Below are 54,847 nucleotides of genomic sequence, written 5' to 3' on the forward strand. Positions count from 1 at the left end.
GGCGCCGTGCCGCCCCCTGCGCCGCCGCATTGCCCGGGGCGCGCTGCGGCGTCCCCGGCCTCCCCGACCTCGCCACCGGCCGGCCGGGCCGTCCCTGCCGCTTGCGCGGCGGCATGTCCCCGCTCACCCGTTGCTCCTCGTGGTCGTCTGAACGGAGGCCGCTGCGGAGATCTGCGCCGAAGCGCTGGGCGTCACGGCCACGGTGGCCGTCACGCTCGGGGTGGCAGTCGGTGTCGGCGTCACGGTGAGCGTCGGCGTCACCGTCGCCGACGGTGTCGGCGTCGGCGTCACGGAGGGCTCGGGGAGCGGCTCGGTGGTCGCGGCGTCCGCCTGGCCCCGCACCGTCCCGTCCGGCGCGAGGAAGGCGGGGTTCCCTCCGGGGACCATCCCGAGCTCACGCGCCCGCTTGTCCAGCGCGTCCGGCGCGGAGTACCCGTCGACCTCCTGTTGCAGGCCCTGCTCCTCGTCCGTGAGCTGCGTGGTCTGCTTCTGCAGATCGTTCAGCTGGAACGAGTCCTGAACCACCGCCGAGTTCAGCAACAACAGCGTGAACAGCCCGCCCGCCAGCAGCAACACGATCAGCAACACGAACGGCGACCGCGCCGCCGTCGTCGCCCCCGGCCGCCGCGGCGTCATCCGCAGTCCCCCGCCGCTCACCGGGCCTCCTCCTCGCGGATGCGCTCCGCCCCCCGGAGACGGGCGGGGGCGGCGCGGCGGTTCTCGGCGATCTCGTGTTCGGTGGGGAGTTCGGCGCCGCGGGTGAGGAGCTTGAGGCGGGGCTGGTAGCGCTCGGGGACGACGGGGAGGCCAGCGGGAGCGGTGTTGGCGGCGCCGGCGGCGAGGACCTGCTTGACGATGCGGTCCTCGAGGGACTGGTAGGACAGGACGGCGATGCGGCCGCCGACCGCGAGGGCCGCGACGGCGGCGGGGATGGCCCGTTCGACGGAGGCGAGCTCGCCGTTGACCTCGATGCGGAGGGCCTGGAAGGTGCGCTTGGCGGGGTTGCCGCCGGTGCGCTTGGCGGCCTGGGGCAGGGCAGCGCGGATCAGGTCGACCAGACGGGCGCTGTTGGTGAAGGGCTCCTTGTCCCGCTCCCGTACGACCGCGTCGACGATCTTGCGGGCGAACTTCTCCTCGCCGTACGTCCGAAGGATCCGCACCAGCTCACCCGGCGGATACGTGTTGAGCACCTCGGCGGCGCTGATGCCCGTGCTCTGGTTCATCCGCATGTCGAGCGGCGCGTCCTGCGCGTACGCGAAGCCGCGCTCGGCCTCGTCGAGCTGCATGGAGGAGACGCCGAGGTCGAAGAGGACGCCCTGGACCGTGGGGATCCCGAGCCGGTCGAGGACCTCGGGCAGCTCGTCGTAGACGGCGTGGACGAGGGTGGCCCGGTCGCCGTACGGGGCGAGTCGCTCGCCGGCGAGCTTGAGCGCCGCCGGGTCGCGGTCGATGGCGACCAGCCGGGCCTGCGGGAACTCCGCGAGCAGTGCCTCGCTGTGGCCGCCGAGCCCGAGGGTGGCGTCCACCACGACCGCGTCCGGCCTGGCCAGCGCGGGCGCCAGCAGGTCCAGGCAGCGCCGCAGCATCACGGGGACGTGGGATGGGGTGGTGCTCATCGGGCCCTTCTCATGTGTTCGGGACGTACCACTTGGTCCCCGCCCGCTCTGGAGGGCAGCTGGCACCGGGGAAGTAGTGCCAGCGGACCGGGGAGCGGGAGGAGGCCGAGCGTCACGTACGCGTACGTGAGACAGCAGGCTACGGCTGGGTCACAGTAAGCCCGGCGGCACCTCCTGGGACAACGCCGAGAAAGCGTCCTCCTGGGCCGCCAGATAGCCCTCCCAGGCGGTCGTGTCCCACACCTCGACCCGGGTGTTGGCACCGATGACGGCGCAGTCGCGGCGCAACCCGGCGTATTCACGCAGGGCCTGCGGGAGGGTGACGCGGCCCTGCTTGTCCGGCACCTCGTCGTGCGCGCCGGCGAAGAGCACGCGCATGTAGTCCCGGGCGGACTTCGAGGTGACGGGGACATCGCGCAGCCGCTCTGTCATCGCCTGGAACTCGGCGAGCGGCCAAACGTACAGGCAGCGCTCCTGCCCTTTGGTGATCACCAGGCCCTCGGCGAGCGGCTCGCGGAACTTGGCGGGCAGCACGAGCCGGCTCTTGTCGTCCAGCCGCGGCGCGTACGTCCCGAGGAACATCCGCACCTCCCGCAGCTGATCAGGCAATTCGGGTCGGGCTCAGGCGACCCACTTCGTGCCACTTTACTCCACTAAGCCCCACGGTCAACGAGAACCCCGCCCCGGCGCACACCCCCGCGCGGGCACCCGCTTCACGATTCATCCCTCTGGGGGAACCGGGGCGCCCGCTTGTGGGTTACCTCACAATGCAGCCGATTGACCGAGATTTGTGGGACCTCACAGCAGGTCGGAAGGCCTTCCGCCGTCTACGGTCGTGTCATGTCGATATCTGAGCAGCAGCCGCCTCAAGGCACTGACTCCGTCACCGACCGGCTCGTCGAGGCGAACCGGCGCTATGCGGACCAGTTCCGCGACCCCGGCATGGACGCCCGGCCGGTCCTGAAGGTGGCGATTGTCGCGTGCATGGACGCCCGCCTCGACCTGCACGCCGCCCTGGGCCTGGAGCTGGGTGACTGCCACACGATCCGCAACGCCGGCGGGGTGGTCACCGACGACACGATCCGGTCCCTCACTATCAGCCAGCGCGCCCTCGGCACCCGGTCGATCGTGCTGATCCACCACACCGGCTGCGGCCTGGAGACCCTCACCGAGGATTTCCGTACGCAGTTGGAGGACGAGGTCGGGCAGCGGCCGACTTGGTCCGTCGAGTCCTTCCGGGATGTGGATCAGGACGTACGCCAGTCGATGAACCGGGTGCGGACGTCGCCGTTCCTAGCACATTCGGACGATGTTCGAGGGTTTGTCTTCGATGTGCACACCGGACTGCTGCGGGAAATCACGACTGAGTAACGGAAGACGAGTGACGCGGAGCATAGTTGGAGTAAGAATGCTCCGAACGCGCCACCTCGCCCGAGGTCAGGGACGCGAACGGGGAATTGGGCCGAGGAGGGCCGGGGTGACGACCTATGACGCACGAGCGAGCCTTACGGATCTAACCACCACCGCGGAGCGGGTGCGCCGCTCGGTGGAGAATGTGATCGAGGGCAAGCCCGAGGTCGTACGGCTTTCGCTGACCGTGCTGCTCGCCGAGGGGCATCTGCTGATCGAGGATGTACCGGGCGTGGGCAAGACCATGCTGGCCAAGGCGCTGGCGCGGTCCATCGACTGCTCCGTGCGGCGCATCCAGTTCACGCCGGATCTGCTGCCCTCCGACATCACCGGGGTCAGCGTCTTCGACCAGCAGCGGCGGGACTTCGAGTTCAAGCCCGGTGCGATCTTCGCGCAGATCGTGGTCGGGGACGAGATCAACCGCGCCTCGCCCAAGACCCAGTCGGCGCTGCTGGAGTCGATGGAGGAGCGGCAGGTCACCATCGACGGTGCCACCTATGAGCTGCCCAGCCCTTTTATGGTCATCGCCACCCAGAACCCGGTGGAGATGGAGGGCACCTATCCACTGCCCGAGGCGCAGCGCGACCGCTTCATGGCCCGGGTGTCGATCGGTTACCCGAGCGCCGAGGCCGAGCTGCAGATGCTGGATGTGCACGGCGGCGCCCCGGCGCTGGACGACGTACAGCCGGTGGCCCATGCGCACGAGATCGTGAAGCTGGTCGAAGCGGTGCGTACGGTGCATGTCTCGGCGCCGGTGCAGCGGTATGCGGTGGCGCTGGTGAGCGCGACCCGCCAGCATCCGGACCTGCGGCTGGGCGCGTCACCGCGCGCGACGCTGCACCTGGTGCGGGCGGCGAGAGCGGCGGCGGCGCTGGACGGGCGGGAGTTCGTGTTGCCGGACGATGTGCAGACGTTGGCGTCGGCGGTGCTGGCGCACCGTCTGCTGCCCACTGCGCAGGCCCAGTTGAACCGGCGTACGCCTGAACAGGTGGTGGCCGAGATCGTGCAGCGCACGCCGGTGCCCGACCCGTACGGCAGCCCGTCGCCCGGCGGGGCGCGGGGGCTGTGATGTCCGGCTCCGGAGCGGGTCCGGCCCCCGACGCCCCGGGCCCGGACCCCTCGGGTGATCCGGGCAGCGGTCTGCGGGCCGCCCTCGCGGGGCTGACGACGCGCGGGCGGTCCTTCCTCGCGGCGGGCGTGGCGGCCGCGGTGTGCGCGTATGTGCTCGGGCAGCCGGACCTGCTGCGGGTCGGGCTGCTGCTGGCTGCGCTGCCGCTGGTGTGCGTGGTCGTGCTGCACCGGACGCGCTACCGGGTGGCGGGCAGCCGGCGGCTGGCGCCGTCCCGGGTGCCCGCGATGTCCGAGGCCCGGGTGCATCTGCGGGTCGACAATGTGTCGCGGATGCCGACGGGGCTGCTGATGCTCCAGGACCGGGTGCCTTACGTGCTCGGGCCCAGGCCGCGTTTCGTACTGGACCGGGTGGAGCCGGGCGGCCACCGCGAGGTGTCGTACCGGGTCCGTTCCGATCTGCGCGGGCGCTATCCGCTGGGGCCGCTGCAGCTGCGGCTGACGGATCCTTTCGGCATGTGCGAGCTGACCCGGTCCTTCAGCGCCTACGACACCCTCACCGTGGTCCCCAAGGTCCAGCCGCTGCCGCCGGTGCGGCTGGCCGGCGAGGCCTCCGGCTACGGCGAGAGCCGCACCCGGGCCCTGTCACTGGCCGGCGAGGACGACGTCATCCCGCGCGGCTACCGCCACGGCGACGACCTGCGGCGGGTGCACTGGCGGTCCACCGCCAAGTACGGCGAGCTGATGGTCCGCCGCGAGGAGCAGCCGCACAAGGCACGCTGCACGGTGCTGCTCGACACCCGGCGGGAGGCCTTCTACGGCGCCGGGCCCGACTCCGCCTTCGAGTGGGCGGTCGCCGGGGCGGCCTCGGTGGCCGTGCACATGCTGGAGCGCGGCTACTCGGTACGGCTGCTCACCGACACCGGCAGCTCGGTGCCCGGCCCCGACGGGGCGGGCGGCTTCGGCGTCACCGACTCCTCCGACGCCGCCGGGGTACTGCTCGACACCCTCGCAGTGATCGACCACTCCGAGGAGTCCGCGGCCGGGCTCTCCCGGGCCCACGAGGTGCTGCGGGCCGGCAGCGAGGGGCTCCTGGTGGCGTTCCTGGGCGACCTGGACGAGGAGCAGGCGGCCATAGTCGGCCGGATGCGCCAGCGTACGGGCGGGGCCGTGGCCTTCGTGACGGACAGCTCCGCCTGGACGGCCGCCCTGCGCGAGTCCGACGACGGCTATCCGGAGGTGCCGCCGACGGGCACCGACCCGGCGCCGGAGGCCGGGGGCGAGGGCGCGGGCGGGGGCGGCGAGAAGCGCACGGTGCGGATGCTGCGCGAGGCGGGCTGGACGGTGCTGCCGGTGTCGGCCGGCGAGGGGCTGGACGAGCTGTGGCAGCGGGCCGACCGCTACCGGTCGCGTGAGGAGGCTGGGGCCCGATGATGAGCGGACGTGCCAGGCTGGCGGTGTGCGCGGCGGCCGCCTCGATCATGGCGGCCTGCTCGCTGCTCCCGCTGACGGACAGCAGCGCCTGGATCGTGCAGGCCCTCTTCCTGGTGGTCATCCAGAGCTCGGTCGGCGCGCTGGCCAGGCGGGTGCCGCTGGCCCGGCCGCTGACGATCCTGGTGCAGGCGGCGGCCTCCCTGCTGCTGCTGACGCTGATCTTCGCGCAGCAGCAGGCCTTCCTGGGTTTCCTGCCGGGCGTGGGCGTCTTCCGGCACTTCGGCGAACTGCTGACCGCCGGTGTGCAGGACGTCAGCCAGTTCGCGATTCCGGCCCCGGTCACCACCGGCATCCGGCTGCTGCTGGTCGGCGGGGTGCTGCTGATCGCCCTGGCGGTGGACGCGCTGGCGGTCACCTACAGCAGCGCGGCCCCGGCGGGGCTGCCGCTGCTGGCGCTGTACTCGATCGCGGCGGGGCTGGCGGGCGGGGGCAGCCGCTGGCTGTGGTTCGTGATCGCGGCGGCCGGCTATCTGCTGCTGTTGCTGGCCGAGGGCCGCGACCGGCTGTCGCGCTGGGGGCGGGTCTTCGGCGGCCCCAGCGGCGGTTCTCCGGCGGCCGGTTACGCGGGCGGGGCGTCGGCCTTCTCCAGGGGCTCGGGTTCCGATGGGTCGGCGACCGCCCCTGTGCGTACCGGCCGCAGGATCGGTGCGATGGCTCTGGGCATCGCGCTGATCGCGCCCGCCGCGCTGCCCTCGCTCAGCGGCGGCCTGCTGGCGGCCACCGGCGCGGGCCAGGGCACCGGACGCGGCGGTTCGATCCTCGCGGTCAACCCGCTGGTCGCGCTCACCGACAATCTCAACCAGCCCGACAACCGCGACGTCCTCACCTACCGGACCAACGCCAAGACCACCTCGGACCTGTACCTGCGGATCGTCTCCCTCGACGAGTTCAACGGCGAGCAGTGGCAGTCCGCCAAACGGTCCCTCACCGGCATACCCGCCCAACTACCCACCCCGGCGGGGCTCAGCCCGCAGATCAAGACCACCGAAGTGCGGACCAACATCGCTGCGGCCAAGGACTACGGGCAGCTGTGGCTGCCGCTCCCCTACCCGGCCAAGCAGGTCCAGGTGAACGGCCGCTGGCGGTACGAGCCGGTGGGCCGCACGATCATCGGCGACCGGGGCCAGACCACCTCGGGCGTCAGCTACTCGGTGACCAGCCTCCAGGTGGAGCCGACCGCCGCCCAGCTCGCCGCCGCGCCGAACCCCTCGGCGAACCTGGTCCGCGAGTACACGGCGGTCCCGGACACGCTGCCGGCCGTGGTCAAGCAGACCGCCCTGTCGATCACCAAGGACGCCACCAACGAGTACGAGCAGGCCGTCGCCCTGCAGAACTGGTTCACCAACGGCCAGTTCACGTACAGCACTTCGGTGTCCTCGGGCACCGGGGTGGACGCGATCGCCAAGTTCCTGAAGAACAAGGAAGGCTTCTGCGTCCACTTCGCCTTCACCATGGCGGCCATGGCCAGGACCCTGGGCATCCCGGCCCGCGTCGCCGTGGGCTTCACCCCCGGTACCCCGCAGTCCGACGGCTCGTACACGGTCGGACTCAAGGACGCCCACGCCTGGCCCGAGCTGTACTTCGAGGGCATCGGCTGGACGCGCTTCGAGCCCACCCCGACCCGGGGCTCGCAGCCCGACTACACCCAGGACCCGACCTCGGCGAACTCCGGCTCCACCACCCCCGACGTGCCGCCGCGCAACAACAGCGCGGCGCCCAGCGCGAGCGCCTCCGCGTCGCCCACGTGCAGCGCCAAGCAGGCGCAGCAGGGTGACTGCGACCCGTTGGCCGTGGCCTCCGGCAGCGGCCCGAAGAGCGGCGGCCTGTGGGGCTGGCTGCTGGGCGTCACGGGCGGCGGGGTGCTGCCGGCCCTGCTGTTCGGCGCGGTGCTGCTGTTCGTCGGTGCGGCGGTGGTCATCGTGCCGCTGCTGCCGCTGCTGTGGCGGCGGCGGGTGCGGGCCCGGCGGCTGGGACAGCACCGGGTGCTCGACGCGTGGCGTGAGCTGGTCGACACCGCGTGGGACTACGGAGTCCTGCCCGACGACTCCGAGACGCCACGCCGTACCGTGGCCCGGCTCATCCGCGAAGGCGGCCTCGGCGAGGCCCCCGCGCAGGCCGCGCGCCGCGTCGCCACGGCGGTCGAGCAGGCCCTCTACGCCGCCCGCCCGCACCCCGTCGCCGGCCTCGCCGCCGACATCCACCACGTCCGCGACGGCCTCCACCATTCCGCCACCCGGGTCACCCGTCTGCGCGCCGCGCTGGCCCCGCGCTCCGCCGTGCGGCTGGTCTGGGCCCTGTCTCTGCGCTGGTCAGCGACGACGGCGGCCTGGTCAGCGGCCCTGCACCGGGCGTCGACGGCGATCCGGCGTCCGGCGCGGCAGACGCGATAGCAGGCCGGGGCCCGACGCGCATCCGGGGCGCCGGCACGCACACCCCGCACGTACGCGAGGGGCGCGGGTTCCGTCCGGAACCCGCGCCCCTCGATTTGCTTTCGGTGTTGCTTGAGCTTTACCGTCCCTGCTCGTCGCGGCGGCGTTGCCACCGCTCCTCGATGCGGTCCATCATGCGGCCCCGGCGGCGTGGATGTCGCTGCCCGCGTACGTGATGATGCTGACGGCCCGCAGGGGCCTGAGGCTGCTCGCCGGGCTTCACGACGCGACGCCAGCCGGTGACCGCCAGGACGGCACAGCCCAGCATGACAAGGAAGCCGACCACACTGATCCAGGGCTGCTTGGCGATCATGCCCGCCATGAGCAGTCCGATACCCACCAGGAAGCCTGCAACCGCCAGGTAGACGCGCCGCCTGGTGTAGGTGCGCAGCCCGCTTCCCTCAAGCGCCGACGCGAACTTGGGATCTTCGGCGTACAGCGCTCGCTCCATCTGCTCGAGCATGCGCTGCTCGTGCTCCGAGAGCGGCACGGAGACCTCCTACTCGTCGGTCGCAGGGGGAGCGACCGGTACGACCCTTCCAGGATAGGCAGGGAATCGCCCCCGTGAAACCCGCCCCACTGCGCCAATCCGACGGGGGGTTCATTCCCCGCCCCTGGTTACGTCATGCCAGCATACGGCCCTGAACGTCGCGCTGGGTGGCGTGTGACGTACTACCCGCACCTGCCGACTCAGCCGCGCTCGGCGAGCACGTGCAGTTGAGTGGCGATCGAGTGGAACGCCGGCTGTTCGGCAGCGGCCAGCTCCAGCCGGAGCAGAGCGTCGAAGGCGCCGGGCTCGGTGTCCACGAGGACGCCCGGGACGAGGTCGGCGAAGACGCGGACGCCGTGGACGGGGCCGACGCGGAGACCGGCGCCCTCGACGAGGCGCGTGAGGTCCTCGGCGGTGAAGCGGCGGGGCACCGGGTCCCCGGCGCCCCAACGGCCGTCGGGGTCGGTGAGGCTGTGCTGGGCCTCCGCGAAGTGACCGGCGATGGCCCGGGCCAGGACTGCGCCATGACGGCTGGCGGCGAGCAGGCTGAGCGTGCCGGAGGGGCGCAGGGTGCTGACCACGTTCCGTACGCCCTCGGCGGGGTCGTCCACGTACTCCAGCACGCCGTGGCACAGCACGGCGTCGTACCCGCCGGGCTCCACGACGTCCAGCAGGCCGTGGGCGTCGCCCTGAACGCCACGCACCCGGTCGGTGAGGCCGGCCTCGGCGGCGCGGCGCTCCAGCGCGAACAGCGCGTCCGGGCTGGGGTCGACGACGGTCACCCGGTGGCCCAGACGCGCCACCGGCACCGCGAAGTTGCCGGTCCCGCCGCCGGTGTCGAGGACATCCAGCACATCGCGGCCTGCCGCCTTGGCCTGCCGGTCGAGGGCATCCCGCAGGACCTCCCACACCACAGCGGTACGCAGGGACGCGCGGGGCCGCATCGGGTCGGCCCCTCCTTCACGGGACATGCGGACGGCTCCTCGCGGGGGTCGGTCTATCCAGGCAGGTCCACTCTAGTGCGGCAGCCTGGGCAGGCCCGTCAGTATGCGGTCGACCAGGCGCAGGAACATGCCTGCCGCGCGCACCAGGTCGTCGGCGTCCCGCCAGGTGGCGGCGCCTTGTATGCCGGCTTCGCAGAGGGCGCGGCGGCGGGCGCCGGCCTCGAACAGGGCGGCCCATTCGGCGAGTTCGGGAGCGACCTCGGGCAGCACTTCCCAGGCGGTACGGATCCGGGGCCGGCGGCGGGTGGGCTCGGGGCGGCCGCGGACGGCGAGGACTGCGGCGGCGGTGCGGAGGGCGGCCAGGTGGGCGGTCGCGTACCGCTCGTTGGCGGTCTCGAGGGCGGCGGCTTCGGCCAGGCCGCGCCTGGCCTGGCCCAGCAGATCGACAGCGGCGGCCGGGGCGGCGGCGCGGCGCAGGACGGGGTGGACGTCGAGCGCGCCGTTCGGCCTCTGCGCGGGTGCGGTCATGGAGAACCTCCTCCTTCGGGCCATCTCCACTTCATGGTGAAGCAGGGCACTGACAATCGCTCTGACCAGCGTGAATGTCCTCTTTCCAGGGGCCGTTGGGCATTTCGCGGACCCATACGTCATGATGCTGCAGCTGACCTCGGCGGGGGGCACCTATCCGGTGCAGACCAGCCCGGGGTTCTTCAACGCGCTGCACCCTCTCCTGCCCATGACGTACGTGGTCGACGGGCTACGGCACCTGATCACAGGCGGCGAGCTGTGGCCGGTCTGGCGGGCCTGCCTGGTTCTGGGCGTATTCACAGCCGGCGCGCTTACGCTCACCGCCTGGTCGGCGCGTCGGAAGCAGGTCTGGACGCTGGACCGGCTGCATCCTGAGCTGTCCTTGTGAACCCGCTGCGCCCGCGGCGCCCCCGGCAGGGAGAATCGGCGCCATGAACAGCCCACGACGTCAGGTCACCCGGCAGAAGCTCTACGAGGCCGCCGTCACCCTCATCGCAGAGCAGGGCTTCTCCGCCACCACGGTGGACGAGATCGCCGAGCGCGCCGGGGTCGCGAAGGGCACCGTCTACTACAACTTCGCCAGCAAGAACGAGCTCTTCGAGCAGCTGCTCCGGCACGGGGTCGGACTGCTCACCGACTCCCTGCGCGAGGCGGCCGCCGAGGTCGCCGAGCGCGGCGGCACCAAGGTCGAGGGCATCGACGCGATGATCCGGGCGGGGCTGGCCTTCATCGCCCGCTACCCGTCCTTCACGCAGCTGTACGTCGCCGAGCTGTGGCGCACCAACCGGGCCTGGCAGGACACGCTGTTGGTGGTCCGCAAGCAGGCCATAGCGGTCGTCGAGCAGGCGCTGCGCGACGCGGTGGAGGCCGGGGAGCTGAGCGACGAGATCGACATCCAGCTCACCGCGGCCGCGCTCTTCGGCATGGTGCTGGTCGCGGCCCTGGACTGGCTGTCGTTCCAGCCCGAGCGCAGCATCGACGAAGTCCACGCGGCGCTTTCGCGGCTGTTGCAGGGGCGGGTGGCGGGGCGCGCCAACGCGTGAGTGAACGGGGCGCGAATGCGCGCTGCCCCGGTACGGTCCGATCCCCCGTCGGGCTGTACCGGGACAGCGCTTTCCCCCCGTTCACGGCCGGGCTGCCGCGATGCCGTTCCGCCGCCCCGTGTCGGCAGTTCCGGCACCGCGCCCGTCCGTTGCCTCTACCTTCGCGTCTACGCGGGTGGATGCCTATCCGCGCACCTACCTATCCGGGCTTCTAGGTACACGTGCTCAGGGTTGGGCCGGTTCGCTCATCGGGCCATGAGCGCCTTTCGCTAGCATCACGGTCCATGTCCGTACTTCCCCTGGTCTTCACCAGCGGCTGGGCGAGCGGGATCAACGCCTACGCCGTGGTCCTGCTGCTCGGCCTCATGGGTGCCACCGGCATCAGCGACGAGGTGCCGCCGTCCCTGGAACGTACGGACGTGCTGGTCGTCGCCGGTCTCCTCTTCCTCTGCGAGGCCGTCGCCGACAAGATCCCGTACGTCGACACCGGCTGGGACGCCATCCACACCGTCATCCGCCCCATCGCCGGCGGCGTCGTGGCCGCGCTCATCGCCGGGCACGACGGCTCCCTCCCGCAGCTCGCGGCCGCTGCCGTCGGCGGTACGACCGCGCTCGCCAGCCACCTGGTCAAGGCCGGGGTACGGATGGGCGTGAACACCTCGCCCGAGCCCGCCAGCAACATCATCGTCAGCCTTGCCGAGGACCTCGGGGTCTCCGGCATCATCGTCTTCGCGCTCTTCCACCCGCTCCCGGCCGCGATCATCGCGGCGGTCGCGCTGGTGCTGGGCGGGGTGACGGTCTACTTCATCCTGTCCCGGATCCGCCGCTACTGGCGTCGATGGCAGGCCAGACGGGCGGCCAAGCGGGGCAACGCTCTGGCATAGAGTCCTGCTCATGGCACGGATTGCGGTGATCGGCGCGGGCATGGGCGCGCTGGCGGCGGCTGCCCGGCTCGCCACGGGCGGGCACCGGGTGACGGTGTACGAGCGCTCAGCGACGTACGGGGGCGGCGTCAGCCGGTACGAGCGGGACGGCTTCGTCTTCGACACCGGGCCCGGGCTGCTGCATCTGCCGGCGGTCTACCGCGACCTCTTCATCAAGACCGGCAGGGAGACGCTCGAGAGCTGCGTCTCCCTGCGCCAGGTCGACCCCGCCATCCGGCACGTCTTCGACGACGGGACCTCGGTCTCCCTGCCCAACGCCTCACGGGCCGGTGTCATCGCCGCCCTGGACGACGCGCTCGGCCCGGGCGCCGGCACCCGCTGGGCCGACCTGCTGGGCCGCGCCCGCGAGGTCTGGGAGGCCACCCGGCGCCCCCTCCTCGAGGACGCCCTGGCTGCGGACACGGCGCCGCTCGGCCGCGATCCCTATCCCGCCCCTCCTGTACGGCGCGGGCTCTTCCGGCGCGGTGCGCCGACGCTGGCCGAGGTCGCCGCGCGGGAGCTGAGCGACCCGCGGCTCGCCGCCATGCTGGAGCACTACGCGGTGGCGTACGGCTTCGACCCGGCGATCGTACCCGCGAGCGCGACGGTGCTGCCGTACTTCGAGCACACCTTCGGCACGTGGTACGTCGACGGGGGCATGCGGGCGCTCGCGGAAGCCGTGTACGCGCGGTGCGTGGCCCGCAGGGTCGACTTCCGCTTCGGGGCGGACGTCGCGGAGGTGGTGGAGAAGGACGGCCGTGCGGCGGGGCTGCTGCTCGTTGACGGGACCCGGGTCGAGGCCGACACCGTGGTCTCGGGTGCGCCGCCCGCGCCGGTGGCGCCGACTGCCGGGGGTGGCGGCCGTGTGGTGATCTGCCTCGCCCTCGCGGGCCCGCGTCCGGACGACGCGCCGCACCGCACGGTGATCCACGCGGCCGGCGTGACGGTGCTGCGCCCCGACGACCCGTCAACGCGGCCGGACGACGCGCACGAGGCCGTCACGCTGCACGTCCCCCTGCCCCTGGCGGGCGGCACCGAGGCGGCCCTGCGCGCCGCCGAGGCGGCCGTCCCGGGGCTCCGCGACCGCCTCCTCTGGCACCACGTCCACCCGTCCTCCGCCCCCCCCGGCCCCGCGCTCGCCGGCGCCTCCGGCACCTTCCTCCTCCCCCCCAACCCCGCCCCCCTCCCCGGCCTCTACCGCGTCGGCCCCTGGGCCCACCCCGGCGGCACCCTCCCCCACACCGGCATGTCCGCCGCCATCGTCGCCGACCTCATCGCCGGCGGCCCCGGCGGCAGCCGCTAACGCCTGCGGGCCGGCGTGCCCCGGCTTTTCTGCACCTCTCGCGCTGCTGCGCGGGCTTCCAGCCGCTGCGCCGGACTCCGTCCTCGTGCCGGGGGCGGCGCCACGCCCCGGTCCGTTGCCGGGTTGTGCCAGCCTCCCCCCGGCTGGACGCTGGTGCATTCGGCCCGTCCGGCGCTTGAGGACCGGGGGTTCCGGCACGACGGAGGGGTGCACTCTCCCCCAGACTCCGTCCGGGGGGGACCCCCACCAGCCTTCGGCCGGTGGGGGTGCCCCCGGCGTAGCCAGGGGGAGGACCCCCACCCAGACGGAGTCTGGGGGACAGTCCGGCGCGGGGCCGTCAGAAGCGGTAGGGGTCGTAGGGGTCGGCGTATTGGGGTTGGTCGGGGTGGGGTTGTTGCTGGGGAGGGATGTAGGGCTGCTGGGAGGGATCGGGGTCGCCGGTGGGCTGTTGGGGGACCCAGACGCCGCCGGCGGGGGTGTCGTAGCCGTATTGGGGGGTCTGGGCGTAGGGGTCGGCGTAGCCGCCGTTGGCCGGGTCGTAGCCGTAGGTCTGCTGGGAGGTGTCCCAGGCCGCGGCGTACTGCTGCTGCTGTTGGGGGTCCTGGGCGTAGGCCGCCGTCGCGGGCTGCTGCTCGGCGGACCACTCGCTGCCGTAGCCCTGGGCGCCGTAGCCCTCGTAGCCGCCGCTGGTGTACGGGTCGGGGGTGTACGTGGACTGGCCGTCGTAGAGCGGGAGTTCGCCGCTCTCGTCGTGCATCGGCACAGGCTGGTAGATCTGCGTGGAGTCGAAACCGCCGTAGACCGCGGTCTGTTCGGCGGCTGTCTCCATGGGCTCGTCCGCCGCCACCGGCTGCTCGTCGTAGGAGACGGCAGCGGCCTCGTCGGCCCGGGGCCCGCCCTTGCGCCGACGGCGACTGCCACCGCCACCGGCGTTAGCGCCTCCGCTGTCGCTGTCGCTGTCGGCCGCCGCGGGCCGCCCCCTGATCGCCCAGCCCTCGGCGAAGCCCTTGCGATACGAGAGGGTGACGAAGGTCTGCCCGGTGGCGAAGGCCGCCGCGCCGGCGCCGATGACGATGACGGACGGCAGGTAGACGCCGAACACCACACCCAGGAAGCCGGCGAAGGCCAGCAGGCGCCAGCGCAGGCGCGCCTTGTACTGCAGCAGCACCTCGCCGAGCAGCCAGAGGGCGACCACGCCGAACGCGATGTAGAGCACCGTGTAGCCCATGTCGCACTTCCTCACCGTTCACCGTCGGCGGCCCTCGACGGGCGGCGGTTCCGCCCCTCACGACCTCTGGTGGAGTCCCAGATTCTCGTAGATTTCCAGCGACGCCGTGGAGTGGTTCAGGGTAATGAAGTGCAGTCCCGGAATCTCCTCGGCCATGAGCCGTCGGCACATCTCGGTCGCATACTCGACCCCGATCGCCCGCACTGCGGCCGGATCGTCCTTGACCGCGAGGATACGGTCCGCGAGCTCCAGGGGGAAAGGTGCGTTGCCCAGCTGCGCGAAGCGCTCGATCTGCTTCACGTTCGTGACCGGCATGATCTCGGGGATGATCGGAGTGACACATCCCGAGGCGTCGACCCGGTCACGGAGCCGCAGATAGTCGTCGGCCCTGAAGAACATCTGCGTGATGGCATAGTCAGCCCCGGCCCGGCACTTGTCGACAAAGTGACGGGTGTCACTATCCCAGTCGGTAGACCGGGGGTGCATTTCCGTGAACGCGGCCACCCCCACGCAGAAGTCGCCCGACTCCTTGATCAGCCGGACGAGCTCGGCGGCGTAGGAGACGCCGCTGGGGTGCGGGACCCACTCCCCCATCGGGTCGTCCGGCGGATCGCCGCGCACCGCGAGGAGGTTGCGGATCCCGGCGTCGGCGTACTGGCCGATGATGTTGCGCAGCTCGGCGATGGAGTGGTTGACGGCGGTGAGGTGCGCGACCGGGGTGAGCGTGGTGTCCGAGACAATCCGCTCGGTGGCCCGCACCGTCCCCTCGCGGGACTTGCCGCCGGCGCCGTACGTCACGGAGACGAAGGTCGGCGCGACCGCCTCGATCCGGCGGATGGCGTTCCAGAGGGTCCGCTCGCCCTTCTCGGTCCGGGGCGCCATGAACTCGAACGAGTACGAACGCTGACCGGATGCGAGCAGCTCACGGATGGTGACTGCGCGGTCGGTCCTGGTGGATGCTGTACCGAGGGCCATGCGCTTCAGGCTAGCCGCGCTTGTGTGATGCCCCAACCAGCGGCGATGGTTTGTCCACGCCTTGGGACGGCGGTCCCGCCGGGCATTACGCGCGTTCCCGTACGCGCTTGGCCAGCTCGGCCGCCGCGGCACCCGGGTCCGAGGCCTCGGTGATCGCCCGTACGACGACGATCCGCCGGGCCCCGGCGTCGAGCACCTGGTCGAGGTTGGCCAGGTCGATGCCGCCGATCGCGAACCACGGCCGGCTGGTGCCGAGCGCTGCCGCGTACCGGACCAGGTCCAGGCCGGGCGCGTGCCGGCCCGGCTTGGTCGGGGTCGGCCAGACGGGCCCGGTGCAGAAATAGTCCGCACCGGGCTCCGAGGCGGCCGCGGCCACCTCGGACTCGGCATGGCAGGACCTTCCGATGATCACCTCGTCGGAGGAGCCGAGGATCGCGCGGGCCGCCGGCACCGGCAGGTCGCCCTGCCCCAGGTGCAGTACGTCCGCGCCCGCCGCGTGCGCGACATCCGCCCGGTCATTGACCGCGAGCAGCCTGCCGTGCCGACGGCACGCCTCGGCGAGGACCGCGAGGTGCTCCAGTTCCTCGCGGGCCTCGATCCCCTTGTCGCGCAGCTGGATGATGTCCACCCCGGCCGCCAGCACCGCGTCCGCGAAGGCCGCCAGGTCGCCCTGGCGCTTACGGGCATCGGTACACAGGTAGACGCGGGCGTCGGCGAGCTGCGCATGGGCGGTCATACGGAAGGTCCCCCCTCGGTGTCGGGCGTGCTGCTCAGAGGGCGAGCGCCTGGGCCCGGCGCTTCACCTCGGTCCCGCGATTCTCGCGCAGGGCCTGCGCCGGCGTGCCGGGCAGGGTGGAATCCGCGGTGAACAGCCATTCGAGGGCCTCTTCGTCGCTGAACCCGTCGTCCTTGAGCAGGGTCAGCGTGCCTGCGAGGCCCTTCACGATCTTTCCGTCGCCGATGAAGTCGGCCGGAACCATCAGGACCCGGTTCTCACCGCGGCGCACCGCGATCAGCTGACCTTCCTTGATCAGCGGCCGGATCCGGGTCACCTCCAGGCCGAGGCGCTCCGCGACATCGGGGAGGGTCAGCCAGGACGGTACGAGGGCGTCAATCTTTGCGTCGATCTCGGTCACGAAGACAAGCCTGCCATCCCGGACCGAGAGTGCGATACCGCACCGCCTACCGAACCGCCGTCTTCAGCGGTACAGCGGGGTCCGCGGCGAGCGCCACGTCGAGCCGATCGCCGCGCTCGATGAGCTTGCGGGCCTGCGCGAGATCCCGGGGCCGGCCGACAGCCAGCAGCGCCACCAGCACGCCTTCGCGCAGCCAGCAAACGGACCAGGCGGGGCCGTCCGGGTCGCCGCGCTGCAGCATCGTGTCGGCGGCCGGGTGGTGCCCGGCGTACTGCACGAAGCGGCCGAACTGCTCCGACCAGAAATAGGGCACCGGGTCGTAGCGCTCGTCGCCGCCCATCAGGTTCGCGGCGGCGACACGCGGGCCCTGGACGGCATTGTCCCAGTGGTGGACCAGCAGCCGCCTGCCGTAACGCGCCGAGGGGAAGGACGCGCAGTCCCCGACCGCGTACGCATCCGGCACGGACGTACGCAGCCGGTCGTCCGCCAGCACCGCGCGGTCCGGGCCCAGCGCGACCCCCGACCCGGCCAGCCAGTCCGTCGCCGGCCTGGCGCCGATCCCGACCACCACGGCCCCGGCGGCCAGCCGCGTACCGTCGTCCAGCAGCACCGCCCCGGGCTCCACGGCGGCCACGGCCACGCCCGTCCGCAGCTCCACGCCCGCCTCGGCGTACCAGCCCCGCATCCGGTCACCGATCTCGCCCGGCATCACCCCGGCCAGCGGCCGGTCCGCCGCCTCCACCACGGTCACCGCACAGCCGGCCTGCCGCGCCGCCGTCGCGAACTCCGCGCCGATCCACCCCGCCCCGACGACCACCACATCCCGCTTCTCGTCCAGCACGGGGCGCAGCGCGGCCGCGTCATCCAACGTCCGCAGCGTGTACCCACCCCCGCCCGGCAACGTCACCGGCTCCGCGCCGCTCGCGATCACCAACCGGTCGTACGGCACCGCGCCCGCGCCCGTCGTGACCTCACGGTCGGCCGCATTCAGCGCGGTCGCCTCCCTGCCGAGCAGCAACTCCACATCGATCGCCCCGAGGTCCACGTCGAATGCCACACCCTCGGCTTCGCCGCCCAGCAACACCGCCTTCGACAGCGGCGGCCTGTCATACGGCTCATGCGCCTCCGCCCCCAACAGCGTGATCCTCCCGCCCCGCCCCTGCTCCCGTAGGGACACCGCCGTCTGTACCCCGGCCATCCCCGCCCCAACAATGACCACGCGCTCCGCGCCGCTGCTGCTCACGGCTTCACGGTAGCCCTCCTTCTCTGCGCCGCCCGATCTTCACGCCGTGCTCGCACCATTCGGCCCCTCGCGCCGCTGCGCGGGCTTCGAGCCGCTGCGTCGGACTCTCCCCCAGACTCCGTCTGGGTGGGGGTCCTCCCCCTGGCTTCGCCGGGGGACCCCCACCGGCCGAAGGCTGGTGGGGGTCCCCCCGGACGGAGTCTGGGGGAGAGTGCCCCCGTCCGCCGTGCCAGGGCTGCCGCCGCGCCCCTGCCCGGTAGGTGGCCGGGGTCGCGTTGACACCTGCGGGCGTACGGCCAGGTGCCCCTCCCTTTCTGCGCCCCTCGCGGCGCAGCGGGGCGAAGCCCGGGGGGCGCGTCGGCGCCAAGCAGTGCGAGGGCGGCGTCGAACCGCTGCAGGGGCCGGGAGGGCCATGGCGGGGCCGCCGGGGGCGTACTAGGGTGGCTGGGCAAACACACTCGCGGGAGCCCGGCGGACCGGGCTGAGAGGGCGGCTGGACGGCCGCCGACCGTACGAACCTGATCCGGGTCATGCCGGCGAAGGGAGAAGAAGCAGGTGCAGCAGATGCATCGGTATGACGTGGTCGTCGTGGGCGGCGGCATCATCGGCCTCGTGACAGCGTGGCGGGCGGCCCAGCAGGGCCTCCGTACCGCGGTGGCAGACCCGGAGCCGGGCCGCGGGGCGGCGCATGTGGCGGCGGGGATGCTGGCCGCGGTGACGGAGCTGCAGTACGGGGAGCAGGAGCTGCTGGAGCTCAATCTGGCCTCGGCCCGCCGGTACGCGGCGTTCGCCGGGGAGTTGAGCGAGGCGACCGGCCTGGACCTGGGGTATCGCCGGTGCGGCACGCTCGCCGTGGCGCTGGACGCGGACGATCGGGCGGACCTGCGCGAACTGCACGCGTTCCAGAGCCGGTTGGGCCTGGAGTCGGAGTGGCTGAGCGGCCGCGAGTGCCGCCGGCTGGAGCCGATGCTGGCGCCGGGCGTTCGTGGCGGGCTGCGGGTGGACGGGGATCATCAGATCGACCCGCGCCGCCTCGCGAAGGCGCTGCTGCGCGCCGCCGACCTCAGCGGGGTCGACTTCCACCGCTCGGAGGTGGCCCGCGTCGAGGTGGTGCGGGGCCGGGCGCGCGGTGCCGTGCTCCGCGACGGGACGACGCTCACCGCTGACCGGACCGTGCTTGCCGCAGGCAGTCGCAGCGGCACGATCGGCGGCCTGCCGGAGCACGTGCTGCCGCCGGTGCGCCCGGTGAAGGGCCAGGTGCTGCGGCTGCGGATCCCTGCGGCGTACGCGCCGTTCCTGTCGCGGACCGTACGGGCCGTGGTGCGCGGCGGGCACGTCTACCTGGTGCCGCGCGAGAACGGCGAGCTGGTGGTCGGCGCGACCAGCGAGGAGCTGGGCTGGGACACGACGGTGACGGCGGGCGGCGTGTACGAGCTGCTGCGCGACGCGCACGAGCTCGTACCGGGCATCACCGAACTCCCCCTGGTCGAGACGCTGGCGGGCCTGCGCCCCGGATCGCCGGACAACGCCCCGATGCTGGGCGAGGCGCCGCGGCTGCCCGGGCTGCTGCTGGCCACCGGGCACCACCGCAACGGGGTGCTGCTCACACCGGTGACCGGCGACATCATGGCCGCGCTGCTGACCGGCGGCGAAGTCCCGCCCCAGGCCCGGCACTTCTCCCCCGCCCGCTTTTCCTCACGGCTGGAGCAGCCCGCATGATCCGTCTGAACGTGAAGGTCAACGGCGAGCCCCGCGAGCTCCAGCCCGGCATCACCCTCGACCGCCTGGTCGCGACGCTCACCACCGCGCACTCCGGGGTGGCGGCCGCGCTGAACGAGACCGTGGTGCCGCGCGGGCAGTGGCCGGCGACCGCGCTCCGCGACGGCGACCGCGTCGAGGTCCTGACCGCAGTACAGGGAGGCTGACCACCATGGCCGACGACCCGCTGACCATCGCCGGTACGACCTTCGCCTCCCGCCTCATCATGGGCACCGGTGGCGCGCCCAGCCTGGAGATCATGGAGCGGGCGCTCATCGCCTCCGGCACCGAACTGACCACGGTCGCCATGCGGCGCCTGGACCCGACTGTGAAGGGCTCGGTCCTCTCCCTCCTGGGCAAGCACGGCATCCGTGTGCTCCCCAACACCGCCGGCTGTTTCACCGCGGGCGAGGCCGTCCTCACCGCCCGGCTGGCCCGCGAGGCGCTCGGCACGGACTGGGTGAAGCTGGAAGTGGTCGCCGACGAGCGCACGCTGCTGCCCGACACCGTCGAACTCCTCGACGCCGCCGAGACCTTGGTGGACGACGGCTTCACCGTCCTGCCCTACACCAACGACGACCCGGTCCTGGCCCGGAAGCTGGAGGACGTCGGCTGCGCGGCGATCATGCCGCTCGGCTCGCCCATCGGCTCCGGGCTCGGCATCCGCAACCCGCACAACTTCCAGCTGATCGTCGAGCGGGCCACCGTCCCGGTGATCCTGGACGCCGGCGCCGGTACGGCGTCCGACGCCGCCCTCGCCATGGAGCTGGGCTGCGCCGCCGTCATGCTGGCCTCGGCCGTGACCCGGGCCCAGGAGCCCGTCCTCATGGCCGAGGCGATGCGGCATGCCGTCGAGGCGGGCCGTCTCGCGCACCGGGCGGGCCGGATTCCCCGGCGGCATTACGCGGAGGCGTCGTCGCCGATCGAGGGTGTGGCGGCCTTCGACCCCGAAGCCCCGGCTTTTTCCGCCCGTACGAGTGAAATCCCTGGGTGAGGAGCCACCCGAGGTCCCCGTGATCCCGGGGAATTCACCTGCCGACCCATCCCTCGTGTGACGCGGATCACGCTAGCGTGGCCGCATTGTCAACGTCGACAAAAGGGAGAGAACCATGCGGGTCGGAGTACTGACCGGCGGCGGTGACTGCCCCGGGCTCAATGCGGTCATCCGCGCCATCGTCCGCAAGGGCGTCCAGGAGTACGACTACGACTTCATCGGCTTCCGGGACGGCTGGCGCGGGCCGCTCGAGGGCGACACCGTGCCGCTCGACATCCCGGCGGTGCGCGGGATCCTGCCGCGCGGCGGCACGATCCTCGGGTCGTCGCGCACGAATCCGCTGAAGGCGGAGAACGGCATCCGGCGGGTCAAGGAGAACCTCGCCGAGTTCGAGGTGGACGCGCTGATCGTGATCGGCGGCGAGGACACGCTCGGCGTGGCCACCACCCTCGCCGACGACGAGTACGGCATCAACTGCGTCGGCGTACCGAAGACCATCGACAACGACCTGTCGGCCACCGACTACACCTTCGGTTTCGACACCGCCGTCAACATCGCGACCGAGGCCATCGACCGCCTCCACACCACCGCCGAGTCGCACATGCGCGCCCTCGTCGTCGAGGTCATGGGCCGGCACGCCGGGTGGATCGCGCTGCACTCGGGTCTGGCCGGCGGCGCCAACGTCATCCTCATCCCGGAGCAGCGCTTCGACGTCGATCAGGTCTGCGCCTGGGTGGAGAGCCGCTTCAAGATCCGTTACGCGCCCATCGTGGTGGTCGCGGAGGGTGCGATGCCCAAGGACGGCGACGTGGTCCTCAAGGACGGCACGCTCGACTCCTTCGGCCACGTACGGCTGTCCGGGGTCGGCGAATGGCTGGCCAAGGAGATCGAGAAGCGCACCGGCAAGGAGGCCAGGACCACCGTGCTCGGGCACATCCAGCGCGGCGGCACGCCGAGCGCCTTCGACCGCTGGTTGGCCACCCGCTTCGGGCTGCACGCGATCGATGCCGTACGGGACGGGGACTTCGGGAAGATGGTCGCGCTGCGCGGCACGGACATCGTGCGGGTGCCGCTGGCGGCGGCGACGGCGCACATCAAGACGGTCGATCCGAGCCTCTACGCGGAGGCGAGCGTCTTCTTCGGATAACCCCACCGGATAAACACAAGGTTTCCTCCGCGACCCCACAGCTTTCCCTGCTTGCCATGGGAGATCAGGCGGCCTTACATTCCCTCCACCCGGCTAGTCCGGCCGCTTCGTAAACCCCCCATGAGCAGCTGAGGAGCGCCCGGATGACGGGTGTACTGGCGGTTGCAGGCGGCACCGCATCCGGCAAGTCCACCCTTGCCGAGGCGCTGTCGCTGCACCATCCCGAGAGCATCGCCCTGGTCCACATCGACGACTTCTACGTGTCCGCGCACGATCGGATGCGCGGCGTGTGGACGGTCAGCGCGACCGGCTATCCGGTCCTGGACTGGAATCACCCCGGCTCGATCGACGAGGCGGCGGTGGCGGCCGCGATCGACTCCGCGCTCTGCTCCGACCGGCGGCTGGTCGTGGTGGAGGGGCTGTTCGCGCTGACCCTCCCGGCGGTCCTCGCCCGCGCGACCTGGCGGGTGTACGTCGACGCCCCCGACGACGTACGGCTGGCCCGGAAGATCCTCCGCAAGATCGAGGCCCAGCGGCAGGATCCGCGTATCTCGCTGCTCAACTACCTCCAGGGCGGGAGGGACCGGCATGCCCAGCATGTCGCTCCCTCCCGCGCCCTGGCCGATCTCGTGGTCGACGGCACCGCCGACGAGTACGAGATGCTGGCCTCCGTGATGATGCTGGTCGGCCCGGTGCTCTCCGAACACCCCGCCCTGGAGGCCTCCGCCTTCAGCGAGACGGCGTGAGCACCCTGGCCAGCAGCTCCGCCAGGATCCGGGTGCCGTCCAGCGTCAGTACGGACTCCGGGTGGAACTGCACGCCCGCGAAGCCTGGCCCGCGCATCGCGTGCACGTCGCCGGTGGCCGGGTCGCGGCTCAGCTCGACGCGGTGCATCGCCAGTTCGCCGACGGTGGCGTCGTCGGCGCGCGCGGTGAAGGAGTTGTAGAAGCCGACCGTCTCCGGGCGCCCGAAGAAGTCGATCGTCTTCTGCGCGCCCTGGAACGGCTCGTCCTTGCGGACGATCTCCAGCCCCAGCTCGGCCGCGATCAGCTCCTGGCCGAGGCACACCCCGAGCAGCCCGTGCGCGTGGTCGCGGAGCAGCTCGGCGGCGAGCGCGCGCAGGAAGCGCATTTTCGGGTCGGCTGCGTCGGCCGGATCCCCGGGCCCGGGGCCCAGGACGACCGGGCCCTCGTGGGCGAGGGCGGCCCCGCGCAGCCCCGGGTCGTCGTAGCGCCGTACGGTCACCTCGTAGCCGGACGAGCGCAGGGCGTGCGCCAGCATCGCCGTGAAAGTGTCCTCGCCGTCGACCACCAGGGCGTGGCCGTTGACCGGCTGGGGCTGCTTGGTCTGCATCCGTAGCCAGAAGGGCGCCAGGTTCGCCCGCCGCGCGTCCAGGGCCGCCTGCACCCGTACGTCCTCCGCCAGGCGCGGGCCCCGTGCGCTCTCGTCCCGTACGGGCCCGGGCAGGACCCCGAGGGCCGTCAGCACGCCGGCCGCCTTGGCGCGGGTCTCGGCGACCTCCGCGTACGGGTCGGAGTGCCGCACGAGCGTCGCCCCGACCGGCACCTTGAGCTGCCCGTCCGGCGCGATGTCGACCGTCCTGATCAGGATCGGCGAGTCCAGGGTCTGTGCTCCGCCCGCGTCCTGGCCGATGAGCGCGAGGGCGCCCGCGTAGTAGCCGCGGCCACCCGGCTCGTACCGCTGGATGACGCGGCAGGCGTTCTGCACCGGGGAGCCGGTCACGGTCGCCGCGAACATGGTCTCGCGCAGCACGTCCCGTACGTCCATGGTGCTGCGGCCGCGCAGCTCGTACTCGGTGTGCGCCAGGTGCGCCATCTCCTTCAGGCGGGGGCCGACCACGACTCCGCCCAGGCTGCAGATGGCGGACATCATCTTCAACTCCTCGTCCACGACCATCGTCAACTCCTCCACCTCCTTGGCGTCGTGGAGGAAGGCCAGCAGCCCTTCGGCGTCCGGGCCGGTCGAGGGGTAGCGGTACGTGCCGCTGATCGGGTTCATCACGACGGTCCCGCCCGACATGCGGACGTGCACCTCGGGGCTGGCGCCGACGAGGGTCCGCTCCGGGGTGTGCACGACGTACGTCCAATAGGCGCCGCGCTCGCCGCTCAGCAGTCGCCGGAAGAGCGCGAGCGCGTCCGCCGCCGCGAAGTCCGGGATCCGGCCGCGGAAGGTTCGCCGGATCACGAAGTTCGCGCCCTCGCCCTGCCCGATCTCGTCCTCGATGACGCGGCCCACGATCCCTGCGTAGGTGTCGTCGTCGATGTCGAAGGCTCCGTCCTCGACGCGTACGTCATGCGCGGGCAGCGCCGCCATGACCTCGCTCAGCGGCAGCTCATGGGACTCCTGCGGTACCAGCACCGCCAGCGGTGTCCCGTCGTCGCGTACGTCGAAGCCGCGCTCGGCGATCTGCCGGAACGGCACCATCACCAGCGCGGTCGGCAGCGGCACGTCGACCAGCCGCTCGACCGTGGTCACCGGCCCGATCAGCACTTCGACAGTGTGGGCGTCCCGGCCGGGCGTGCGGCGGCGGATCAGGGCGAAGGGCGGGGCGGCGGGAGAGAGCAGTCGCTCGATGAGGCTGTGCACGGCGGTTCCTTCCGGTACGGACTACTGAGTACGGGAGGAGCGGCCGGGCTGCGGAAACGCCGAAGGCCGCCCCTGGGGCGGCCTTCGCGATGTCTTGGGTGCGCGCGAGTCAGTGGGCCGCCGGATGAGCGGTCCACCACCAGTTCATGTTCATGCTGATCTGCTTCGCGTGCATACTCCGCACTTTAGCGCACGTCCACGAAGATCGGATGGCCTTGATCATCGCCGCCGTTGTGCTCTACGTGGCCATGCTCGCCATCACCTTCGCCGTCAACGTCCCCCTCAACGACCAGCTCGAAGCCGCCGGCACACCCGACCGCATCCCCGACCTCGCCGCCGTCCGCGAGCACTTCGAAACCACCTGGGTCCGCTGGAACATCGTCCGCACCCTCACCTGCACCGTCGCCCTGGCCTGCCTGTCCTGGGCCCTGGTGCTCAGCGGGCGCCGAGCCTAGCCAGTACGGCGTCGAAGAACTGCCAGCCGTCGACCTCGGCCGCCGCGCCGACCGTCAAGGAGTGACCGGCGGCCAGTGCCTCGTCCAGGAAGGCCCTTACCGTGCCGGGAAGGTTGAGGTTGAGGTAGCCGCCGTCGCCGGGGCGCCATACGCCGCCCTCGTGCACCACGGCGCCGTTGAGCGGGAAGGCGAAGCGGAGGCGGCCGCCCGCCGGCTCCGCCCGGAAGACGGTCAGCACTTCCTGGCAGTCGGCCCCGGACGGCCCGCCGTGCCGGTGGCCGACGGTCCAGCGGAAGCGGTCCGGGCCTACGGTCAGGCGGCGGGACCGGCAACGGGTCATGCGGGACTCGCGGGGATCAGTGGATGATGCCGAGCACCAGCAGGACGACGCCGGCGACGGCGGCGACGCCGGAGCCGATGCCGAAGCCGAGGACGTTGTTGTTCTCGGACCGGAGGAGTTCTTCCTCGGTCTTGACGGACATGAGGAAGACACCGCCCTCGGCCGGCTCGCCGACGGCCAGGCGGCCGTTGGTGTCGGCCGCCTCGCCGTGGACGTAGAAGCGGCTGCCGGGGCGGACGATCCACTCCTCGCGCTTGAAGCCGATGGTCCCGTCGCTGCGGCCGAGGTTCAGGCGCAGGGGGCCGAGTTCGAGGCGGTTGGCGGTGCCGCCGTCGTGGACGTCGAAGCGGTCGAGCACCTTCTCGGCACCGATGACCTCGTGCTTGCCGGGGCGTATGACCATCTTGCCGGTGGCGTCCTCGACGAAGAAGGCGGTGGTGCTGGTGTAGTCGGAGAGGGTTTCGGTGCGGGTCCTGCGCTGCCGCCGGCCCTTGCTGTCGTGGTACGTCTCCTCATACTTACGGGTGATCTTGTGGCGGTGCCACACGCACTCCAGGCTCTCGAGCTGGGACTTCAGCGCGCCGTCCTTGTGCGGCCGGACCAGCCCCTCCACCTCGCACCGGTAGCGGAAGGCGCCCTGGCCCGCCGCCTGGACGGCCGCGTCGTGCAGGGCGCGCAGGTCCTGGACGGGCAGCGTCTCGGTGCTCTCCATGGAGCGGGCGCGCCCGTGCGCGGCACGTGCCAGAAACGCGCAGACCACCGCCGCGACCAATACGGCCAGACCAATCCAGATCACAACATCTCCCCGAGCCACGTGGGCTTTCTCGACCGCGGCGACTTTATACGGCCCGGGAAGTCGCGGGTGAGGCCGGTGAGGCTGTCTCATCCACTGGGCTGATGCGAAAAACAGTCGACACGACCCCGTAATGTGGGATGCGTGACCGTGAACGCTGAAACCCACGCCGGTGGCAACGCCTGGCGACACCTGCCCGCGGCGCAGCAGCCCGAGTACCCCGATGCCGAGGCTCTGCGCGATGTGATCGCGGACCTCGAATCGTATCCGCCGCTCGTCTTCGCGGGCGAGTGCGACCAGCTGCGCGACCGTCTGGGCGCCGTCGCCCGTGGCGAGGCGTTCCTACTGCAGGGCGGCGACTGCGCGGAGGCCTTCGACGCGGTGTCCGCGGACCAGATCCGCAACAAGCTGAAGACGCTGCTGCAGATGGGCGCCGTGCTCACGTACGCGGGCTCGGTGCCCGTCGTGAAGGTGGGCCGGATCGCCGGCCAGTACAGCAAGCCGCGCTCGAAGCCGACCGAGACCCGCGACGGGGTCACGCTGCCGACCTACCGGGGCGACTCGGTCAACGGCTACGAGTTCACCGAGGAGTCCCGGATCCCGGATCCGGAGCGGCTGAAGCGGATGTACAACGCGTCGTCGGCGACGCTGAACCTCGTACGGGCCTTCACGACCGGCGGTTACGCGGACCTGCGGCAGGTGCACGCCTGGAACCAGGACTTCGTGAAGTCGTCCCCCTCCGGCCAGCGCTACGAGGCCCTGGCCCGGGAGATCGACAACGCGCTGTACTTCATGGAGGCGTGCGGGGTGGACCCCGCCGAGTTCCGGACCGTGGAGTTCTACGCGTCGCACGAGGCACTGCTGCTGGACTACGAATCGGCGCTGACCCGCACCGACTCGCGGACCGGCAACCTGTACGACGTGTCGGGCCACATGGTGTGGATCGGCGAGCGCACCCGGCAGCTGAACGGGGCCCACGTCGAGTTCGCGTCGCGGATCCGCAACCCGATCGGGGTGAAGCTCGGTCCGACGACGGCGCCGGAAGAGGCGCTGGCGCTGATCGACAAGCTGGACCCGGAGCGCGAGCCGGGGCGGCTCACGTTCATTTCCCGGATGGGCGCCGACAAGGTCCGCGACAAGCTGCCGACCCTCGTGGAGAAGGTCAGCGCGTCCGGTGCCCGGGTGGCCTGGGTCTGCGACCCGATGCACGGCAATACCTTCGAGGCGGCCTCCGGCCACAAGACCCGCCGCTTCGACGACGTCCTGGACGAGGTCAAGGGCTTCTTCGAGGTGCACCACGGCCTGGGCACGCACCCGGGCGGCATCCACGTGGAGCTGACCGGTGACGACGTGACGGAGTGCGTGGGCGGCGGCGACGAGATCTTCGTCGACGACCTGCACCAGCGGTACGAGACGGCCTGCGACCCGCGGCTCAACCGCAGCCAGTCGCTCGATCTGGCCTTCCTGGTCGCGGAGATGTACCGGCGGTAGCACCCGGAATACCCGGCGGCAACTGGACGAGGGGCACGGATCACATCGATCCTTGCCCCTCACCACTTTTCACTCCGACGGACGCCGGGTAAGGTTAGGTTAACCTCAGGTCGGGACCCGGGAAGGGGTGAACCGCGTGTACGTCTGCTCGTGCTTCGGCATCACCGAAGAGCAGGTCAAGCAGCATGCGGATGCCGGCCGCTGCACCCCCCGCCAGATCGCCTCGGCCTGCAAGGCCGGCACCGACTGCGGCTCGTGCGTACGTCGTATACAGGCCCTGCTGGGCCGTGGTACCAGCTGCGCCCCCCGTACGGAGATGGCGACGACCGTCGCCCGGACCTTCGTACCGGACGAGGCGGCGCGGGCCGCGTAGCCCGCCTCAGCTCTCCGGCTGTTCGATCAGCTGGGCGATGTAGAGCGCCTCACCAAGCTTCTCGACCAGATCCAGCTGGGTGTCGAGGTAGTCGATGTGGTGCTCCTCGTCCGCGAGGATGCTCTCGAAGATATTGGCCGAGGTGATGTCACCCTTGGCCCGCATGACCTCGATGCCGCGCTTGAGGCGGTCGATCGCCTCGACCTCGACCTCGCGGTCGGCCCGGAACATCTCGGTGACCGTCTGGCCCACGCGGACATGGAAGAGCCGCTGGTAGTTGGGCAGGCCCTCGAGGAAGAGGATGCGGTCGGTGAGCACTTCCGCGTGCTTCATCTCGTCGAACGACTCGTGACGCGTGTACTTCGCGAGCTTCGTCCAGCCGAAGTTCTCCTGCATCTTGGCGTGCAGGAAGTACTGGTTGATCGCGGTCAGCTCGCCGGTCAGCTGCTCGTTCAAGAACTCGATGACCTCGGGGTCGCCCTGCATGGCAGACTCCGTCCTTCCTCACGGGGTTCGACAAGTTGCCCGCCGCATCATGGCATCGCACGCCTGGCTGATCCAGTAAGTGGAAGCTTAGTGCCACGGACCGGCTTGTCACCGTTTGGGATGGTCCTGGTCGGTAGCACTGCATCCGGTCTGTCACCATGGAGTCATGGGTCAGTCCGAACGTCACGAGGGGAAGCCGGACGAGCTTCCTCCGGGGCAGCGGCTTCAGCGCGGCTGGCCGGTGACGCACTACGGACCCGTACCGCGCTTCAAGCCGGACCGCTGGGAATTCAGGGTGTTCGGTGCCACGGCGGACGGTGACAAACACTGCTGGAACCACGAGGAGTTCGCTGCGCTGCCGTATACGACGGTCGTCGGTGACTTCCACTGCGTGACCAAGTTCAGCATGCTCGGCGTCGAGTGGGGCGGGGTCGCTGCCTCCGCGGTCCTGAAGCTGGCACCGCCCGCGCCCGAGGTCACCCATGTGATGGTCTGGGCCGAGTACGGCTTCAGCTCGAATCTCCGGCTCTCCGACTTCGCCGACGACAAGTCGATATTCGCCACCCATCGCGGGGGCGAGCCGCTCACTGCGGAACATGGCTTCCCCGCCCGGCTCATCGTGCCCCACCTGTACGCCTGGAAGGGCCCCAAGTGGGTCCGTGGCGTCGAGTACATGACCGCCGACCGTCGCGGCTTCTGGGAGGAGCGCGGCTATCACAACGTCGGCGACCCCTGGGCCGAGCAGCGCTACTCGTACCAGGAGGAGCCCGGCGACGGGCCCGAACTCTAGCCCCAGCCCTAGCCGCGAAGCCGCTTGAGGCGGGCGATGTCCGCCGCGTGGCCCTCCGGACCGCCCGGGGTCTCGATGACCAGCGGGACGCCGGCCGTGGCGGGGTGGATGAAGAGATCGGCGAAGGCGTCCTCGCCGATGTGGCCGGCGCCGATGTTCTCGTGGCGGTCCTTGTGGGCGCCGACCACGTCCTTGGAGTCGTTGGCGTGGATGAGCCGCAGCCGCCCCTCGCCGACGGTGTCGACCAGTTCGTCCAGCAGGAGCTTCATGCCGCCCGGCGCCGCCATGTCGTGCCCGGCGGCGAAGGCGTGGCAGGTGTCCAGGCAGACGCCCAGCCGGGGGTGCCGGTCAAGTACGTCGAAGTACGGGCCGAGGTCCTCGGCGAGGGAGCAGAGGGAGAAGCCCTGGCCGGCGGTGGGCTCCAGGAGCAGCCAGGGGTCATCGTCGTGGGTCAGCTCGTCCAGCAGCGGCAGCATCCGCTCCCTGGCCTGGGCGAGGGCGACGGAACGCGGCCGGCCGCCGGTCGCCGACCCGGTGTGGACGACGACGCCGAGGGCGCCGATGTCCCGGGCCCGGCGCAGCGAGTGGCGCAGTGAGTCCACGGACTTATCGACGGTCGCCTCGGTGTGCGAGCCGAAGTTGATCAGGTAGGGCGCGTGGACGTACGCCGGGATGCCCTCGGCGGCGCAGCGCTCGCGGAAGGCCTGGTCCTGGGCCGGGCTGCCGGGCGGGGTGGCCCAGCCGCGCGGGTTGGCGACGAAGACCTGTACGGCCTCGGCGCCCATGGTCCGCGCGTACGACAGCCCGACGCGCGCGAGGCCGCCCGCGACGGGGGTATGGCCGCCGACGGGGTTACGGAGGTCACCGGGCACGTCAGCTCACCCACAGGGTGATCGTGCTGCCCTTGGCGGCCTGCTGGCCTGCGCCCGGGGACTGGTTGTTGACCTTGCCGGTGAAGAAGAACTGGATCACGCGGACGTCGAAGCCGGCGTCCTTGAGGATCTTCTTGGCCTCGTCGACGCTCTTGCCGTCCACATCCGGGACGTCGACGATCTGCTGGCCCTTGGAGAGGGTCAGAGTGACGGTGTCGCCCTGACCGAGCTGCCCGTCCGGGCCGGGGGTCTGGAGGGCGACGTCGCCGGGGTCGGCCGCGTCGGAGTACACGGGCGTCTTGGCGACCTTCACGGTTAGCCCGGCGTCCTCCAGCGACGACCTGGCGTCGTCGACGGAGTCACCGACCACGTCCGGTACGTCCACCGGCTGGCCCCTGCTGACGGTGATCCCGACGGGGCTGTCCGGCCCGCGGCTCGTGCCGGACTTCGGGTCGGTGCTGATCACCTGGCCGGCGTCCACCTCGTCGCTGAACTCCCGGGTGACCGTCCCCGGGGTGAGCCCGACCTGCCTGAGCTGCTGCCTGGCCGCGACCAGCGCCTTACCGGTCACATCGGGGACGCTCACCCGCTCCGGGCCCTTGGACACGGTGATGGTGACCGTGCCGTTGTCCCGTACGCGCTCGCCCGTGGCGGGGTCGGTGCTGATCACCTTGCCCCTGTCGACGCTCTCGCTGTAGTCCGTCGCGACCTTGACGTCGAGGCCCGCCGCGCGCAGGTCGTGCTCGGCCTGAGCCTGGGTCAGGTCCACCACGGCCGGGGTCCTGGTGAACTGCCCCTCCGCGACGTACCAAACGCCCGCGCAGAGGCCGACGATCACGAGGATGGCGGCCAGGAGTGCGGCCGGGCCCCTGCGGCTGCCCCTGCTGTTGCCGCCGCTGCCGCTGCTCCGGCGCCGGGCGGCCGGGGGCGGCGGCGGGCTCGCCAGCAGGCTGGTCCGGTTCAGCGCTTCCGCCGGCTCGGCGTACCGCACGGCCGTGGTCGGCTCCTCGGACCCCACGGCGGGCGGCATCGGCCTGGCCGCCGCCGGCACCGCGTCCAACTGCTCGTCGGTGAGCGCCTGGCGGGCGGTGTGCAGCCGCGCCAGCAGCTCCACCGCGTCGGCGGGCCGCAGCGCGGCGTCCCGTGCGGCGGCACCGGCGACCAGCCAGTCCAGCTGCGGGGCGAGGCCCGGGACGGTGACGGAGGGCGGCGTGATGTCCTCGTGGAGGCGCTGGTAAATGACCTGCATCGCCGTGTCGCCGGTGTGCGGCTTGCCGCCGGTCAGCATCTCGTACAGCAGCAGCCCGCAGGCGTACACATCCGTGCGGGCGTCGGTCGCGCCGTTCTCGATCTGCTCCGGCGCCATGTACGACACCGTGCCGAGGACTCCGCCGGTCGTCGCCGTGGTGTTGGTGTCCACCGCCCTGACCAGGCCGAAGTCCACCACCTTCACGCGCCCGTCGTCCCCGATCAGCACGTTCTCCGGCTTCATGTCCCGGTGGACCAGCCCCGCGCGATGCGCCGCCCCGAGCCCGGCCAGCACGGGCTCCAGGATGTCCAGGGCCGCCCGGGGGTGCAGCGCGCCGCGCTCGCGCATGACGTCACGCAGGGTGCAGCCCGCGATGTACTCCATGGCGAGGTAGACGTAGGTGCCGTCCGTGCCCTGGTCGTAGACCCCCACCACATTCGGGTGCGCCAGGCGGGCCACCGCCTTCGCCTCCCGGATGAACCGATCCACGAAGCCGCCGTCCGCCGCCAGCCCCGGGTGCATCACCTTCAGCGCGAGCACGCGGTCCAGGCGGGTGTCCACGGCCCGGTAGACCGTCGCCATCCCGCCGACCGCGATCCGGGTCTCCACCCGGTAGCGGCCATCGAGCGTCTGCCCGACAAGCGGGTCCTGAAGGGTCATATCCACGGTTCAGCAGTCTACGAGCCGCGGCTGACCCGTCCGGCCTAACCCGCACGCGTTGTGCCGCCCCCGTACACGACCGGAACCGAACCGTGACCCCCGCGCCGGGCCGCGGCCGGCTGTTCCTCCCCCACCCCGCCCCTTCCCGAAACCAGGGTCGCTGCCCCTGGACCCCGGACGCGTGCGCTGTTCTGCGCGGGTCCGTGGCCGGCAAGTTCAGCCCGTCCGGCGATTGAGGACTGGGGGTCCTCCCCCAGCCTGGCGGCTGGGTGGTGGTGGGGGTGCCCCCAGCGAAGCGGGGGGGAGTGCCCCCACCGGCCGAAGGCTGGGGGAGGGTCTGGGGTGGGGTGGGGGAGAGCCCAACCGCGGCGGGCGTCAGGCGTCGTCGAGGCCCTGCTCAATCGCGTAGCGGACGAGCTCCACGCGGTTGTGGAGCTGAAGCTTGCCGAGGGTGTTCTGGACGTGGTTCTGGACGGTGCGGTGGGAGATGACGAGGCGCTCGGCGATCTGCTTGTAGCTGAGGCCCTTGGCGACGAGGCGGAGGACTTCGGTTTCGCGCTCGGTGAGGCGGGGGGCCTCGGGCTCGTTGGGGGCAGTGGGGGCGGGGTCGGAGGCGAGGCGGCGGTATTCGCCGAGGACGAGGCCGGCGAGGCCGGGGGTGAAGACGGGGTCGCCGACGGCGGTGCGGCGGACGGCGTCGAGGAGCTCCTGGCGGCCGGCGGACTTGAGGAGGTAACCGGTGGCGCCGGACTTGACGGCCTCCAGGACGTCCGCGTGCTCACCGCTCGCGGAGAGAACGAGGACCCGGAGGGCGGGGTTGTCGCCGATGACGTCCTTGCAGACCTGGGCCCCGGAGAGCCCCGGGAGGTTGAGGTCGAGGACGAGGACCTGAGGAAGGACGGCCTTGGCGCGGCGTACCGCCTCGGGGCCGTCGCCGGCCGTGGCGACGACCTCGTAGCCGGCCTCGGCCAGGTCGCGGGCGACGGCGTCGCGCCACATGGGGTGGTCGTCGACGACCATCACCTTCACCGCTGCCACCGATGGGTCGGTCATTTCCTGAGCCTCATTTCGACTTCTGCCCCCTGCCCGGGCACCGAGACCACTTCCACCGTCCCGCCGAGATCATGCAGGCGGCCACGGATCGACTGGGCGACCCCGAGCCGGCCCTCCTTCTCCGCGTCGGCGAGCCGGCCCTCCGGAATGCCGGGGCCGTCGTCGCGAACGCTGACCAGGACGGCGTCGGGTTCGTCCTCGAGCAGGATCCAGGCGTGGGCGCCGTCCCCGGCGTGCTTGCGTACGTTGTCGAGCGCGGCGCCGACCGCCGCGGCCAACTCGGTCGCGGCGTACGGGCCTACGAGGACGGGCGTACCCGGCGCCGAGACGGTGACACGGGTGGCGGTGAGGGAGGTGAGCAGCGGGCGCAGGTCGACCGGGCCGGCGGGCTCGTCCAGGGCCTCACGCGGGGCCGGGACGGCGTTGTCCGTCACGAGGGCGCGCAGCGCGACCTCCTGCTGGCCGGCCATCCGGCCCAGTGCCTCCGCCTCGCCGCCGATCTCCGCGCCGCGCCGCTGGACCATGGCCAGCACCTGCAGGACGCCGTCGTGGATGTCGCGGGCGAGCCGTTCGCGCTCCCGGGTGGCCGCCTCGATCCGCAGGGCCCGGGCGAGGACGCGCTCGCTGGTGCGGGCGACCTCGACGACGTAGCCGATGGCGATGCTGGCGATCCACACCAGCAGCACGTTGTGCACGGTGTCGCGGGAGAGCGTGCCTCGCTCGATGACATTGGCGACGCCGACCAGCGCCGAGGTGACCGCCGCCCACCGCCAGCCGCCCTTGATGGCGAACGCGAGCACCGAGCCGGCGGTCCATATCGACGGCAACGTCGGGCCACCGTCCAGGATGTGTTCGTGCGTGGCGACCGCCGGGGTGAGCAGGATGCCGGCGAGCGCGAGGGTCATGTCGGCCACCAGGAAGCGCTTGGTGCAGCGCTGCGCCGAGCTGACGTGGCCGAGCGTGGCCAGCGTCCACACGGCGAGCACCGACAGATACGCGACCCCGGCCCAGGGGCGCTGGTACTCGTGCTCGCTCCAGCCGATGCCGAACAGGCTGACGGCGTACGCGAGGGTCAGCAGCCGATAAGCCGTCAGCGCGCGCCACAGCGGCTGCTCGACCGACATGCGTACGACCCGTGGCGGCCGCTCGGTGTGTGGCCGCCGTTCGGTCAGTGACCGCCGTTCGGTCCGTGCCGGGCGCGTCTCGCGCGTGCGCAGTGGCATGTCCCCCTCCCCCAACAACCCTCTCCCGTACGGGTTATGCCTCGGACTGCTCCTGCTGGTGCTTCTTGGCTTCGGCGATCTGCCGCTTGGCGGCGGTCGCGTAGATGTCCTCGTACTCCTGGCCGGACAGCTTCATGATCTCGTACATGACCTCGTCGGTCACCGCGCGCAGGATGAAGCGGTCGCTGTCCATGCCGTGGTAGCGGCTGAAGTCCAGCGGCTTGCCGATCCGGATGCCGGGCCGCATCAGCTTGGGCATGACCTGCCCGGGCGGCTGGATCTTCTCGGTGTCGATCATCGCGACCGGGATCACGGGCGCGCCCGTGGCGAGCGCGATGCGGGCCAGGCCGCCGGGCTTGCCGCGGTAGAGGCGGCCGTCGGGCGAGCGGGTGCCCTCGGGGTAGATGCCGAAGAGCTCACCGGCCTCGAGGACCTTGATGCCGCTCTTGATCGCGGCCTCGCCGGCGCCGCGCGCGCCGGAGCGGTCCACCGGGAGCTGGCCGACGCCCTTGAAGAAGGCGGCTGTGAGCTTGCCCTTCAGGCCGGGCGAGGTGAAGTACTCCGCCTTGGCGATGAAGGTGACCTTCCGGTCCAGCACCGCCGGGAGGAAGAAAGAGTCGGAGAAGGACAGATGGTTGCTCGCAAGGATCGCCGGCCCCTCCTCGGGGATGTTCTCCAGCCCCTCCACCCATGGCCGGAAAGCGGCCTTGAGCGGGGCGCCGATGGCGACCTTCATCACGCTGTACAACAACCGATGACCTCCTGTGTCTGACGGAAAGACCTTAACGCCAGATCCTCCCGGGCTCTCCCCCGGTGCTGGCCGTCCGCGTACTGTGAGGTAATCCTTCGCGTGCCCCGCCATTCAGGAACTGGAGACACACGGTGCCGCTCATGCCCGGAGCCGAGCCCTTCCGCTATGACGGCGGAGAGATCGGCGTGCTGCTCTGCCACGGCTTCACCGGTACACCACAGTCGCTGAGGCCCTGGGCCGACCACCTCGCCGAGCAGGACCTCACGGTCTCGCTTCCGCTGCTGCCGGGGCACGGCACCCGCTGGCAGGACATGCAGCTCACCGGCTGGCAGGACTGGTACGCCGAGGTCGACCGCGAGCTGCGCTCCCTCACCGCCCGCTGTTCCCAGGTCTTCGTCTTCGGCATGTCGATGGGCGGCGCGCTCACGCTCCACCTGGCCGCGCAGCACGGCGACGCGATCAGCGGCATCGTCCTGGTCAACCCGTCGGTCAAGGCCGACAGCCATCAGCTCAAGGCCGTGCCCGTGCTCCGGCACCTCGTGCCGTCCGTGCCGGGTATCGCCAGCGACATCGCGAAGGACGGCGTGCAGGAGACCGGCTACGACCGCACGCCGCTGCACGCCGTACACTCCCTCAGCCGGTTCTGGAAGCTCGTACGGAACGGGCTGCCGCAGGTCACGCAGCCGCTGCTGCTTCTGCACAGCCGCGTCGACCATGTCGTCCACCCCTCGAACTCGGCGCTCGTGCTGAGCCGGGTGTCGTCCGCCGACGTGACGGAGCGCGTACTTGAGCGCAGCTACCACGTCGCGACCCTGGACCATGACGCCGGGCAGATCTTCGACGAGTCGTACGCATTCGTCCAGCGGCTCGCCGCCGCTCCGGCGGCGAAGGAGGAGCCGGCCAGTGGCTGAACGCGAGCGCCCCGACGGCACGGAACCGGAGGAGCAGGGGCAGGGGCAGCAGCCGTCGACGCCGCTCGACGAGGCCGCCGCCTGGGCCCAGTTGATCGCCGCCTACGACGACGAGCCCGAGTCCGGCGCCGGGTCCTGGCCCGCCGCCGAGGATCTGCCGGCGGCGGACGACGACGCGCCGGACGACGCGGAGCAGGCGACTCCGGACGAGCCGGCGTCGGCGCCGCCGGCACCGAAGACGACCAGCATCGTCATCCACCCCGTCATCGCCGGCCCCCGCGACTTCGAGATCACCGAGGAGGACGAGGGCCACTTCGTTCCCCCCGAGCCGCCGCCGCTTCCCGAGACCGACGTCACCACCAAGTTCGCCTGGCTCGCCGTCCTCGGCGGCCCCGCACTGATCTTCGCCTTCATTCTGCTCCAGCAGGAACTGCCCTGGTGGGCCATCACCACCGGCATCGGCGGCTTCATCGGCGGCTTTGCCACGCTCGTCGCCCGCATGCGCCCGGGTGGCGACGACGAGGACGACCTCCCGGGCGGCGGAGCGGTCGTCTGATTTCTGACGCCGCCCTCGCACTGCTTCGCACCCGCTGCGCCGGCGGCTGATGCCACAGCGGGACGGCTGCGCCGGACTCCGTCCGCCGTCCCGGCTCCCGACACGCTCCTTCCTCCGCCCACCTATTCGCGCGGCCTCCTAGTAGTGCTTGGCCAGGTCGGCCTGACCTGCGGCGATTGCCTCTCGATGTGCCCGGTCGGCAAAGATCGTCAGAATCGTCCGCCCTGGTCAATGGCGCCTGTCCGGCGAGGACATCTCCCGAGCGCGCCGAGTCCAACCGGACCTGACCAAGCGCTACTAGGCGGGCGGCACCATGAGGGCGGCCAGGACCGGGAGGTGATCGGTGGCGGCCCGCAGGTCGTCCTCCTGGACGTTCTGCAGGCCCACCGGGACGCCGCAGCCCAGCACCTCGATGCCCGAGGTGGCGAAGATCGCGTCGATGCGCTGGTGCGGTCGCTCGGGCACCGAGGTGTGCTCGCCGCCCCAGGGCTTCGTGGCCCAGGCGTCCTGGAGCTCGGCTGAGAGGCGGCGGAACGTACGGCCGTCGGGGCGGTCGTTGAGGTCGCCGCCGGCGATGGCGTGGGGTTCGCCCATGCCGGCGAGGCGGTCGAGGAGGAGCCCCGCCTGCTCGTAGCGCTCGCGGGCGGCGAGGCTGAGGTGACAGCTCAGTACGGAGAGCCGGGCGCCGCCGATGCGGACGGCGGCGGTCGCGAAGCCGCGCTGGTGGAGCCCAGGGGTGCGGGGCAGCAGGACGTCCTCGGTGCGCTCGATGTGCGGGCGGAGGGATGACAGGATCAACGGGCCTGCGGCGGTGGCCCCGCCGGTGACGTAGACGAGACCGGACTCGCGGGCGAGCCAGGCGGCGGCCTTGCGCCAGCGGAAGAAGCGCGGGGCTTCCTGAATGAGCGCGATGTCGGGGGCGCAGGCCCTGATGACGCGGGCCAGCGCCGCCCTGTCGTCCCTCATGGACCGGATGTTGTAGCTCAGGACGCGGATGACGGCGGAGCCGTCGGACTCCGTCCCGGACGCCGGCAGGTCCGGCAGCACGCTTGCGCTCACTCGGTCAGTGTTCCCCCGCCCCGCCCCTTCCCGAAACCAGGGGGACCGCCCCCGTGGTTGCAGTCCCGTCGGCGACCCCGGGCCCGTGGCCGGGACCGGTGCCCCCGGCCCGACGGCCGCAAGCCGGCGCAGCAACTCGAAGCCGCGCGACCCCCTGGGGCCGCGCGGTGCGAGAGGCGCGTCGAAAAATCAGCCCTGGCGGGCCAGGTCGGCGGCGCCTACGAGGCCTGCCTTGCCGCCGAGTTGGGCGGCGAGGACTTGGGCGTGCGGGCGGTATTGGCCGCCGACGAGCCAGCGGCGGAAGGATTTGCGGATGGGTTCGAGGACGAGTTCGCCTTCGTCGGAGACGCCGCCGCCGACGATGAAGGCGGAGGGGTCGAAGAGGGAGGCGAGGTCGGCGAGGCCGGCGCCGGCCCAGCGGGCGAGCTCGCGGAAGGAGTCGATGGCGACCTTGTCGCCGCCGCGGGCGGCCTGGCTGATGTGGTGGCCCTCGATGGAGTCGGGCGTGCCGTCACCGAGGGAGAGCAGCAGCTTCGCGCTCTCCGGCTGGGCGACGGCGCGCTGCTTGGCGTAACGGACAAGCGCGCGCCCGGAGGCGTACTGCTCCCAGCAGCCCTGGCTGCCGCAGCCGCAGAGCAGGCCGTCGGGGACCATGCGGATGTGCCCGAACTCGCCGGCGACGCCGAAGCGGCCGCGGCGCAGCTTGTTGCCGATGATGATGCCGCCGCCGAGGCCGGTGCCGAGGGTGATGCAGATGACGTCGTCGTGGCCGGCGCCGGCGCCGAAGCGGTACTCGCCCCAGGCTGCGGCGTTGGCGTCGTTCTCGACCACCACGGGGAGGCCGACACGCTGCTCGACCTTGTCCTTGAGCGGCTCGTGGCGCCAGTTGATGTTCGGGGCGAAGAGCACGGTGGCGCGCTTGTCGTCCACGTAACCGGCAGCGCCGATGCCGACCGCCTCGACGGGGTGGTGCGCGCTGACGTCGCGGACCGCCGCGGCGATGGCGTCGACAACCCCTTCAGGGGTCGACGGGGTCGGCACCGTGACGGTTTCGAGAATCGCGCCGTCTTCGTCGACCACGCCGGCCGCGATCTTGGTGCCGCCGATGTCGACGCCGATGGTGAGTCCCATGTGTCCCTCAGTTTTCGGTCGATCCCCGCTGAGTCCAACCGTACCGGAGGGACACGTCAGTCCAGGTCGATGTGCTCGCTGGACGAGGAACCCGCAGCGCTGTCTGGACCGGCGGTCCAGCGCCGCTCATGGCCGGAAACCGCCGCGCGGTAGGCGGCGAGGAGCTCGGAGCCGGCCTGCGCGAGGTGGTCGAAGACGTCGGGATTACGTTCCTTGATCGGCTCGATGACCTGCTTGACCTGGGTCACGACGGCCTCGGCGGCCATCGTGGCGGCCGGGCTGCGCAGCACGGCGATGCGGTCGGCGACGGCCTCCGCGAGCCGACGCAGCTCTTCGGAAGCGCTGCCGGGGCCCTGACCTGCCTGTTCGCGGCGGCGGGCGTTCTCGGCGGCGATGTCCTCGGCGCTGGCCTTGGCCCAGGCGTCGGACTCGGGCGATTCGCTGGTCATGGTGGGCTCCGTAGGGGCGCTACAGGTGGTGCCTTCGACGTTACCCGACCCGACTAGCCGCGCGGCCAGAGCGCGGGGTCCGGTTCGAAGCGGACGGTCAACGCGCCGTCCCTCAGAGCGGCGCCCGCGACGGTGCAGCGGCGCAGCGCGGAGGGCAGCGGCAGGATGCGCCGGAAGCCCTCGGCGTCGACGACGAGTTCGTCGCCGCGGCGGATCAGGTCCAGCCGGTCGCGGGTGGCGCCGGGCAGCGGGAGCCGCCAGAGGAAGTGGCCCTCGGCGGCGAGCCGGTCCTTGACGGTCCAGGGCTTGCCGTGTACCCCGGCGGGCCCCGGCGCGGGGGCGGCCAGCAGCACCAGGTCGCCCGCGCCGAGCGGCTCACGCCCGAGGTGGGGCACCTCGTGGACGGGAAGGCCGGTCACCTCGGCGCGCAGGGCCCGCAGTTCCTTGTGCTGCTGCGCGGAGAGTTCGGCCAGCCAGGGGTCCGGAGAGCCGCTCGGCAGCAGCCGGTTGGCGACCACGGCCTCCAGGCGGAGGCCGTACAGGGCGAGTCCGGTGCGGGCCTGCCGGACGGCCTCGGCGGCGTGGGCGCCGGGGTCCACGACCAGCCGTACGGTGGTCCCGGCGTCCTCGATCACCGCCTGGGCGGCGGCCAGTTCCACATCCACCCGCGATACGGCCTCGTACGCCCGCTCCCCCGGCATCGGTACGCCCGCGAGCTGCGCGAGCACCGGCCGCAGGGCCCGCGCCGCCTGCCGCTCGGCCGGTAGGAGCCGGCTGAGGTAGCGGCGCAGCTGCTCGGGCAGCGCCAGGACGGCGAGCGCGGCATGGACGGGCGGCAGGTCGACGACGACGGTGTCCCAGGCCCGGCCACCGGAGTCCGAGCCGGCCAGGGACGCGTCGCGCAGCGCCCGCAGCAGGGCCAATGCGTCGGCGCCGGGGAGTTCGGTGAGCTCCTCCGGGTCGAGCGGCGTGGCCCCCAACAGGTCGAGCACGGAGCCGAGCCGCCCCTGTACCTCCAGCGCGTCGGCCCGGAAGGAGGCCGCCGGGTCGATACGGGCGACGTCGACCCCCGGCAGGGTGCGCGGGAAGACGCCGCTCCGGTCGGCGGAGATCAGCTGGACGCGGTGGCCCCGCGCGGCCTCGGCCACCGCTGTCGCGGCGGCGACGGTCGTACGGCCGGAGCCGCCGGGACCTGTGACGAGAAGGGTCCGCACCTCAGGCCTGGGGCGCGGCGGAGTCGCCGGACTCGACACGCTTCTTCAGCCCCGCCAGCGCGCGGTCGATGATGACCTTCTCCGCCTTGCGCTTGATCATCCCGAGCATGGGGATCTTCACGTCGACGGTGAGCTGGTAGGTCACCTCGGTGCGCTTGCCGGCGTCGACCGGCGCAAGCGTGTAGGAGCCGTCCAGGGTGCGCAGCATCTGGGACTTGACCAGCGACCAGCTGACCTCGTTGTCGCTGATCCAGGTGTAGCCGAGGGTGTGGTCGTCCTTGATCGCGCCCGCGTCCAGCAGCAGCCGGACCTGCTCGGCACGGCCCTGGTCGTCGGCGGAAAGGATCTCCGCCTCCTTCACCTCGCCGGTCCACTCGGGGTACCGCTCGAAGTCGGAGATGACCCCCATGACGTCGGCCGGGGCCGCGTCGATCGTGATGCTCGACTTGGTGTGTTCCGCCATCGCCGTGGCCCCTCCGGGACTTCGCATGAATGGAGTCATGAATGGAGTCATGAGTGTGTTGCTGCAGGCTACCGCGTACGTCCCGCACACAGGACGGCCGGGGCGAAGGTCACCACTCCAGCACCCACGGCGTACGGGTGGCGTTGAAGTGCCCCACGTTGACGCACTCGGTGGTCCCGATCCGCATGCGCCGCTCCAGCGGCTGATGGACGTGACCGAAGAGGGAGTATTTGGGGCGCGTCTCGTTGATCGCGTCGAGCAGCGCCTCGCTGCCGCGCTCGAAGCGCCGGGCGACGGTGTCGTAGCAGAGCTCCGGCACGGCGGGCGGGATGTGCGAGCAGAGCACATCGACCGGGCCGAGGGCGGCGACCTTCGCCGCGTACGTCTCGTCGTCGACCTCGTACGGCGTGCGGTACGGGGTCCGCAGGCCGCCGCCGACGAACCCGAAGACCAGGCCGCCGATCTCCGCCGTCGTGCCGTCCAGGACGGCGGTGCCGGGGCGCGCGTACTCGGGCCAGAGCAACGGAATGTCGACATTGCCGTAGGTGGCGTACGTAGGCGTGGGGAAGGCCGCGAAGAGTTCGGCGTACTGGCTGCGTACTGCGCTCTCGATGGCGGTGCGGCGGTCGAGACCGGCCCAGAGCTCGTTGTCCAGCGCGCGGGCCTCGTCGAACCGCTTGGCGGTACGCAGGGCGACCATGCGGGTGGCGTTCTCGGCGCCGAAGAGATCGGGGAAGATCCCGCGCGAGTGGTCGGCGTAGTCCAGGAAAAGGATGAGGTCGCCGAGACAGACCAGGGCGTCGGCGCCTTCGCCCGCCTTCCCGAGGGCGTCGGCCGCACCGTGGACATCGCTGACGACATGGACCCGCATGCCGATCACCCTAATCCCTCGTTACCTGCGGGTCACCGGCCGTCTCGATTACCCTTCGGTGAGCAGTTCAGGGCTTCGTGTCGGTCATGTGACACACAAAACATCTACACGGCGCCTCTATCGCGAGTGCTTTACCGATGGGTAACGTCCGGTCAGTCCGATCCACGCCTTGACCACGTATGTGGCAGGAGCCGGTGGACAGCAGCCAGTACCGCCGCCGGCGCCGATGAGGAGCAGCAGTCTTGCGTGAGTTCAGCCTTCCGGCCCTTTACGAGGTCCCCGCGGACGGCAACCTGACGGATCTCATCCGCCGCAATGCCGCGCAGCATCCAGACGTGGCCGTCATTGCCAGAAAGACCCCGGCGGGCGAGTGGCAGGACATCACCGCCACCACCTTCCTCGCCGAGGTCCGCGCCGCCGCCAAGGGCCTGATCGCCGCCGGCATCGAGCCGGGCGACCGGGTCGCACTGATGTCGCGCACCCGCTACGAGTGGACGCTCTTCGACTTCGCGATCTGGAGCGCGGGCGCGGTCACCGTGCCGGTGTACGAGACCTCCTCGGCCGAGCAGGTCGAATGGATCCTCGGCGACTCCGGCGCCGTCGCCGCCATCGTGGAGACCGAGGGCCACGACAAGACGGTGGAGTCGGTGCGGGAGCGGTTGCCGCAGCTCAAGCACGTCTGGCGGATCGAGGCGGGCGCGGTCGACACGCTGGTCGCGTCCGGCAGCGACATCTCCGACAAGGTCGTCGACGAGCGCAGCGCCACCGCCAAGGCGGACTCCCCGGCGACCATCGTCTACACCTCCGGCACCACCGGCCGCCCCAAGGGCTGCGTGCTCAGCCACCGCAGCTTCTTCGCGGAGTGCGGCAATGTCGTGGAGCGGCTCAGGCCGCTGTTCCGCACCGGTGAGTCCTCGATCCTGCTCTTCCTGCCGCTGGCGCACGTGTTCGGGCGGCTGGTGGAGGTGGCCAGCATCATGGCCCCGATCAAGCTCGGCCACGTCAGCGACATCAAGAACCTCACCGGCGAGCTGTCCTCCTTCCGGCCCACGCTGCTCCTCGGCGTGCCCCGGGTTTTTGAGAAGGTCTACAACTCCGCCCGCGCCCAGGCCCAGGCCGGCGGCAAGGGCAAGATCTTCGACAAGGCCGCCGACACCGCCATCGAGTACAGCCGTGCCCTCGACAGCGCCGGCGGCCCGTCGATCGGCCTGAAGTTCAAGCACAAGGTCTTCGACCGCCTCGTCTACAGCAGGCTCCGCACGGTGCTGGGCGGCCGCGGCGAGTACTCCATCTCCGGCGGCGCCCCGCTCGGCGAGCGCCTCGGGCACTTCTTCCGCGGCATCGGCTTCACCGTCCTGGAGGGCTACGGCCTCACCGAGTCCTGTGCGGCGACCGCCTTCAACCCCTGGGACCGTACGAAGATCGGCACCGTCGGCCAGCCGCTGCCCGGCTCCACGGTCCGGATCGCCGACGACGGCGAGGTGCTGCTGCACGGCGAGCACCTCTTCACCGGCTACTGGAACAACGAGACCGCGACCGCCGAGGCGATCTCCGACGGCTGGTTCCACACCGGCGACATCGGCACGGTCGACGAGGACGGCTACCTCGCGATCACCGGCCGCAAGAAGGAGATCATCGTGACGGCCGGCGGCAAGAACGTCGCCCCCGCCGTCATCGAGGACCGTATCCGCGCCCACGCCCTGATCGCCGAGTGCATGGTCGTCGGTGACGCCCGGCCCTTCATCGGCGCACTCGTCACCATCGACGAGGAGTTCCTCCCCCACTGGGCCGAGGAGCACGGCAAGCCGGCCGGTGTCACCGTCACCGAGCTCCGCGAGGACCCGGATCTGATCGCCGCCGTCCAGCAGGCCGTGGACGACGGCAACGCGGCCGTGTCGCACGCGGAGGCGGTGAAGAAGTTCCGGATCCTCCCCACGCAGTTCACTGAGGAGTCGGGCCACCTCACGCCGTCGCTGAAGCTCAAGCGCAATGTGGTCCTGAGGGACTACGCCGGTGAGATCGAGGCGATCTACGCCAAGTCCTGAGCCAGTACGGCCGCCATGTTGCGCTCGGCCAGAGCCGTGATCGTGACGAACGGATTGACACCGATGGAGCCCGGGACGAGGGCTCCGTCGGTGACGTACAGGACCGAATAGCCGGAGGCACGGCCAAAGGTGTCGGTGGCCTGCCCGAGCACGCAGCCCCCGAGCGGGTGGTAGCCGAAGTCGTCGGCGAAGGCCCGAGGGTCGCCGAACAGGTCGTAGCGGTAGATGGCGCCGTTGGCTGCGTTGATCCGGTCGAAGAGGGTCTTGGCGGCGGTGACGGACGGCTGGTTCTGCGAGCGCGTCCAGTTGGGCTTCGCGGAGTCGGTGGCGGAGTCGTACGTGAAATTGCCGCGCTCGGCGTTCTTGGTGATGGCGAGGTAGAGGCTGGCCCAGGTCTCGCTGCCGGACGGGAGCGGGGCGATCTCCGCGAAGACGGGGTTGGCGGTGTTGCCCCAGTCGTCGATGGCCATGGCCGGGATCGTGGACTGGTTGGCGCCGGTCGGATTCCACAGGTAGTTGGCCCGCCCGAGCATGATGTTGCCGTTGCCGCCCCCCGCGCCGACCTTGGCGCTCAGGTTGGGCAGCGCCCCGGGAGCCGCCCTCGGCAGCAATGGGCCGTCAGAGGAGCTGCTGGAGCCGAGCCGCGAGCAGGTCCCAGCGCCAGGCCTCTTCGACCCAGCGGCGGCCGCGCTCGCCCATGCGGCGCCGCAAGGCAGGGTCGGCGAGGAGCGTGACGATGCGGTCCGCGGCCTGCTCGGGCGAGCCGCCGCGTACGACCCAGCCGGTCTCGCCCTGGAGGACGGCGTCGGGGGCGCCCCCGGAGTCCCCGGCGACGACGGGGAGCCCGGTGGCGGAAGCCTCGAGGTAGACGATGCCGAGGCCCTCGACGTCCAGGCCACCGCGCCGCGTCCGGCACGGCATCGCGAAGACGTCGCCGGCACCGTAGTGCGCGGGCAGCTCGGCCCAGGGGACGGCGCCGGTGAAGCGTACGGAGGTGTCGACCCCGGTGCGTACGGCGAGCCGCTTCAGGTCGTCCGCGTAGGGGCCGCCGCCGACGATGAGCAGGACGGCGTCCGGCACCTGGTGGAGGATGCGGGGCATGGCCCGTATGAGGGTGTCCTGGCCCTTACGCGGCACCAGGCGCGAGACGCAGACGACCACCGGCCGGTCGGCGAGGCCGAGGCGGGCGCGTACGGCGTCGCCGCCCGACGCCGGGTGGAAGGTCTTCTCGTCGACGCCGGGCGGTAGTTGGACCATGCGGGCGGCGGCCGAAGGGGTGAGCGCGGCGGCGATGCGGGAGCGCGTGTACTCACCCAGATAGGTGATCGTGTCCGTGCCCTCACCGATCCGCCGCAGCAGCTGACGGCTGGCGGGCAGCTGCGCCCACGCCGCCTCGTGGCCATGCGTCGTACCGACCAGCCGCCCGGCCCCTGCCTTCCGCAGCGCCGGGGCCATCAGCGCGAGCGGCGCCGCCGCCCCGAACCACACCGAGCCGCAGCCGTGCTCGCGCAGCAGCTCCACCGCCCGCCGGGTCACCCTCGGGGTCGGCAGCAGCATGGACGTACGGTCCCGGATCACCGGAAAGGGCTGCTCGGCGTCGAACGCGGCGACCTCCGTGCCGTCCTTCCAGGTGGAGGCGTACACCACCACTTTTCCGGGATCCAGGCGCAAGGCCATACTGTGTACAAAGGCCTGGATGCCGCCGGGCCGGGGCGGGAAGTCGTTGGTCACGATCAGCGTCTTGTCCATCGCGGCCGAGATTACCGGCCGGACCCCGACACGGAACCCCGAGCCCCTAAACGCTGTCCTCATCAGTGAGCGGCATCATGCATCATCACTTCAGAGGACGAGGGAGACAGGGGTGCACATGGCAGGCGCGGGCGGCAGGCTGATCCCCATCGGGGTCTGGATGGCCACCCGGTGCTTGTTGCTGCTGATGGTCTTCAAGGTGATCACCATCTCGCCGCTCGACGTCACCTCCGACGTCACCTTGATCTACCACGGCTGGTACGACGTCCTGAAGAGCGGCAGCTTCCCCCTCAACGACGTGACCTGGCAGTATCCGCCGGCCGCCGCCCTCGCCATCCTCTCCCCCGGCCTGCTGCCCTTCCTCGACTACACCACCGCCTTCATCTGGCTGTGCTGCGCCGCCGACGCCGTGGCCTTCGCCATGCTGCTGCGGGCCGGGCGGCAGGGCGGCGGCCGCCGCATGCTCGGCGCGTGGGTGTGGATCGCGGGGGTGCCGCTGCTCGGCCCCACCGCGTACGCCCGTTACGACGTGATGGTCACCGCCGTCGCCATCGCCTCCCTGCTGGCCCTCGCCCGGCGGCCCCGCGTCTCCGGCGCGCTCGCCGCCTTCGGCGCGATGCTCAAGGTGTGGCCGGCGCTGCTGCTCATCGGCACCCCCCGCGACCGCTCCCGCCGCGTCTGGGGCACAGCGATCGGCACCGTAGCCGTGATCGGCCTGCTCTTCCACGCCGTCATGCCCGGCGCCTTCTCCTTCCTGACCTTCCAGGGCGGCCGGGGCACCGAGGTGGAGTCCGTCGGCTCGCTGGTCTTCCACTACGCCCGGCATCACGGCTGGCACGGCGAGGTCCGGCTCAACTACGGCTCGGTCGAGTTCCTCGGCCCGTACGTGGACGTCGTCAGCCGGGTCGCGCTCGGGCTGGCCGCCGTCGCCCTGGGGTGGCTGGTGCTGTGGCGGCTCATGGCCCGTACGTTCACGGCGGCCACGCCTTTCGACGCGGCATTCACCGCCGTCCTGCTCTTCACCACCACCAGCCGGGTGATCAGCCCCCAGTACATGATCTGGCTGGTCGGCCTCGCCGCCGCCTGCATGACCCTGCGGGCGAGCGTGATGGCCCTGCCCGCCGCGCTGATCCTCCTGGCGACCGGCGTGACCTTCTACGAGTTCCCCGCCCACTTCCAGGACGTCGTGGTCAGCGACCACCGCGGCGTCGCCCTGCTGGTGCTGCGCAACGGCCTGCTGATCGTCGCCTCGCTCATCGCCTGCCGCAGACTGTGGGTGGCGGCGGTGCGCACTTCGCCAGAGGAAGCGGCGTCGGCCGTTCAGGAGGACGGGACCGAAGCCCCGGAGCCGGCGAGCGAGCGGCTGCTCAGCTGGTGACACCGGCATACGAAGAGCCCCAGCACCGCCGCGCACTGCAGCCCGGCGCTCAGCGTCAGCGCCAGCGCGATCCCGGCCAGACCGAGGCCTGACAGCGCGTACGCGAACGGCAGTTGGACCGCCGTCCCGACGACGGTGACCCTCGCCAGCGCAGGGCTGCCGCCGCTGCCCTGGAAGACCCCGCCCAGCGCGATGTAGCAGGCCAGCAGCACCAGGTAGCCGGCCAGGCAGCGCAGGAACTCCGCCGCCTGCGCCGCGACCACCGGCCCGGCGCCGAACGCCGCCATCAGGTACGGCGCGGTGGCCGGCAGCGTCAGGGCCGCCGCCAGCCCGATCGCCCCGCCGGTCAGTACGGCCTGCCGCCCGATCGCCGCGCGCTCCGTGTCGTGGCCCGCGCCGAGGCGGGTGGCGGTGTGGATGGCGGCGGCCTGCCGAATCGCGTAGAAGGCCATCGTGGCCACGTACGTCGCCTTGGTCGCGATCCCGTACGCCGCGACCGAGGCGACCCCGAGCCGGGCCACGATCGCCACCATTGCGAGCGAGCGAGCCCGCCATCCGGACCAGGAAGTCCGCCGACATCGGCAGCCCCACGCGTGCTCGTGCGGCGCAGCGCCGCGAGCGTCGGCTCCGCGTGGCGGGCCCGCGCGGCCTCCCGGAGAGCAAGAAGTGGAAGGTGCTTCGAGGAGCGTCGGCGGGGCCATCGCCGAGCTCACGCCGTGACGGCGTGCCTCCGCGCGGCGGCGATGCGCTGGACCGCGGTCGGGTGGGTGCCGAAGAGCAGGTGGAGCAGCCGGGGCGGCGAGGGGTCGCCCACGTTGGCGACGGTGATGCGGCGCTGCATGGCGATGAAGTGGGCGGGGTCATCGGTGAGTTCGAGCGCGTGGGCGTCGGCGCGGCGCTCGATGCGGCGACTGACGGCGCAGCCGAAGGGACCGGCGATGGCGGAGCCGACGGCGGCCACCGCGGCCAGGAGCCACACGGAGCGCGGGTCGGAGAAGTGGTCGACGCCGGCGGCGCCCAGCAGCGGCCGCCAGGAGACAACGGCGGCCAGGACGCACACGCCGACCGCCGCGCCGACCGCCCCCAGCACCGTCCCGCGCAACACGTCGCGGTGCTTGACGTGACCCAGTTCATGGGCGACGACCAGCTCGACCTCGCGCGGCTCGGCCGTGGTGAGCAGCGTGTCGTAGGCGACGATGCGCCGGGTCCGCCCGAAACCGGAGACGTACGCGTTGAGGGCGGTCGTACGCCGCGAGGCGTCTGCGACCAATACCTCCCGCACCCGGACCCGGTCCCGCTCGGCCAGAGCCAGCAGCGCGTCCCGCAGGGGGCCCGGCTCCATGGGGGTGAAGCGGTTGAAGAGCGGCTCCAGGAGGACCGGCGCCAGCCAGGACAGCACGACGGCCGCCACGGCTGCGCCGAGCGCCGCCCAGGCCCACCACCACCACCGGCCGGTCCCCGCGAGCGCGTAGACGCCGTACAGGGCCCCCAGGAGCAGCGGCACGGACACGAGCAGCCCCCGCAGCACATCGAGGACCCAGCCGGCCCACCCCTGGGTGACGAGGCCGAAGCGGGCCCGTACGACCCGCACCCACGCGGAGAAGGGCAGCAAGAGGAGCGTACGGAGCACCACGAGCGACAGGCCGCCGGCGAGGATCCTCGCGGCCCAGCCGTCGCCGAACAGGCCGGCCAGCCAGGCGCCGCCGGGCGTCAGGCCGAGGACGAGCAGCAGGGCGAGCCCGGCCAGCCGGCCGCCGATGGCGGCGGGGAGCTGGGCGCGGCGCAGGGCCCGGCCGCGGGCGACCTGCTCGGGGGTGAAGTCTTCGGCGACTTCGGAGGTCATGCCAACTCCCGCTGTACGTAGGCGCGCCAGCGCGCGGTGAAGTCGTCGAGGCCGATACCCAGTGTGCTCCGCATGGCGGCATCGGTCCCCGCGCCGGCGCCGACCGCCCGGTACAGGGCCACCAGCTTGCCGGCGCCCCAGTCGGCCTCGACCATGCGGCAGGCCAGCCAGCCGCCCTCGTAGGCCTGGGCGAGGCCGGTGGCGGTGGTGCCGAAGTCCGCGTTCGCCGGGAGTGTTCGCGGGGTGCGGCCGGCCGCGACGTCGCGGGCCAGCTCGGGGGCGACCTGCCGGGCGGTGCGGCCGGTGCCGAGGTAACCGACCCAGTCCGCGAAGCCTTCGGAGAGCCAGAGCGGGGTGCCGGAGTTCGTCGCGGCGCGCGTGGCGACGTGCGTGGTCTCGTGGGTGAGGACGACCCGCCGGCCCAGCCCCGAAAGCTCGCCGAAGGCCTCGGGGTTGACCATGACCCGGTCGGCCGGGACCGAGGCCGAGGACCCCCGCAGCTCCGCCGTCGTAACGGCGGCGATGCCCTCGTAGGCCGTCGGCGAGGCGTCCAGCAGCGCGGCCATGTCCCGCAGCGAGCCCGGCACCTCCACCACGACCCGCCGCGCCCACCCGTTGCCCCAGACCCCGCTCACCGTTGCCACCGCGCGGTCCACATCGGCCGCGTACGCCTGCAGGGAGGCCTGCGACGCCCCGACCCCCAGCACCAGGCTGTGCGTGCCCCGGGCGACCCGCAGGGTGCCCTGGTCCCACAGCTCCGCCGGGGAGCTGCTTGCGATGTCCCAGCGGCTGCCGTCGGGGGCGAGGGTGAGCGCCAGCGCGGAGGTGACCGGGGCGGAGTCGTAGCCCGTGAGCCGGTAGCTCAGCTGAACCTTCGCCGTCGTGCCGGTGCGCCGTACGAGCCGGTACGACCACGACGCGAGCGGCAGCCGCGCCAGATTCCGGTACACCGTCCGCTGCGCGGCGCGCTGCGCGGGCGCGACATCGGCCAGGTAGGCGCCCTCGTCGTGCTTCAGCACGGCCGCGGCGTGCCGGTTCAGCATCCGCTGGGGGTCTTCCCGTACGGTCCCGCCACCGCCGCCGCACCCGGCGAGCAGAGCGGCCGGAACCGCCACACAGCACAGCAGCGCGGCGGCCCTCGTACGTACTCCCATGCCGCCGATCGTAGTTAGGCCCTGTCAGGGCGATCACGAACGGCCCCTTCGCCGCTCCCCCAGCCTGGCGGCTGGGTGGGGTCCCCCGGCCGAAGGCTGGTGGAGAGTACCCCCAGCGCCTTGGGCCTAAGGCCGGGTGACCGCCGAGATCGGCATCATCCCGATCGGGTCATAGCGGACCCGCGCGCCGGGGTAGGGGGCGTGGACGACCTGGCCGCCGCCGACGTACATGCCGACGTGGCTGGCGTCCCCCCGGTAGATGACCAGGTCGCCGGGCCTGGCCTGGTCGAGCGGCACCTGCTGCCCGGCGTGCATCTGGGCCTGCGAGGTACGCGGCAGCGCGATGCCGGCGTGCCGGTACGACCAGACCATGAGTCCGGAGCAGTCGAAGGCGCCCGGGCCGGTCGAGCCCCAGGCGTAGGGCGCGCCAACGGCGGCCCGGGCGGCGGCGACGGCCATCGCGGCGCGGCCGGAAGCGGGTCCGAAGTCGGGCAGGTGCAGGTCCATGCTGCGGCCGGCCCGCGAGGCCCGGTCCTGGAGGCGGGCGGCGAGGTCGGCCCGCTGGGCGGCGGAGAGGGAGTTGACGAGCCGCTGCGCGATGGCGAGTTTGCTCTGCACGACGCGCTTGCGGGCGTTGAGGTCCTGCCGTGTGCGGTCCAGCTCGTCGAGCTTCAGCATGGCCGCGGAGCGCTTCTGGTTCAGCCCGCGCTGCGCGTCCTTGAACTCCGCCAGTTGCTCGGCCTGGCGGGTACCGATGCGGTCGAGCGCGGCCGCCTTGTCCAGGTAGTCCTCCGGGTCGGCCGACAGCATCAGCGCCAGCGTGGGGTCGACCCCGCCGCTGCGGTACTGGGCGCCCGCGAGTGTGCCGAGCCCGGCCCGCATCCGGTTGACCCGCTCCTGGCCGCGCGCGGCCTCGTCCTGCAGCGTGCTCACCTCGCGGCGCAGCCGCTTGGAGCGGTCCTGGGCCGCGTTGTAGCGCTCGATGGCCTGCTCCGCCTGCTCGTAAAGCCGGTCGACCCGGCCGGCGACATCGGTCGGCGTGTCCGCGGGCTGCGCCACCGCCATGGGTGCGGCGGCGGCCCCTGCCACTGCCGCGGTCGCCGCGGCGGCTGCCGAAAGGGCCGTGACGCGGGTGGTACGGGCGAGGCCCGGCTGCGAGGTGCGTCGATGGGATGCCACGGGCGCTGACAGTAGTCAGCCGCGTACGGCGAGTTCAAAGATTCTCAACCACGCAGGCGGCGCACGTCCGCCCTCTTCCCCAGGTCAACCGCGCTCCGGGCACAGCCCGTCATCACCCGAACGGGCTCCACGGCTGCGCTAGATGCGGACTCCGAACATGAAGGGCATGTCGCTCATGGCCTCGTACTTGACGTTCTCGCCGGTGCGCGGAGCGTGCAGCACCATGCCGTTGCCGGCGTAGATGCCGACGTGGTGGTAGTCGCTGTAGAAGATGACCAGGTCACCGGGCTTGAGCTGGCTTGCCGTCAGGTGCGTGCCCGCGTTGGCCTGGGACTCGGCGGTCCGGGGTATGGAGACGCCGGCCTGGGCGTAGGCCCAGGAGGTGAGGCCGGAGCAGTCGAAAGAGGAGGGGCCGCTGGCACCGTAGACGTACGGGTCGCCGAGCTTGGTCTTGGCGGCGGCGAGAGCGGCGGCGGCACGCTGGGTGGCCGCGGTGTCGTTGCCGAGGCTGACGCGCGAGCTGGAGGAGCGGCTGGCAGCGGCCTGCTGCAAGGCGATGCTGGCCCGTTCCGCAGCGGTGAGGCTGTTGAGGAGCTTCTGGGCCGCCTGGAGCTTGGCCTGGATCTCCTTCTTCTTCGTACCCAACTCGGTACGGGTCTGGTCCAGCTCCTGGAGCTTGCTGGCGGCCTCGGCCTTCTGCTGGTCGAGGGTGCGCTGCTTCTCCGCTATCTGTTTGAGCTCGTCGGCCTGCTGGCTGCTCAGCTGGTCGAGCGTGGAGGCCTGGGCGAGGTAGTCGTCCGGGTTCGAGGACAGCAGGAGCTGTATGGACTCGTCGATGCCGCCGCTGCGGTACTGGGCGCTGGCCAGGGAACCCAGTTCGTCCTGGAGGTTGTTGAGGTCGCTCTGCTCGCGGGCCACCTCGTCCTGGAGCTGCGAGACCTGCTTCTGCAGCGTCTGCTGCTTCGCCTGGGCGCCGTCGTACTTCTCAGTCGCCTGCTCGGCCTCGTCGTAGAGCTTGTTGACCTGCGCCTTGACAGTCTTGACGGACTGCTTGGCCGGTGCGGCCTGTGCGGCCTGGGACGTGAGAGCGACGGCTGCGGCCGCGGTCGCGGTGAGCACGGTGACCCGTGTGCGACTGGCCGGCTTGGGACGACGGTGGGACGCCACGAAGGCGAGCTCCTTCTTCCTCCAGCCGCCTACCGGGTGAGCTGTCGGGTTCGGGCTGGAAGAAGCCCTACGACACCTCAACACTCCTCGCGGAGCACCCTGGTGCCGATTCACCCCGGGAACGTGGTTCCCCGGCTCCGAGCGCAGAGGGGGGCTGCGCTTCAGACTCGGCGGGACCCCCGCCACCATCCTGGGTGGACGATCGAACTCGCGGAGGTACGAGCCCTGACCCTAGTGACCATCCTGCGATCGGTTCAAATCAAAGTATGTAAAAACTCTGCCGCAACCTGTTTTTTTTGCAAAGATCACACAGCCAGTGCAGCCAACATAACGCTGAGTTCGCGTCACACCCTCGCAAGTCGCTTGAGGAGCAACGTGGAAGGCACCGGACGCGCCCCGGCCTTCGCCACTCCGTCCGCGACTTCACGGTCGGCCGAAACGACCACAACGGGACGACCGGGAGGTTCCGCCCGAACCAGACGCCGGATCAACTCGTCGGCCGTTTCGCCCGCTTTGCTGAACAGCACCCGCACCCCGCGCGGTGGCGCGAGCAGCACCGGCGCGTCCAGATCCGCCCCGTCGAAGACACATGTCACCTCGGCGCCGCTCTGGGCCGCCAGCACCGCGAGACCGCCCAGCAGCCGCAGCCGCTGCTTCTCCAACGGCAGCGCCGGGTAGCCGGTCTTGGTGACGTTGTAGCCGTCCACGACGAGATGCGCCTGCGGCAGCGCGAGCAGTTGGTCGAGCAATGCTGGGTCATTCTCGGACAAAGCACGCCGCGCGATGTCCTTCGGGCTGATGGCGCCCGGCTTGACCGCGTCCACCGTGTCGGCCGGCAGGATGCCCATCGTGTCGCGCGGCGGCAACGCCAACTCCCGCCGCAGCCCCGACGCGGCGTCAAGGACCGTGTCGAGCAGCAGCCGCAGCCGTACGTCCTCCACGCTGCGGCCCTCGCGTACGGCCCGCCGACCCGCCTCCACGGCCGCCTCGGCCTCGGCGAGGCGGGACTTCAGACGGCGCGCCTCGACCTCGGCGGTGGACCGGTCGGCGGCAGCCGCGGACCGGACCTCCTCCAGCTCGTGCTCGACCTTGCGCAGGGCCGCCTCGGCCCGCTTCACGTCACTGGCCGCACTGCGCAGCTTGCGGTGCAGCGACTCGACCTCCTTGCGGGCGGCATCCAGCTCGGCGCGGGCCTTCGCCGCCTCGCCACGGGACTGCTCGCGGGCGGCCGCCAACTCCTCGCGCAGCTGCGCCAGCTCCCGCGCGGCCTCCTCGCCGGCGCGTTCGGCGTGGGCGCGCTGCGCCTGCTCACCGGCGGCGGCGACCAGCTTGGACCACCCCGGCGGGCGCAGCAGATACGCCGCCGCGGCCACATCCAGCGGATCCACGGCCGGCGTCGGGGTGCCCGCGTCCAGGGCCTCGGCCAGTTCGGGCTGGGCCTCCCGCAACCGGGAGGCGATCCGCTGCCGGAAGGCCGGATCGCTCTCCAGGGCGGTGGCCAGCGCGGTGGCGGCGAACTTCGCGCGGCGGCTGGGCGTGAAACGGGCGTACGGGCGCAGCTGCGACGGCAGCTCGGCGTGCGTCAGCCCACCGAACGCGTCCGCCGCAAGCGCCACGACCCGATGCCGTACGCCCTCCGGGAGCGGGCGGTCCAGGGCCTCGACGGCCTGCTCGGCGGCCTCTCCGGCGGCCGACGGGGAGGCGTCAGCCACACCCTCGCCGTCCTGTGCCGCCTGCGGGTTACCGCCGGTCCGGTCCACCAGCCACTCCTGTCCAGTCCCTCGACGCCTCCCCCTGCTCCCCCTGTACGTCTCCATTGTCCCCCGGACGGGGGAGCCACCCGACGTCCAGCCGGGAGGAGCTCAGGCCTGTGCTGACTCCGGATCCGCGGCACTCACACCGGGGCGGTCGACCAGCTCGACCTGGTCCATGGCGTTGCACCAGCGGCAGCGCACCGACTCGACGGCCTCGCTGATCACCTCGGTCTCCTCGACCTTCGGCTCCCCAGCGAGATCCAGGTGGACGTACTCCACAACCTTGCTCGAACGGGTCACATCGAACCGGGTCAGATTGCCGCACAACGTGCAGCGCCACCGCGTCGTGGCGGTCGGCAGGGGAACCGGCATCGGACGGACCTCTTTCGGCTATCGGCTCTGGTTCCGGCCACCCTAAGGCCTTGGCGGTACGCAGCGCTGCGGCGAGGCACCCTATGCCCCTTACGCACCTTCCGCCATGATCCTTCCATGGTCATCCCGGTGTACGACAAGAACCCGGTCCACCGCACACCCGTGGTGACGCACGCCCTCATCGGGCTGTGCGCGCTCATCTTCCTCTCCGGCCCCGCCTCCGGCCTCAACCCCGTCTACGGCACCGGCCACCAACATCTGCTCTGCGAACAGGCCCGCTACTTCGCCCACTGGGGCGTCATCCCCGACGAGCTCTGGCACGGCCGCCTGCCACCGACCGGCCTCGACCTCCCGGCCGGCTGCACCACCCCACACTTCCGCAAGACACCGTTCCTGTCGGTGCTCACCGCCCTCTTCGTACACGGCAGTTGGGTGCACCTGCTCGGCAACATGCTTTTCCTCTACGTCTTCGGCGACAACGTCGAGAACCGCATGGGGCGCCTGCGCTTCCTGCTCTTCTACATCGCCGCCGGCTACCTCGCCACGTACGGCTTCGCCCTCGCCCACATCCACTCCACGCAAACCCTGGTGGGCGCCTCCGGGGCCATCTCCGGGGTCCTCGGCGCGTACCTCTTCCTCTACCCGAAGGCCCGCGTCACCAGCCTCTTCCCGTTTCTCTT

At 71.7% G+C, this 54,847-nt stretch carries 56 protein-coding genes, 2 pseudogenes and 2 riboswitches (1 of these 60 cut by a window edge); of the genes and pseudogenes, 22 read left to right on the forward strand and 36 right to left on the reverse strand.

Translation table 11 applies throughout. The annotated features are described in order from the left end of the window. Positions 1 to 123: 123 nt before the first annotated feature. The 3 genes from EFK10_RS23915 to mraZ form a co-directional block, all read right to left on the reverse strand. Entirely contained in the window at positions 124 to 657 is a 534-nt protein-coding gene (locus EFK10_RS23915) for a septum formation initiator family protein (RefSeq protein ID WP_407647122.1), read from the reverse strand. Next, complete coding sequence (gene rsmH, locus EFK10_RS23920) at positions 654 to 1,616, reverse strand: 16S rRNA (cytosine(1402)-N(4))-methyltransferase RsmH (RefSeq protein WP_127357688.1); 963 nt, start codon at positions 1,614 to 1,616, stop codon at positions 654 to 656. Before rsmH ends, EFK10_RS23915 begins: the two co-directional genes overlap by 4 nt. A 150-nt stretch (positions 1,617 to 1,766) precedes the next feature. Beyond that, on the reverse strand, positions 1,767 to 2,198 hold the full coding sequence (gene mraZ, locus EFK10_RS23925) for a division/cell wall cluster transcriptional repressor MraZ (protein WP_127357689.1): 432 nt from the start codon (positions 2,196 to 2,198) through the stop codon (positions 1,767 to 1,769). Between the two features lie 258 nt (positions 2,199 to 2,456). On the opposite strand from mraZ, the gene EFK10_RS23930 reads away from it, so the two are divergent. The 4 genes from EFK10_RS23930 (at position 2,457) to EFK10_RS23945 (ending at position 7,978) form a co-directional block, all read left to right on the forward strand. Beyond that, on the forward strand, positions 2,457 to 2,987 hold the full coding sequence (locus EFK10_RS23930) for a beta-class carbonic anhydrase (RefSeq protein ID WP_127357690.1): 531 nt from the start codon (positions 2,457 to 2,459) through the stop codon (positions 2,985 to 2,987). Between the two features lie 106 nt (positions 2,988 to 3,093). Beyond that, entirely contained in the window at positions 3,094 to 4,095 is a 1,002-nt protein-coding gene (locus EFK10_RS23935; RefSeq protein WP_127357691.1) for an AAA family ATPase, read from the forward strand. Beyond that, a complete protein-coding gene (locus EFK10_RS23940; RefSeq protein ID WP_127357692.1) occupies positions 4,095 to 5,528 on the forward strand; it encodes a DUF58 domain-containing protein in 1,434 nt (477 codons plus the stop codon). Before EFK10_RS23935 ends, EFK10_RS23940 begins: the two co-directional genes overlap by 1 nt. Continuing rightward, complete coding sequence (locus tag EFK10_RS23945) at positions 5,528 to 7,978, forward strand: transglutaminase TgpA family protein (RefSeq protein ID WP_127357760.1); 2,451 nt, start codon at positions 5,528 to 5,530, stop codon at positions 7,976 to 7,978. Before EFK10_RS23940 ends, EFK10_RS23945 begins: the two co-directional genes overlap by 1 nt. A gap of 118 nt (positions 7,979 to 8,096) precedes the next feature. Here the strand turns inward: EFK10_RS23945 and EFK10_RS23950 are convergent, their stop codons facing one another. From EFK10_RS23950 to EFK10_RS23960, 3 genes are all read right to left on the reverse strand, one after another. Then, positions 8,097 to 8,507: a DUF3040 domain-containing protein gene (locus EFK10_RS23950; RefSeq protein ID WP_127357693.1), complete on the reverse strand. Its 411-nt coding sequence runs from the start codon at positions 8,505 to 8,507 to the stop codon at positions 8,097 to 8,099. Positions 8,508 to 8,707: 200 nt separating this feature from the next. Next, complete coding sequence (locus EFK10_RS23955; protein ID WP_127357694.1) at positions 8,708 to 9,478, reverse strand: methyltransferase; 771 nt, start codon at positions 9,476 to 9,478, stop codon at positions 8,708 to 8,710. Positions 9,479 to 9,523: 45 nt separating this feature from the next. Then, positions 9,524 to 10,024 (reverse strand): SAV_6107 family HEPN domain-containing protein, encoded by a 501-nt coding sequence (locus EFK10_RS23960; RefSeq protein WP_407647126.1) that lies wholly within the window; start codon positions 10,022 to 10,024, stop codon positions 9,524 to 9,526. Between the two features lie 76 nt (positions 10,025 to 10,100). On the opposite strand from EFK10_RS23960, the pseudogene EFK10_RS23965 reads away from it, so the two are divergent. The 4 genes and pseudogenes from EFK10_RS23965 to EFK10_RS23980 form a co-directional block, all read left to right on the forward strand. Next, positions 10,101 to 10,367 (forward strand): annotated as a pseudogene (locus EFK10_RS23965) (hypothetical protein); the annotation flags it as partial. A gap of 43 nt (positions 10,368 to 10,410) precedes the next feature. Next, positions 10,411 to 11,022 carry a TetR/AcrR family transcriptional regulator gene (locus tag EFK10_RS23970; RefSeq protein WP_127357696.1) on the forward strand — a complete coding sequence of 204 codons (612 nt, stop codon included), beginning with the start codon at positions 10,411 to 10,413 and terminating at the stop codon, positions 11,020 to 11,022. A 284-nt stretch (positions 11,023 to 11,306) separates the two neighbouring features. Continuing rightward, on the forward strand, positions 11,307 to 11,906 hold the full coding sequence (locus EFK10_RS23975) for a DUF4126 domain-containing protein (RefSeq protein ID WP_127357697.1): 600 nt from the start codon (positions 11,307 to 11,309) through the stop codon (positions 11,904 to 11,906). 10 nt (positions 11,907 to 11,916) lie between these two features. Beyond that, positions 11,917 to 13,248 (forward strand): phytoene desaturase family protein, encoded by a 1,332-nt coding sequence (locus EFK10_RS23980; RefSeq protein WP_127357698.1) that lies wholly within the window; start codon positions 11,917 to 11,919, stop codon positions 13,246 to 13,248. Positions 13,249 to 13,585: 337 nt separating this feature from the next. On the opposite strand, the gene EFK10_RS23985 is transcribed toward EFK10_RS23980, so the two are convergent. The 5 genes from EFK10_RS23985 to EFK10_RS24005 all read right to left on the reverse strand — a co-directional run bounded on the left by EFK10_RS23985 (position 13,586) and on the right by EFK10_RS24005 (position 17,830). Continuing rightward, positions 13,586 to 14,476, reverse strand: a complete 891-nt coding sequence (locus EFK10_RS23985) for a hypothetical protein (RefSeq protein WP_127357699.1) — start codon at positions 14,474 to 14,476, stop codon at positions 13,586 to 13,588. Between the two features lie 57 nt (positions 14,477 to 14,533). After that, the gene (gene metF, locus EFK10_RS23990) at positions 14,534 to 15,451 is read right to left on the reverse strand and encodes a methylenetetrahydrofolate reductase [NAD(P)H] (protein ID WP_127357700.1); all 918 of its coding nucleotides are present in this window, start codon (positions 15,449 to 15,451) and stop codon (positions 14,534 to 14,536) included. Positions 15,452 to 15,536: 85 nt separating this feature from the next. Further along, positions 15,537 to 16,187 carry a thiamine phosphate synthase gene (gene thiE / locus EFK10_RS23995; RefSeq protein WP_127357701.1) on the reverse strand — a complete coding sequence of 217 codons (651 nt, stop codon included), beginning with the start codon at positions 16,185 to 16,187 and terminating at the stop codon, positions 15,537 to 15,539. 34 nt (positions 16,188 to 16,221) lie between these two features. After that, entirely contained in the window at positions 16,222 to 16,587 is a 366-nt protein-coding gene (locus tag EFK10_RS24000; RefSeq protein ID WP_127357702.1) for an Rv2175c family DNA-binding protein, read from the reverse strand. 46 nt (positions 16,588 to 16,633) lie between these two features. After that, positions 16,634 to 17,830 carry an NAD(P)/FAD-dependent oxidoreductase gene (locus tag EFK10_RS24005; RefSeq protein ID WP_265737551.1) on the reverse strand — a complete coding sequence of 399 codons (1,197 nt, stop codon included), beginning with the start codon at positions 17,828 to 17,830 and terminating at the stop codon, positions 16,634 to 16,636. Positions 17,831 to 18,280: 450 nt separating this feature from the next. Then, positions 18,281 to 18,392: riboswitch (TPP riboswitch) on the forward strand. Between the two features lie 2 nt (positions 18,393 to 18,394). Between EFK10_RS24005 and thiO the strand changes: the two genes are divergently transcribed. The 5 genes from thiO to EFK10_RS24030 all read left to right on the forward strand — a co-directional run bounded on the left by thiO (position 18,395) and on the right by EFK10_RS24030 (position 22,475). Continuing rightward, complete coding sequence (gene thiO / locus EFK10_RS24010; protein ID WP_127357703.1) at positions 18,395 to 19,549, forward strand: glycine oxidase ThiO; 1,155 nt, start codon at positions 18,395 to 18,397, stop codon at positions 19,547 to 19,549. After that, positions 19,546 to 19,755, forward strand: coding sequence for a sulfur carrier protein ThiS (gene thiS / locus EFK10_RS24015; protein WP_164836136.1), 210 nt, complete (start codon positions 19,546 to 19,548; stop codon positions 19,753 to 19,755). Before thiO ends, thiS begins: the two co-directional genes overlap by 4 nt. Before the next feature lie 5 nt (positions 19,756 to 19,760). Beyond that, on the forward strand, positions 19,761 to 20,582 hold the full coding sequence (locus EFK10_RS24020; RefSeq protein ID WP_127357704.1) for a thiazole synthase: 822 nt from the start codon (positions 19,761 to 19,763) through the stop codon (positions 20,580 to 20,582). A gap of 115 nt (positions 20,583 to 20,697) precedes the next feature. Continuing rightward, a complete protein-coding gene (locus EFK10_RS24025; protein WP_127357705.1) occupies positions 20,698 to 21,729 on the forward strand; it encodes a 6-phosphofructokinase in 1,032 nt (343 codons plus the stop codon). Positions 21,730 to 21,872: 143 nt separating this feature from the next. Further along, entirely contained in the window at positions 21,873 to 22,475 is a 603-nt protein-coding gene (locus tag EFK10_RS24030) for a uridine kinase family protein (RefSeq protein ID WP_127357706.1), read from the forward strand. On the opposite strand, the gene EFK10_RS24035 is transcribed toward EFK10_RS24030, so the two are convergent. Both EFK10_RS24035 and EFK10_RS53425 read right to left on the reverse strand, forming a co-directional pair. Next, positions 22,459 to 24,336, reverse strand: a complete 1,878-nt coding sequence (locus EFK10_RS24035) for an anthranilate synthase family protein (protein WP_127357707.1) — start codon at positions 24,334 to 24,336, stop codon at positions 22,459 to 22,461. The two genes, EFK10_RS24030 and EFK10_RS24035, sit on opposite strands and share 17 nt — an antisense overlap. 109 nt (positions 24,337 to 24,445) lie before the next feature. Further along, positions 24,446 to 24,511 carry a trp operon leader peptide gene (locus EFK10_RS53425; protein ID WP_407647127.1) on the reverse strand — a complete coding sequence of 22 codons (66 nt, stop codon included), beginning with the start codon at positions 24,509 to 24,511 and terminating at the stop codon, positions 24,446 to 24,448. Between EFK10_RS53425 and EFK10_RS24045 the strand changes: the two genes are divergently transcribed. Continuing rightward, a complete protein-coding gene (locus tag EFK10_RS24045) occupies positions 24,483 to 24,791 on the forward strand; it encodes an anthrone oxygenase family protein (RefSeq protein WP_127357709.1) in 309 nt (102 codons plus the stop codon). The genes EFK10_RS53425 and EFK10_RS24045 overlap by 29 nt on opposite strands. On the opposite strand, the gene EFK10_RS24050 is transcribed toward EFK10_RS24045, so the two are convergent. Both EFK10_RS24050 and EFK10_RS24055 read right to left on the reverse strand, forming a co-directional pair. Beyond that, complete coding sequence (locus tag EFK10_RS24050; RefSeq protein ID WP_127357710.1) at positions 24,772 to 25,131, reverse strand: hypothetical protein; 360 nt, start codon at positions 25,129 to 25,131, stop codon at positions 24,772 to 24,774. The two genes, EFK10_RS24045 and EFK10_RS24050, sit on opposite strands and share 20 nt — an antisense overlap. Before the next feature lie 16 nt (positions 25,132 to 25,147). Then, positions 25,148 to 25,927 (reverse strand): GIDE domain-containing protein, encoded by a 780-nt coding sequence (locus EFK10_RS24055; RefSeq protein ID WP_127357711.1) that lies wholly within the window; start codon positions 25,925 to 25,927, stop codon positions 25,148 to 25,150. A 141-nt stretch (positions 25,928 to 26,068) separates the two neighbouring features. Between EFK10_RS24055 and EFK10_RS24060 the strand changes: the two genes are divergently transcribed. Continuing rightward, positions 26,069 to 27,415 carry a class II 3-deoxy-7-phosphoheptulonate synthase gene (locus EFK10_RS24060; RefSeq protein WP_127357712.1) on the forward strand — a complete coding sequence of 449 codons (1,347 nt, stop codon included), beginning with the start codon at positions 26,069 to 26,071 and terminating at the stop codon, positions 27,413 to 27,415. A 127-nt stretch (positions 27,416 to 27,542) separates the two neighbouring features. Further along, entirely contained in the window at positions 27,543 to 27,788 is a 246-nt protein-coding gene (locus tag EFK10_RS24065) for a (2Fe-2S)-binding protein (RefSeq protein WP_127357713.1), read from the forward strand. Between the two features lie 6 nt (positions 27,789 to 27,794). On the opposite strand, the gene bfr is transcribed toward EFK10_RS24065, so the two are convergent. Next, positions 27,795 to 28,274, reverse strand: a complete 480-nt coding sequence (gene bfr, locus EFK10_RS24070) for a bacterioferritin (protein ID WP_127357714.1) — start codon at positions 28,272 to 28,274, stop codon at positions 27,795 to 27,797. A 166-nt stretch (positions 28,275 to 28,440) separates the two neighbouring features. Here bfr and EFK10_RS24075 point away from each other — a divergent pair, with 166 nt between their 5' ends. After that, positions 28,441 to 29,064: a sulfite oxidase-like oxidoreductase gene (locus tag EFK10_RS24075; protein ID WP_127357715.1), complete on the forward strand. Its 624-nt coding sequence runs from the start codon at positions 28,441 to 28,443 to the stop codon at positions 29,062 to 29,064. An 8-nt stretch (positions 29,065 to 29,072) separates the two neighbouring features. Here EFK10_RS24075 and EFK10_RS24080 read toward each other — a convergent pair whose 3' ends face one another. The 5 genes from EFK10_RS24080 to EFK10_RS24100 all read right to left on the reverse strand — a co-directional run bounded on the left by EFK10_RS24080 (position 29,073) and on the right by EFK10_RS24100 (position 34,872). Continuing rightward, the gene (locus EFK10_RS24080) at positions 29,073 to 29,936 is read right to left on the reverse strand and encodes a deoxyribonuclease IV (protein WP_127357716.1); all 864 of its coding nucleotides are present in this window, start codon (positions 29,934 to 29,936) and stop codon (positions 29,073 to 29,075) included. 1 nt (position 29,937) lies between these two features. Further along, positions 29,938 to 31,851 (reverse strand): Stk1 family PASTA domain-containing Ser/Thr kinase, encoded by a 1,914-nt coding sequence (gene pknB, locus EFK10_RS24085; protein ID WP_127357717.1) that lies wholly within the window; start codon positions 31,849 to 31,851, stop codon positions 29,938 to 29,940. A gap of 369 nt (positions 31,852 to 32,220) precedes the next feature. Beyond that, positions 32,221 to 32,898, reverse strand: coding sequence for a response regulator (locus EFK10_RS24090; RefSeq protein WP_127357718.1), 678 nt, complete (start codon positions 32,896 to 32,898; stop codon positions 32,221 to 32,223). Then, complete coding sequence (gene macS, locus EFK10_RS24095; protein WP_127357763.1) at positions 32,895 to 34,022, reverse strand: MacS family sensor histidine kinase; 1,128 nt, start codon at positions 34,020 to 34,022, stop codon at positions 32,895 to 32,897. The genes EFK10_RS24090 and macS overlap by 4 nt, the downstream gene beginning before the upstream one ends. A gap of 133 nt (positions 34,023 to 34,155) precedes the next feature. Next, on the reverse strand, positions 34,156 to 34,872 hold the full coding sequence (locus EFK10_RS24100) for a lysophospholipid acyltransferase family protein (RefSeq protein ID WP_206305568.1): 717 nt from the start codon (positions 34,870 to 34,872) through the stop codon (positions 34,156 to 34,158). A gap of 131 nt (positions 34,873 to 35,003) precedes the next feature. Between EFK10_RS24100 and EFK10_RS24105 the strand changes: the two genes are divergently transcribed. Beyond that, the gene (locus EFK10_RS24105; RefSeq protein WP_127357719.1) at positions 35,004 to 35,783 is read left to right on the forward strand and encodes an alpha/beta hydrolase; all 780 of its coding nucleotides are present in this window, start codon (positions 35,004 to 35,006) and stop codon (positions 35,781 to 35,783) included. Beyond that, positions 35,776 to 36,339 (forward strand): hypothetical protein, encoded by a 564-nt coding sequence (locus EFK10_RS24110; protein ID WP_127357720.1) that lies wholly within the window; start codon positions 35,776 to 35,778, stop codon positions 36,337 to 36,339. Before EFK10_RS24105 ends, EFK10_RS24110 begins: the two co-directional genes overlap by 8 nt. 297 nt (positions 36,340 to 36,636) lie before the next feature. Here EFK10_RS24110 and EFK10_RS24115 read toward each other — a convergent pair whose 3' ends face one another. The 6 genes from EFK10_RS24115 to EFK10_RS24140 all read right to left on the reverse strand — a co-directional run bounded on the left by EFK10_RS24115 (position 36,637) and on the right by EFK10_RS24140 (position 41,526). Then, positions 36,637 to 37,383 carry an endonuclease/exonuclease/phosphatase family protein gene (locus EFK10_RS24115; protein ID WP_127357765.1) on the reverse strand — a complete coding sequence of 249 codons (747 nt, stop codon included), beginning with the start codon at positions 37,381 to 37,383 and terminating at the stop codon, positions 36,637 to 36,639. 204 nt (positions 37,384 to 37,587) lie between these two features. Beyond that, positions 37,588 to 38,529 (reverse strand): ROK family glucokinase, encoded by a 942-nt coding sequence (locus EFK10_RS24120; protein WP_127357721.1) that lies wholly within the window; start codon positions 38,527 to 38,529, stop codon positions 37,588 to 37,590. Positions 38,530 to 38,585: 56 nt separating this feature from the next. Further along, on the reverse strand, positions 38,586 to 38,978 hold the full coding sequence (locus tag EFK10_RS24125) for a DUF5304 family protein (RefSeq protein ID WP_127357722.1): 393 nt from the start codon (positions 38,976 to 38,978) through the stop codon (positions 38,586 to 38,588). A gap of 53 nt (positions 38,979 to 39,031) precedes the next feature. Beyond that, positions 39,032 to 40,192 (reverse strand): ArsA family ATPase, encoded by a 1,161-nt coding sequence (locus tag EFK10_RS24130; protein ID WP_127357723.1) that lies wholly within the window; start codon positions 40,190 to 40,192, stop codon positions 39,032 to 39,034. A gap of 1 nt (position 40,193) precedes the next feature. Then, the gene (locus tag EFK10_RS24135) at positions 40,194 to 40,655 is read right to left on the reverse strand and encodes an SRPBCC family protein (RefSeq protein ID WP_127357724.1); all 462 of its coding nucleotides are present in this window, start codon (positions 40,653 to 40,655) and stop codon (positions 40,194 to 40,196) included. A 109-nt stretch (positions 40,656 to 40,764) separates the two neighbouring features. Continuing rightward, positions 40,765 to 41,526 (reverse strand): metallophosphoesterase family protein, encoded by a 762-nt coding sequence (locus EFK10_RS24140; RefSeq protein ID WP_127357725.1) that lies wholly within the window; start codon positions 41,524 to 41,526, stop codon positions 40,765 to 40,767. A gap of 242 nt (positions 41,527 to 41,768) precedes the next feature. On the opposite strand from EFK10_RS24140, the gene EFK10_RS24145 reads away from it, so the two are divergent. Next, positions 41,769 to 43,571, forward strand: coding sequence for an AMP-dependent synthetase/ligase (locus EFK10_RS24145; RefSeq protein ID WP_127357726.1), 1,803 nt, complete (start codon positions 41,769 to 41,771; stop codon positions 43,569 to 43,571). On the opposite strand, the pseudogene EFK10_RS24150 reads toward EFK10_RS24145, so the two are convergent. After that, positions 43,556 to 44,212: pseudogene (locus EFK10_RS24150) on the reverse strand (GMC oxidoreductase); the annotation flags it as partial. The gene EFK10_RS24145 and the pseudogene EFK10_RS24150 sit on opposite strands and share 16 nt — an antisense overlap. Next, positions 44,190 to 45,320, reverse strand: a complete 1,131-nt coding sequence (locus tag EFK10_RS24155) for a glycosyltransferase family 4 protein (RefSeq protein ID WP_127357727.1) — start codon at positions 45,318 to 45,320, stop codon at positions 44,190 to 44,192. The pseudogene EFK10_RS24150 and the gene EFK10_RS24155, both read right to left, overlap by 23 nt. 118 nt (positions 45,321 to 45,438) lie before the next feature. Here EFK10_RS24155 and EFK10_RS24160 point away from each other — a divergent pair, with 118 nt between their 5' ends. Continuing rightward, complete coding sequence (locus tag EFK10_RS24160; protein ID WP_127357767.1) at positions 45,439 to 46,698, forward strand: glycosyltransferase family 87 protein; 1,260 nt, start codon at positions 45,439 to 45,441, stop codon at positions 46,696 to 46,698. On the opposite strand, the gene EFK10_RS24165 is transcribed toward EFK10_RS24160, so the two are convergent. The 7 genes from EFK10_RS24165 to EFK10_RS24195 form a co-directional block, all read right to left on the reverse strand. After that, positions 46,641 to 47,231 (reverse strand): MATE family efflux transporter, encoded by a 591-nt coding sequence (locus EFK10_RS24165; RefSeq protein ID WP_407647123.1) that lies wholly within the window; start codon positions 47,229 to 47,231, stop codon positions 46,641 to 46,643. The genes EFK10_RS24160 and EFK10_RS24165 overlap by 58 nt on opposite strands. Before the next feature lie 176 nt (positions 47,232 to 47,407). Further along, a complete protein-coding gene (locus EFK10_RS24170; protein ID WP_127357728.1) occupies positions 47,408 to 48,541 on the reverse strand; it encodes a M48 family metallopeptidase in 1,134 nt (377 codons plus the stop codon). Next, positions 48,538 to 49,695 (reverse strand): hypothetical protein, encoded by a 1,158-nt coding sequence (locus tag EFK10_RS24175; RefSeq protein WP_206305569.1) that lies wholly within the window; start codon positions 49,693 to 49,695, stop codon positions 48,538 to 48,540. Before EFK10_RS24175 ends, EFK10_RS24170 begins: the two co-directional genes overlap by 4 nt. 126 nt (positions 49,696 to 49,821) lie before the next feature. Next, positions 49,822 to 50,874 carry a C40 family peptidase gene (locus tag EFK10_RS24180; RefSeq protein WP_206305570.1) on the reverse strand — a complete coding sequence of 351 codons (1,053 nt, stop codon included), beginning with the start codon at positions 50,872 to 50,874 and terminating at the stop codon, positions 49,822 to 49,824. A 138-nt stretch (positions 50,875 to 51,012) separates the two neighbouring features. Further along, positions 51,013 to 52,041 (reverse strand): C40 family peptidase, encoded by a 1,029-nt coding sequence (locus tag EFK10_RS24185; RefSeq protein WP_127357729.1) that lies wholly within the window; start codon positions 52,039 to 52,041, stop codon positions 51,013 to 51,015. Positions 52,042 to 52,051: 10 nt separating this feature from the next. Further along, positions 52,052 to 52,210, reverse strand: a riboswitch (cyclic di-AMP (ydaO/yuaA leader). 175 nt (positions 52,211 to 52,385) lie between these two features. Continuing rightward, complete coding sequence (locus EFK10_RS24190; protein WP_240677435.1) at positions 52,386 to 53,804, reverse strand: NYN domain-containing protein; 1,419 nt, start codon at positions 53,802 to 53,804, stop codon at positions 52,386 to 52,388. Between the two features lie 99 nt (positions 53,805 to 53,903). Beyond that, entirely contained in the window at positions 53,904 to 54,167 is a 264-nt protein-coding gene (locus tag EFK10_RS24195) for a hypothetical protein (protein ID WP_127357731.1), read from the reverse strand. 117 nt (positions 54,168 to 54,284) lie between these two features. Between EFK10_RS24195 and EFK10_RS24200 the strand changes: the two genes are divergently transcribed. Next, positions 54,285 to 54,847, forward strand: the 5' portion of a protein-coding gene (locus EFK10_RS24200) for a rhomboid family intramembrane serine protease (protein ID WP_127357732.1). The gene runs 214 nt beyond the window's last position; 563 of the gene's 777 nt are visible here — the first part of the coding sequence; its start codon is at positions 54,285 to 54,287; its stop codon lies beyond the right edge, outside the window.

Source organism: Streptomyces soli (assembly GCF_003999195.1).
Taxonomy (GTDB): Bacteria; Actinomycetota; Actinomycetes; order Streptomycetales; family Streptomycetaceae; genus Actinacidiphila; species Actinacidiphila soli.

Bases quoted from the DNA above. Each gene is read 5' to 3' on its own strand.
- rsmH (WP_127357688.1), bottom strand. From the start codon at position 1,616: ATGAGCACCACCCCATCCCACGTCCCCGTGATGCTGCGGCGCTGCCTG.
- mraZ (WP_127357689.1), bottom strand. From the start codon at position 2,198: ATGTTCCTCGGGACGTACGCGCCGCGGCTGGACGACAAGAGCCGGCTC.
- EFK10_RS23930 (WP_127357690.1), top strand. From the start codon at position 2,457: ATGTCGATATCTGAGCAGCAGCCGCCTCAAGGCACTGACTCCGTCACC.
- EFK10_RS23940 (WP_127357692.1), top strand. From the start codon at position 4,095: ATGTCCGGCTCCGGAGCGGGTCCGGCCCCCGACGCCCCGGGCCCGGAC.
- EFK10_RS23945 (WP_127357760.1), top strand. From the start codon at position 5,528: ATGAGCGGACGTGCCAGGCTGGCGGTGTGCGCGGCGGCCGCCTCGATC.
- EFK10_RS23955 (WP_127357694.1), bottom strand. From the start codon at position 9,478: ATGTCCCGTGAAGGAGGGGCCGACCCGATGCGGCCCCGCGCGTCCCTG.
- EFK10_RS23970 (WP_127357696.1), top strand. From the start codon at position 10,411: ATGAACAGCCCACGACGTCAGGTCACCCGGCAGAAGCTCTACGAGGCC.
- EFK10_RS23975 (WP_127357697.1), top strand. From the start codon at position 11,307: ATGTCCGTACTTCCCCTGGTCTTCACCAGCGGCTGGGCGAGCGGGATC.
- EFK10_RS23980 (WP_127357698.1), top strand. From the start codon at position 11,917: ATGGCACGGATTGCGGTGATCGGCGCGGGCATGGGCGCGCTGGCGGCG.
- EFK10_RS23985 (WP_127357699.1), bottom strand. From the start codon at position 14,476: ATGGGCTACACGGTGCTCTACATCGCGTTCGGCGTGGTCGCCCTCTGG.
- metF (WP_127357700.1), bottom strand. From the start codon at position 15,451: ATGGCCCTCGGTACAGCATCCACCAGGACCGACCGCGCAGTCACCATC.
- thiE (WP_127357701.1), bottom strand. From the start codon at position 16,187: ATGACCGCCCATGCGCAGCTCGCCGACGCCCGCGTCTACCTGTGTACC.
- thiO (WP_127357703.1), top strand. From the start codon at position 18,395: ATGCATCGGTATGACGTGGTCGTCGTGGGCGGCGGCATCATCGGCCTC.
- thiS (WP_164836136.1), top strand. From the start codon at position 19,546: ATGATCCGTCTGAACGTGAAGGTCAACGGCGAGCCCCGCGAGCTCCAG.
- EFK10_RS24020 (WP_127357704.1), top strand. From the start codon at position 19,761: ATGGCCGACGACCCGCTGACCATCGCCGGTACGACCTTCGCCTCCCGC.
- EFK10_RS24025 (WP_127357705.1), top strand. From the start codon at position 20,698: ATGCGGGTCGGAGTACTGACCGGCGGCGGTGACTGCCCCGGGCTCAAT.
- EFK10_RS24030 (WP_127357706.1), top strand. From the start codon at position 21,873: ATGACGGGTGTACTGGCGGTTGCAGGCGGCACCGCATCCGGCAAGTCC.
- EFK10_RS24045 (WP_127357709.1), top strand. From the start codon at position 24,483: ATGTTCATGCTGATCTGCTTCGCGTGCATACTCCGCACTTTAGCGCAC.
- EFK10_RS24050 (WP_127357710.1), bottom strand. From the start codon at position 25,131: ATGACCCGTTGCCGGTCCCGCCGCCTGACCGTAGGCCCGGACCGCTTC.
- bfr (WP_127357714.1), bottom strand. From the start codon at position 28,274: ATGCAGGGCGACCCCGAGGTCATCGAGTTCTTGAACGAGCAGCTGACC.
- EFK10_RS24075 (WP_127357715.1), top strand. From the start codon at position 28,441: ATGGGTCAGTCCGAACGTCACGAGGGGAAGCCGGACGAGCTTCCTCCG.
- EFK10_RS24090 (WP_127357718.1), bottom strand. From the start codon at position 32,898: ATGACCGACCCATCGGTGGCAGCGGTGAAGGTGATGGTCGTCGACGAC.
- macS (WP_127357763.1), bottom strand. From the start codon at position 34,022: ATGTCGGTCGAGCAGCCGCTGTGGCGCGCGCTGACGGCTTATCGGCTG.
- EFK10_RS24120 (WP_127357721.1), bottom strand. From the start codon at position 38,529: ATGGGACTCACCATCGGCGTCGACATCGGCGGCACCAAGATCGCGGCC.
- EFK10_RS24125 (WP_127357722.1), bottom strand. From the start codon at position 38,978: ATGACCAGCGAATCGCCCGAGTCCGACGCCTGGGCCAAGGCCAGCGCC.
- EFK10_RS24135 (WP_127357724.1), bottom strand. From the start codon at position 40,655: ATGGCGGAACACACCAAGTCGAGCATCACGATCGACGCGGCCCCGGCC.
- EFK10_RS24140 (WP_127357725.1), bottom strand. From the start codon at position 41,526: ATGCGGGTCCATGTCGTCAGCGATGTCCACGGTGCGGCCGACGCCCTC.
- EFK10_RS24155 (WP_127357727.1), bottom strand. From the start codon at position 45,320: ATGGACAAGACGCTGATCGTGACCAACGACTTCCCGCCCCGGCCCGGC.
- EFK10_RS24160 (WP_127357767.1), top strand. From the start codon at position 45,439: ATGGCAGGCGCGGGCGGCAGGCTGATCCCCATCGGGGTCTGGATGGCC.
- EFK10_RS24165 (WP_407647123.1), bottom strand. From the start codon at position 47,231: ATGGTGGCGATCGTGGCCCGGCTCGGGGTCGCCTCGGTCGCGGCGTAC.
- EFK10_RS24170 (WP_127357728.1), bottom strand. From the start codon at position 48,541: ATGACCTCCGAAGTCGCCGAAGACTTCACCCCCGAGCAGGTCGCCCGC.
- EFK10_RS24175 (WP_206305569.1), bottom strand. From the start codon at position 49,695: ATGGGAGTACGTACGAGGGCCGCCGCGCTGCTGTGCTGTGTGGCGGTT.
- EFK10_RS24195 (WP_127357731.1), bottom strand. From the start codon at position 54,167: ATGCCGGTTCCCCTGCCGACCGCCACGACGCGGTGGCGCTGCACGTTG.